The organism is Mycobacterium sp. NGS50, assembly GCF_059812545.1.
Genome location: NZ_JCALCW010000002.1, coordinates 1 through 55111, shown reverse-complemented (window position 1 = coordinate 55111; position 55111 = coordinate 1). Strand labels below are relative to the sequence as shown.

The following is a 55111-nucleotide window of genomic DNA, read 5'->3' as shown; positions in this document are numbered from 1 at the left end:
CGTCGGGATGGCGGCAGCGGAGTCGTGGGCGACAAGGTGGCGGTGGACCCTCCGCTGGGGCCATGCCCAAATTGGTGTGAAAAGCTTGCCTGTCACGATTGGGAGGACGAATGGCTTGACGGCCCGATGCGCGAGCATGTCCGCACCGTCGATCAGATAGACCAGTACAACACAGTCCTGGTACGCGAGTACGAGCGCTACACACCGGCCGGAAGAGTGCGTGAACGAGAAATCGCTCTCGACCTGGACGGCTCCCACGGTTGGGATGCCGCTGGCGCTCGACGAATCATCGCCGCTTTGTCGGCGGGGATCGCGTACCTCAATGAACCCCTTCCGTTCCCCGGCACGAATGCCGGGGAGTGCGGATGACCGTGCCGCCGCGGCTGTCGTTCGCCCAGCAGCAGGCACTTCTTGCGGCGTTCCACCACGATGACACCGACTGGGTGCGCTCCAACACGATCGACTCGCTGATACGGCTGGGTCTGCTCCAGTGGCTCGACAACCGTAATACCTACACCAACCACCGCGGCGGGTACGTCACGACTGCGGCCGGCCACCTGGCGGCTAAAAACCTGGGCGCATAAGACAAACCGCGCTATTCAGGGCATTGATTCGGGCTGTACCCAAGGGGTGCACCGGCGTGTGGGGGCCCGGCGTTGAAAGCGCGAAGCCCGAGCGCCGCGGTCGTCCGGCCGGGTCTCGGGCTCACTTCCTGAAGCTCAGCGCAGCAGGCCCTTGGAGTATAGGTCCTGAAGCTGCCCCAGTCGATCCGGACTTGAAACGGGCTCATCGTGCACCTCCCCGCCTCAGGGCTGCGACAGTTAGCCGGCAGTCGCGCCGAGGGTCGCCAGGAGTTGCTGGTAGGCGTCGCCGCCATCGGTGATGTCGAGGTTGACGATGGCCCAGATGTCCGGTGTCATCGCCGGTGGCTGGTCGGTGTCGATGTAGTGGCCGCCGCGGTAGATAACTCGATAGGACATAAGACTTACCTCCGATGAGAGTGGATGCTTATTCGACCGCGCGAAAAATAGTGTTGCTACAGACTGGGCCGGAGCTGCCGGTTGGTCATGTCAGCGTCGGCGCTGTCGGTGGTTGATGGCTTCGTTGGCGATGATTTCGATGGAGCCAGGGATGGACGAATTTGGGATGCAGTCTGCGATGGCCTCGACCTCGCCGTCGCTCAACGGACGCTCTGCCCATGCTTCGAGCTGATTGCGGGTCAGCGTGATGCCCGGCCGGTCCATATGATCCCCCATTCAATTGGCTCTCGGAGTCTGCAGCGTCGCCCTGCAACGACCACCCCTTGAGGTTACGGCCGACCTCAGACAAAACCGGGGCCAAGAACGCCCAAAGGGGCCGCCCAATGCTCACCGGCAAGAAACACCGCCCGAAAATGTGTTGTTCACTACCTCTGGGACGGTGGCGGGCCAAACTCGGGGGGACGGCCGCACCAGTGCGGGATGACAGAGCAGAACGACCGGAAACGTGGGTGGACGGATGGGTGCGCGGGTCCCCGATCAGTTCGAGGCGAGCTGCGTGCATGCCGGGTACTGGCGGGTCGAGGGTCTCGATGTTGAGCGAGTCACAGCAGACGGGGGTGTGCGCTGGAAGGTGTTTCGCCGGCGCGCTGGAAAGCCCGAGGAGTTCCTGGGGCATCGGGCCACACTGACCGAAGCGATCGAGGAGATCGTCGCCGATGACGTCGACAACCGGTTATGACCAGGTCAGCCACCTGTTCGTGTTAGGCCGACAAGGAGCCCAAATGTGGGCGGCCGGGGGTTGCTGCACCGCCCCGGATCAGAGGGAGATGCGAGCATGGCAACGATAGCGATAGATGAATGGATACAAGGTGTTTGCGATCGATGTGGCTATATCGAGGACAGCTACGATGAGGGCGAATTCGCCGCTGTAGACGGCTCGATGCTGGGGCACTACCTCGGCAACGCTGGTTGGTTGTGGAGCTATGGCGAGCCATTCGACCTGTGCCCGAGCTGTTCGACCGACTGCGTCGGATGCGGCGGTGAGGGCTGCGAGGCATGTAACTACATTGGCCGCACACCACTGCTTGCGGGCATCGGCCCAGGCGCTTCGCAGGCGGACCAAGCCGATTCGTCATTGGCTAGGTAAGCGAATGACTGTCGTGCACTTCGGGTTCGAAGGCGACCCTGCAACATTCAGCGCGGTCGGCGCTGGCCCATCCTGGAACGGTTGGCTGGTTCCCATCGTCGACCGCCACACTCTGGCCGCCGTTGTCGCCCGCCTGAACGCCACTGACGCCGACCGCACCGTCGAGATCGTTGACGGCGCCGCGGAGGTAACAATCTACGAATTCGAGTGGCCAGGTGAGGTCCGCGAACTCGTCAACGAGACAACACTCACGGCTGATGCCGGCGGGAACTATCTCCTCAACCTCGGCCTGACCCTGGTAGCTAAGACGGCGCCGCCGTGAACACCCGCACCTGGTCGAAGAACGGCACACGGGATGAGCGGGGGGAGGAACGATGAGCAACGACGGCGATCACCGGCCTATGCAAGCCGGTGACGAGCCCGCGGGAAACGGCCAGGTGCATCACCTGCCGCCGACCGTCAAGCAGCTCGGCGATCCGCGCATGAACGCCAGCTGGACCCTTCTGCCGACGGCACCGGGTGTCTGCTCGCAATGCGCACATGACCACCATCCCGACGAGCCACACGATGCGCAGTCCCTGCACTACCAGTACGCGTTCTACGCCGAGCACGGCCGATGGCCGACCTGGCATGATGCGATGGCGCACTGCCGGCCCGACGTGCAGGAGGCCTGGCGCACCGCCTTGCGTGAGCGCGGCGTCCACGTCGCGCCGCCCCAGGGCCAGAGATGACAGACCAGCAATCTTTCGCGCTAGCGGGGCACCGCCGCGCGAAAAAACCGGTGAGCCTTCGATACAAGGGCGCGCGTTGCCCCGATTGATGAGTGTGGCACTGACCACCGATCAGGTCCGCCGACGCGAGAAGACCGTAACGCGCCGGGCCGGTTGGCTCATGCTCAAGCCCGGCGATCAACTAACACTGTGCCCGAAGGTTCGTGGCCGCCGCCCCGGTGAGCCCCTTGAACGGATCGTGACTGTTGACGTGGTAGCGGTTCGCCGTGAGCCCTTGCGCGCGATCACACCGGCTGATGTGGTCGCCGAAGGGTTCCCTGCGATGACACCACTCCAGTTCGTGGAATTCTTCTGCGCCACACATCACGGAGTATCGGCAGACACCGAAGTCACGCGCATCGAATGGGCATACCCACGTCGAGAGCCCCACCCCACGCAAGCCGATCTCGACGCCGCGCTGAAAGCTCTGGCCGACTTCACCCAACAGAAGCCAGCGCACGGAAGGTAGACGATGGCGAAACTTCGAGTGACAAAGTCCGTCACGAACGAGTACAGCGATGAGTACGACGAGCATGAGCTCGCCGCGATACTTGGCCTTCAGCCAGACGAGTTGTCCACGGCGGGATTGATCGAATACATCGAACAGATTGACGGCGACCTCAGCGCGCTGCATGAGGCGCTGGAGCATAGCCGCGAGTGCACGTCATCGACATGGACCGTGACCACCATCCGGTAGAAGTACAGACACGGGCACAAGGAGATTGAGAGACGATGACAGCAAACGACGAAGCAGAACTGGATCGCTTGGAGGCCGCGCTGCTCGCCGCGATGGATGGGCCGGCAGCCAACTTGATACCGGACTGGGAAACGGCCGATGACCTGAGCCGAATCAGTCTCGAGCACATGGGGTGCGCTGCGAACGTCGGGTCCGCAGCCGACAGCTACGAGGGCGCAGTGAGATGGGCCGTGCGTTGGGCGGAGGAAGGCCAGCCGTCGATCATCCAGGATCTTGGCGGCGACGAAGATGCGGCACGTGAACTGTACGCACATCTAACACGGCGCTACACCGAGCGGAACCGAACCGGCAAGCCTGAACTACTCACTGCCCGAATCATCTGGCAGCGGACCGAATAGCCCGACATCAAGGTCAAACGAAACACGATACAGAGGGAAAAAAGCGATGGTGATGCCGTCCGATAGTCGAGAGGATTCCGCGCGGGACCGCGACCCTCTTCTCGGCAAGTTCATTCACAGCAGAATCGAGAACACGGTCGAGGCGGCCGGACTGCCTGGCGCCGAGGTACAGCGACTAACCGCAATGATCTGCGCCGCCATTGACGAATTCTTGCCGACGCGGGTGGAGTGGGCGGCCGCCTATTGGGTGCGGGTGCACAACCACACCGATCGATACCTCCAGGTGCATACGTGCCCACAAGATGCCCGCCGGCGGTTGGACGAAATCGAGCGCCGCGAACTACGCCCCGACCCCAACAGCTACGCAACCTATGTGCGTTCGGCGCTGTTGAGACGCTACCGCAACGACTGGGTAGGAGTGAATGAACCAAATCCGTTGGAACAAACCGACCCCGGCGATGTTGTAGACGCTGCCAGCGACATCCTCATCAACTTCGAATCAGGATAGTCCGACCACCACCGCCTCAAGCGCATCGGTTCGCCGGCCACCGGATGACGCCCGGAAGAGGTAGGGGAGGCGGCCTGGTGGTGAGAGTGATCAACGAACGCCCGGAAGCAGAGTCCGGAAGCCCCAGTATCGACGGAAGATAACGAAAAGGAAACATGATGGAACAGCGTGACAACAGCAGGTGCGGAACACACATCGGTGGCGGGGGTTCCCATCCGGGATGGACCGACCGGGCTGCTGGTGGTGCACGATGAGCTTTGCCGCGACGATCACCGCCGTACCAGCAGCCGACGATCCGCCATTGTGGGAATCTTTCGGCCATCTCAGCATCGATGACGCCTACCGCAGCGCGGAAACGTACGTCCACGCCGCTCAGCCCGGCGACCGCCTCCAGGCAGACCACGTAAGCGAATCCATGACCCACGTCTGGGGCATATTCAACCCGGCTGGCATCCGGGTGGCCGACCTCTTCGTGGCCGCCGAAGACAACTAGTGGACCATCAAGATGCGGCAGCGCCGCAGTTACCTTGCCGGCGGCTCACCGCCCGGAATACCGATAGCCGGCGTCCCCACCGGGCGGCTTGGAGTCGCTCAACGCGGGACCTCGGCGCATCCGGGCGAACGGATACCGTGCATGGCTGACGAGGCCCGGTCGTGTTGCGAGGTTGCGATTCAGCACATCGAGCCAGCGCCGCCGGGCCCGATAGTGTGCGCTGAATGTCGTGAGCCTGCCGGACTCGCCGCGCAAGTCGGTGATTGCTGGTGCTGCCGGTTCTGCGCGAAGCCGCTCGGTACGTGTGACTGCAGCCCCGTCTCCTCTGACGCACAAGTCAGCGAGGCGCTCGATGTCCTCGCTGCCCGCGGAATCACTGGCGAACAGTTGAACGCTCTGCTGAGGGATAGGCCTCCCCGCTAGCCGAGGAGTAGGTGATTTCCGGTGCAGAAACAGGTGTCGTTGCCGTGTCGCCTCAAACGATCAGGTGCGCCCGCGGAGCAGACTCAGACCAGGTGCACTGCCAGACGCTTCAGGGGGAGGCATAAACCGTGACTGCATCACGATTGCTGACAGGAGAGCCCGTCGAACCTTGCCGGTCATCCTATGGCCGCCGCCGGCGTGGATTCCGGACCAAACGTCGTGCCAGCGAGCTCGACAACCAGCGATTACAGGTCCTGGATAGTGCGGTGGCACAGATCCGGGACCTGCATTCTGTGGTTGTCCTCGACAACGGCGTGTACTTCTGCGACCACTGCTGCCTCAACCGGATCGGCGGCCGCAAATTCAGCTGCTATCAGCACCACGACCATCATCGCCCCACCGCAGCCTGTCCGACGTTGGCGTGTCTGGCCGAACTGGATACCGCCATCGGGAAGTGACGCGGCCGGTCGAACCGGCACGAGTTTTGGCGGCGTGCCTGTTGATCGGGTCGCGGCTCCTGGGGTTGTGTTTGACCAGCACGAGTCGGCGGCGGCTAGTTGTTAGCGGTGCGGCCGCAATCGTGGTGTTGCGTGGGAATGCGGGTGTCGGGTCGCGCGGGGAGCTCGTCGGTGTCGCCGACGAGCCATCGCAGGAAGTCGATGACGTGGCGGTTCAGTGTCGAATCGACTTGGGCTACCGCTTGCTTGGCGCGTTCCCGGAGTTCGGGGTCGGGCCGGGGGGTGATCGCTGGATAGCGGTGCCTGCTGGGCATGGTCGGATCTTGTCACGGTGGCTAGCCACCGGGCAAGTGCCCCGCTAAAGTGGTGGCTAGCCACCGTAGCCAGTAGAAATGAGGGCGGCAATGTTCTCCCAGGGTGTCTCCAACCGGACTGATCCCATGCGCCGCGACCGGACCTTTCACATGCTCGTTCGAGACGACGCCGCCTCAACCGGCTGGCGGACGTGGTGCGGCTACGGGCTTGCCCGCGAAGACCCCGCAAAGCCGTACCTCGGTGTCACCAACTCGAAGCTATGCAGCAAATGCAGCCAACTCGCGGTGGACGCGATCGCCGACGGGACGATGGACGAATCCGAAGCGGCACCATTCGCTTACGCGAACCCATGAGAACCGCTCTGCCCGTCGAGGCGCAACAGATCTGGCGAAAAATACTGCAGCGAACAGAAGCTGACGATATGCCTGGCGACGATTGCCGGCTTCAGAGAAGGGTCGAAATGACATGAACGACGTCGATGATGGTGTCGCAGCGATCGCCCGAGAGCGAAATCGGCAGCACGACAAGGGGTACACACCCGAACATGACGTCCGGCATCGGCCACAACAGATCATCGACGCCGCGCTCGCCTACACGGTCCAGGCGCAAGACCGGCTATCCGAGGCCGATGGCGAGGGAGTGGGAGCCGACGGTCCAGAAGCCTACTGGCCTTGGCCATTGGACTCCTTCAAGTCGTCCGACGACGCACTACGGAGCATCGCCAAAGCCGGAGCTCTCCTTGCCGCCGCATACGACGCGGTGAAGAACAGACACCCGGAACCGGCCCGATGACCGAGAGTGGGAACTGTCGAACGAACACTGGACGTGAAGGAGCGGGCATGCTGATCAGCACGGCGGGTCGGCCAGGGCGGATATCGTGCGTCTCGACTTAGCCGAAAGCCTGGACCTTGATGTCGACTACATTGCCGGCCGAAGTCTCGCGCTGCTGGGCAAACGTGGCGCCGGCAAGTCCGCAACCTGCAGAGTGATCGCCGAGGAACTCAGCGCCGCACATGTGCAGACAGTCATCATCGACCCCATGGGAGTGTTCTGGGGGCTGCGCTCAACCGCCGCTGGCACAGGCGAGGGCCTGCCGATCCCCGTCTTCGGCGGAAGTCACGCCGACGCCCCACTCGAGGCCTCCGCCGGAACGCTGATGGCTGACCTGGCCGTAGAGGAAGGCCTCTCGATGATCCTCGACCTCAGCGGATTCACCAGCCGCACCCAAGAACGGACCTTCGTCGCGGCGTTCCTCGATCGCATCTACCGCCGCAACCGGCACCTGCTCCACCTCATCGTCGACGAAGCCGACCTGTTCGCCCCCCAAAAGCCCCGCCGCGACGACCAACAACTACTCGTAGCCATGGAGAACATCGTTCGACGAGGCCGCAACACCGGCCTGGGGTCCACCCTGGCCAGTCAACGCCCTGCCGTACTCAACAAGGACGTGCTCTCACAAGTCGACATCCTCGCGGCCATGCGAGTCACCGCACCCAACGACCGCACCGCCATCCAAGGCTGGGTTCGTGGCCAGGGCGACGACGAAACCTGGTCGACCGTGGCCGCCACCCTCCCCACCCTCGCCGTGGGAGAAGCGTGGTGGTGGGCGCCGGAACGGAAAATCCTCGCGCGCGCGCAGGTACGGCGCGCCCGGACCTTCGACTGCTCCCCGACGCGGGATCGTCGTAACAGCGCAGCGCGGGAGCCCAAGACCCGCGCCGACGTCGACCTCGGTCAGATCGCCGAACGGATCTCCGCCACCCGCGAGCGCGCCGCGGCTACCGATCCCCGCACGCTTAGGGCGCGGATCCGCGACCTTGAACACGAGCTTGCCCAGCTACAACAGGTCAACTCTTCGGCTGCCCCGCCACGAATCGTCGAAGTTGAGATCCCATGCATCCCCGAGGTGGTGTCAGCTGGCGTCCACGAACTACAGGCCGGGCTCGAAGGCCTACGTACTGCCCTTGACCGTGTCACCGAGACCACGACGCAGCTCGCCGCCGACATCAGTTCCGCACTTGCGCGGCTCCCGACCACCGAGGCGCCGCCCGCGGCGCGCCGCGGCGGCAGTCCAGTGCCTGCGTCCGTGCCGTCGCCGGTGATAACGGTGCATCCACGCCCGGAACGAACCGGGATTTCGCCGAACCCGCCGCGCATCGAGACCCCTTTTCGGGTGCCGGCGCTGCAGCGAATCCTCGACACTCTTGCCGAGCTGGCCAGTATCGGCATCACCGCACCCACGCGTGAACAGCTGGCCATGTGGCTCAAGGTTGGGATCAAGTCCAGTGGCTACGCGAACAACCTCGGCAAGCTGCGCTCCGGAGGTCTGATCGACTACCCGTCCGGTGGACTGGTCACGCTCACCGGCGACGGAGCGGCGGCCGCGTCGGCACCGGCCTGCGCCCCGACTAGCGCGGAGCTACACCAGCGCATCCGGGACGCTCTCCCGCCGGCGCGCTGGCGCCTGCTCGAACAGCTGATCGCCGCATACCCGAAGTCGTTGAGTCGTGCGGTGCTCGCTGAGCGTGCCGGCGTTGCTGCCAGCTCCAGTGGCTACGCGAACAACCTCGGAGCGTTGCGGACCCTGGGTTTGCTCGATTACCCGAGTCCAGGCCATGTTGCAGCGACCGACATTCTGTTCCTGGTGGACCTCGCCGCCGGCTGAGCGCTCTTTCGGCTGCCGGGCACATCACGCGCGGCCCGCGCAACTCCTTGTCCAGCGGAGGCCCACAGCGGCCAAATGCGATACGAATACGATCAAACGTATTACGATTGGTAGATGACGGGTTCTGGCAGACGGAGGTAATGGTGAATATCGTTCGTAAACGTGGCGGCCGTGCGCCGCTCAACGAGACGGGATCTACGCCCGTGCCCACCAGGTTCGGTAACGATGACCTCAGTCGCATCGACGCAGCCTGGCCTGGGCTTGGTTTCGCCGACCGCAGCGCATTCATCCGACGTGCCGTGATCGACAAGGCGGATACGGCCCTGAAGATCGTTACCGAGTCCCAACTCGAAGCGCAGCGCGCCACCGCTATCGCGCGTAAGCATGAGACGCAAGTACTGACTTCGGTCGAAGCGGAACTGTTCGCGGCCACGGCCGATCTGATCGGCCGGCGCACGCCATACGCGTGGGGCGGCGGCACCATCACCGGCCCATCGATGGGCGTGCCGTCGGAGATGGACATCGAGGCGCCGGACGCCGCACAAGCCCCGGGATTCGACGCCGGAAGCTTGGCGCAGTACCTGCTGTTTCGTGCATTCGAGATCACGATCCCGCGGACGAGCGCAGATCAGTTCCGTGCGGGCCGATGCGTCGAGGAGCCTACGGCTGGGGACCTGGTCTTTTTCGGGATACCGGGGGTTGTACCGGATTACGCCGCGGTGTACCTGGGCCGCGGCTGTATTGCTGAGGCGGTAAAACCCGGCGAGCTGATCCGCATGACGGCATTGCCATCAACGGGCATACAGCTGTGTCGGTTGGCCTCCTGATGGCCCGCCAGGCGCGCCGTGTGGCCACTGTCGTCGGCCTCCGCGCGGCGTGAGGCGTCAACCTCGCCACGGGATCGCTTAGCTGGCGCACTGTTTGGCTTGTGGACCGCAAGCTGACCAGACCTGCAGCGGCGTTCGTCGCCGCCGGTCTTGGGCTGGCATTCATCGGTAGGCACCTGGACGATCCGGAAATCGGGTCTTTGATCGTTCGGTATGGCGAGGTGTCCGGGGTGATCGGAGCGCTGATGCTCGGTGCGGCGCTGTTGTTGCACAGCGGCTGGGCATCACCCAACGTGTCCGGCCAGCGACGGTGGCCGACAGCTTCTTCTACGTCGAGTCGACGCGTGATGACGGTGCAGCTCTGCCTGTGACGGGGCCGCATCCAAGGCGAGAGGCTGCGGCGGCGGACATTCATCGCGGGTCGGGATCTGGCCGCAGGATTAGGACTCGTGCGGGGCGATGAGCCGATAGCTTGGGGCGTTTCGGAGAGCCCCCAGCGGCGAAAAGGCGTCGCCAACTCCAGAATTGGGTTCGTTCCGGCCGTATGATCGCCGTGGATTCAGGCCCAGCCAGCCTGCTGAATTGCAAGTCCAGCCAGAAGTTAGGGGCTGTTGCCGAGGATGTCGTCGAGGAGTCCGCGGGACCGCGGTGGAATAGCAGTTCCTGGGAAGAACCGCTCGACGATGGCCCAGACTTCCGCAGTGGTTGTGAGGCCGAGATAGTCCAGGAGAAACCGTAGGTCGTCGCCGTCGCGGACAGCGCGTGCGGCGAGGACTTTCATCGCGAGTAGGTGATCGGCCGGGGTGGCGGCGACCTGGAGGTAAGGGTGGTCGAAGACTCGGATACCTTCTCCGGGGGTGCGGGCGGCGTAGATGGTGGCTTGATTGTTGAGCCAGGTGGTTGGCCAGTTGCGTTCCGCGGCGATCTCGTGAATGGCGGCGAGCATCGGGCCGTCGGGTCCGAAGAGGGCGTCGATATCGCGGGTGGCGAGGCGGTTGGGGTTGTAGGCGAGAAGCATCGCGGCGCCACCGACGACGTGTACGTGGCCGACGATGTTGCGGCGTTGAAGCTTTGCGGCGAGCGCGGTGAAGGCGCGGTGGAGTTCGGTGGTGTCGAACAGCGGCTCGGGCATGGGGGTTGCTCCGTCCTGGGTGAGGTCGTGTCGGTCGAGGTAGATACCGTGGCGGCGGAATGCCGCCGGCGTCCAGAGCAGGGCGTGGCGTCGGGCGGAGGGCAGCGGGGAAATCCACCATGCGCGGGTGAGGTATCGGTCGATGGTGTTGGTCCACCACGGCGCGGGCAGGGCGTAGCGGCTGGCGAGGTGTTCGGCGATCGCGGCCAGGAGGGTGTCGAATCGGGGGTCGCCGATCATGGGTGGCTCGGTGGCGGTGAGAGAGAGGGCCGTCGGGCCTACTTCGTCAGCGCCTCGAGCGAATTCGAAGAACAGGCGAAGACGGGTTGTGTCGTCTGGATGGTCGGCCATCGCGGCGGCGGCCTGGGAGAGGGTTAGCGCGGCCGTGTTTGGGGTGAGGTCGGTCCGCGCGCCTTGCCGGCGGCGTACGGCGCGGATGTCGTTGGCGGGATAGCCGGAGATTCGTCGTATATGGCGATTGGCCAACAGTGCGCGTGCGCGGGCGGGTGTCACGCCCCAGTGTTGGGCGGCCTGGTCGGCGGTCCACAGCTCCACCCTCTCAACATACGCGCGAAAAGCGCGTATGTGTAGCTGGGGTGAACGGCTGCAGCGGGGAGACCGAGGGTACTTCGGGCGCCGTCGGCGCGCCGCGGTCATCGGTGTGTACGAAGGCGTACGGATCGAGCGAGGGGCCTAATGGGCACACGTCAAGGCGCGTAGCATTGCAGCCAACCTTCGCCTAGGGGAGCACACGCATGTCCGACGCCGAGATTCGGCTGCGGCCCAGTGAGGCCGCTGGGACGTTCAGCGGTGTCGCGGGCAACCTGTCGGGGTTAAGCGACCAGAGTACGGGTACGCAGAGCACCGGCGTGCGGCCCGGTCTTACCGCAGCGGTCACGGCGCTCACGGGCGCGTTTCAGAGTGCACTTGCCAGGTCTGCACACGTGTCGGGAGCGGGAGGGGAAGTGTCAACCGCGCTGGGGGAGGACGATCAGAGCAGCGCAGCGAAGGTGGGTGGGTTACCCAGTGGCGGCGTCGGCGCGACGGGAAATCCGGCACGCGCGGCGGCCGCTCTTCCACGCTTGACCGGGGATGACTTGGTTAGACTGCAGCCAAAGGGGGGTATCTCATGACCGACAGTGGAGACATCGGCCTGCGGCCTGCTGAGGCTGCCGGGACGTTCAGCGGGGTCGCGGGGAACCTGTCAGGGCTTAGCGGCGACGGTACTGCGGTCGCACCGCAACCGGGCGTTCGGCCTGGCCTATCGCTGTCCGTCGGCGGGCAAGTGGGGTCATTCGAGCAGACGCTGGGCGACTCTGCGCGTGTGTCGGGGGCCGGCGGCGAAACATCGAACCTGCTCGGTGATTCAGATCAGCGCAGCGCGGCCAAGACCTCCGGAATCGACGGGAAAATTGATGAGGCCCGGGGCGGCAAGGCGGGCGCTGATGGGAGGGTGGGGAGCCCGCGGTTGACGGCGGGTGACCTCGCCCGGTTGGCCGGCCAGAGTCCCTATCAGTCGTCGATGCCTTCCATGCAGTCGGCGCCCAGCATGCCTAGCATGCCTCAGATTCCGAGTTCGCTTCTCCCGCCGACACAGTCGATGCTGGGTGCGCCGGGAGCGATTTCGCCGCTGCTGACCCAACTGCTCTCCAACGCCAGTTCCGCCAACGGCATGGACGGCGGCCCGATGTCGCAGACGATGGGGCAACGCCTACCCGGCGATTCGGGCCGCGTCCAAGACATCGCGCGCAGCGTTCTCGGAGTTCCGTATGCGTGGGGTGGGGGCGACATGAACGGGCCTACCCGCGGTATCTCGGATGGCGGCGGGCCCGCGGACGCCGCCGGCGACTACAACAAGGTCGGGTTCGACTGTTCAGGGCTGGCGCGATACACGACCGGTCAGCTCTACGGCGTTGAGATCCCCCGCACCTCCGAAGCGCAATACGCCGCTGGCATGGCGGTCAGTCCCGGCCAGGCCCGGCCCGGTGATTTGTTCTTCCCTTCCAGTGCGGGTCGCCCACCGGGCCACGTGTGCGTCTACCTCGGTAACAATCAGGTCCTCGAAGCGCCGTCATCGGGACAAACCGTGAAGATCAGCCCACTGCGGGCCGGTGAATTCCGAACATTCCATTCATAGCGACCGGCGAAAGACCCAATCCACTAATACTTGCACGGCCATCGCCTTCGACAAGAACAGTAAAATAGATTGTCTATAAATGGGCATTTGGGCATGTCTTTTCTTGAATTAGATTTCGGTGAAGTGTCCGTCCCGGACGTTCGACATACGATTGACATATGGAACATAGCGAGTCGGTGGAGTTCTTGGAATCGGCACTGGATAGGGCTGAAAGGCTCTGCGGTGCAACGGGGTTAGAGCCTCTGCGGGCACTTCTGGATTCGGAGCGATCCGCGGCCGGGCTCGATACCCCTTTGGGTCGGCGTGAGGGCCTATGGCGCCGCGCGAGGCTGGCGCGACTGATCCACAAACATGTCGAAACAGTGGCCAGATCGAGGCGGTCTCAGGTCGTCGAAGACCGTGACGGGTTGTATCTCGTGCTGCCCGAGGCGGGGCTTGACGAAGGTCAGGCGCGCCACGTGTGAGCCGCATGGCCGGACTCGAGTCGATTGATGACACAGAGCTGGTCGGCGGCGTCCGGGTGGAGTTCGCTCCGCGCCCACCGCCGGCCCGAATAGCTTCAAGGCTGGGCTGGGAGTGTCGGATCAGTCGAGCACACCAACGGGCCGGTAATGTCCGACCGCACCGGGGGGAGACGAATGTTCGGGGATAACAGCACAGGTCGCTCTCGCGACGTGATGCGTGAGGTGTACGCGAATCGTGACGCATTGCAGGCGTCGATCGCTGCGCAGCTGGCGAGCAATCACGGCCGGTCATGGATTTATCTGTCCGACCAGGACCGTGCCGAATACCTGCTGGATGCGGCCGCGTTGATTGACCAGGGTATGACTCCGTATTGGGAGAATGCCGATCCAGGGGTGAGTATCTCTCCTGAGATTGAGGCCGAAGTATTCGAGTTCGACCGGGCGATGAGCTGGTTTATGGACTATTTGGATGCGCGCCATCCAAACTGGCAAGCAACCGGTGTCTATCCGTCGTCTCATATCGAGTTGGCGGACCCACGGGACTGGGATGCCTGGGTGTCGATCGCGGTGTCAGTCTCGGAAGCCGCGAAAATCGTGTGGAGTCAGCGGTTCGAAGAGCGCACGGGCGAGCCGACTCCGGTTGGCGGCCCGGCGGCGTTGTCGCCGCTACCGGCGTCGGCGCCGGCGGCCGCCCGGGTCAGAAATGAGCGACTCGCAGCGGCGATCGGGGCCGTGCTGGCACATCGGCACGGGCGCAGATGGATGGATCTGCCGGCCGACGCGCGTGCGGCCTACCTGTCCGATGCGAAGTCGTTGATTGCCGCAGGCCTCACCTATACGGGTGGGTGAAAATGACGCTGAGTATTGATGCGCGCCGCTCTTAGCGGCTGCGGGAACCGTTGGTCAATGGTGGTGGTGCGGCGTCGAGCCGACTGAGAACGTCATCGACGGACTTAGGTGCTTTTTTGTCCGGTGGAGTGATGGCGAGGCGGTTCTTGGTGCTGTTGGCGGCTTGTGGGGTGATGAGTGCGTAGCGGGCGATCACGCTGGGTCCCACGCCTGCGCGTAGGGCGCGTTTGAAGAGGGACAGGTAGAGCCGGTACGACTCGTTGCGGAGGATGGCGGCGCGGTGAAGGTCCTCGAGGAGTGGTTCCTGCGCAGGGGTGGGCTTCTTAGGGCTGGCTGCCATACTGCGGAGTTTAATGGATGCTTGGCGTGTCGCGGTGGTGCGGCACTATCCGTTTTTCTTTCGGAGGTGCTAATTTTCGCGTGTTTGTGGCGTGTCGAATTTTCACTGTTGCGCTGGGGGAAATGTACGAATGAGCGTGGCGCTCCTGCCGGCCTTGGTGGAAGAACGCGCATCACTGCAGTTCAGAACTCTTCGGACGGGTTGCGGAATTTCGAAAAGTATCGGTTGTTGGGTTCACGGTGTCCGGGCTACGGCTGCCAGATGCCGAGTTCTGCGATCAACTGTTCGGCCGCGGCGATGGTTGACTCGGTGTAGGACAAGGCGAACTCGGTGTCAGCCGTGCTGAGATCGAGGTCGTTGGGGTTGCGCGGGTACTCCAGTTGGTTGCGGATCTTGCGCATCGCGTTGAAGAAGTGGAAGGCATCGCCGAATTGGGCTTGGACGGCTTCGGCGATTGCGACGTGGCCGCCTTCGAGGCGGGGGCGCAGCCCTTGCTGTATCAGGAGTGCGGTTGCTGCTTGGCGAACACCGTCGTAGGCGAGTTCGAAGGCGCCCACCCGGTCGACCTGCAGTATGGTGCGGGATCCGGCGAGTCGTTGCTGGGCCTGCTGTATGAGGTATCCGCCGTTGGCGGCGTCGCCGCTGATGCGTTCGAGGTGGCCGCGTTTGATGAGCAGTGCGATCGTTGCGTGCCCCGGGGTCCAGCTGGTCACTGTGCGAGCTCCTGGTGTGGGTAGACGGTCAGGTGGGGCTTGTTGTGGATGTCGATCATGAGCGTCCACTCGCCGGGGGTCTCCCACTGGTCGTGGGTGGCGAATATCGGGTTGATCTCGATACCGGTACCGAGTTGCTGTTGTGCTCTCTCGGCGGCGCTGTAGGCCGCAAGCTTGCTGACGTCGCCGACGATGAGGACGTCGATGTCCCTGGGGGGAGGGCCCGGGTTCCCGGCATAGCGAGCGGCCCATGAGCCGAAGATGACAACGCGCTCAACCCCGTTGATGCCAGAGAATTCCCTGGCGATGATTTCGTGCGGACCGAAGCTGAGCAGCGCGAGTTGGGTTAGTGGCGCTGCTGCCGGATGGGTCGTGTTGGCCGCCATCAGTCGGTTGCGGCCTTGCTGGCGAGACAGGATCAAGCCGGCCTCGATGAGGCGGTTCGTTTCGCCTTGCACGGTGGACAGGGGCACCTGCATAGCATCGGCCAACTCGGTGAGCGTGTATTCGGTATCGGGGTTGGTCAGGAGCTTGGTCAGGATCTTGCCCTGGAGGGGCGATCGGAAGATCGGCATCAGCGCCGGAGCTTGACTACGCATAAATAGAAGATAACACCGGATTATCCGTAGTGTCAAGCTACGGATAATCCGTTGAAATCAACGGAGTATTCGTTGGATAGTGAGCGTCGGTCTGGTGGGAACCGCCGCGGATGCGTCCGCTGTCGCCACCATCGCTGACGCAGGCGACGGCGACAAACCCCGCGCCCCGCCGCCGGTAGTTACCAAAGTGTCCGGGATTCGCGTGTCTTTCACCGGGATTTGCCTGCCGCACACCCGCACCGTCACCGCAACGAAAAGCCCGTGGGCCGGCCCTGCTACTCGGGGATCTCGATCGTGAGCCCGGCCTCGGTGAGCGCCGTCATGATGAATTCCCTCAGCCGTTTGCCGCTGTAGTGGTGGACCGGCTCGTTCAAGGCGATGAAGGGAATACCGCCCAAGCTTGACGCTGCCACCGGACCAGCAGTGACAGGTGGGGTCAGCGCGGGATCGCCCGCCATATTGGCCGCAGCGGGAAACTCAGTGGGTCCCGACGCCGTTGACGCGGCTGCTTCCGGAGACGGTGCAGTCATACGGCGTAGTTTAGTGATGGAAAAGGCCATCACTCGGTGTGCCGCGTTATTGACGCAAGTTTTTTTCAGCGGTGTCGCCCCGGCGGCCCGATGACAAAGCTGGCAGAAACCAACGGAAACATGTGCCCGCACGATCAGACGTAACTGCGCTAACGTACATCGTGACCGGCCGGCAGGCCGCCGAGTGCGCACAAGAGCAAAAGGGGGGCAACGCCGTTGAAGCGCATACCGCTAGCCGCGGCCCTCGCCGCCACTCTCGTCGCGATCACGGCGCCGCCCCCAGCCAAGGCAGTCCCCTTCCCCGCCGTCGACGCCCTCTACCCGGGAGTTGGGCTGTCGATGACCGGCGACGAGGCCGCTACCTGCACCGCAGGATTCATCGCGCGCAATCGGCGCGGCGCGCCGGTGATGTTCACCGCAGGCCACTGCGACCACGGTGGCCCCGTCGAGGTGAACTCGACATCGGGAGGCGTCGTGGAAGCAGGGGACTTCGTCGTCACCGAATACGGTGGTTCCATCGGTGACCAGGCCGACATCGCTGTCATGCGCCTAACCGGGGCGGTCACGCTGAACCCGAAGGTGGGCGGCGATCTACCGGTAACCGGCTGGGCGCCCAGCGTCGCCAAGGGAATGTGGCTGTGTCTGTTCGGCGCCGTCAGCAAGCGCAGCTGCGGCCCAGTCGTGGACTTCACGGGGAGCAAAGTGAAGTTCGCCGCGCACATCGAACCCGGGGACTCAGGTGCGCCCGTATACGGGGTGAAGGACGACGCCACGGCCTTCGCCGTGGGTATCGCGATCCGTTCGAGCGACAGCGAAGGGTATCCGGTGGCCGAACTCATCGGCCCCTGGCTCTCACAATGGGGTCTGGCCATCGACTAAACGGCTCGGGCTGAGGCCGCCGTCTAGCCCACGCCGGGCAGTATCCAACGCTAGTCGCGAACGCGGTCGACGATTCGCCACGAAGCCCCGAACAGCTCCTCGGCAAGCCCTCGAAGCACCTGAACAGTCGCGCAGGAAGAGCCACCGGCGGCCCGCGCGCACCGCCGCGGATAGCCCGCCGCCGCGGTGCGCCACGAACCCGTCTCCACGGTCCCCGCGCCGATCCTCAAACGGCGCCACGGGCGCACCCGAGGCCCCTTCCTGTTCGGGCAGCTCCAAAAAACATGCGCGCGACACGGCCGCTTCCCCCGGCCTGTCGGTGCGCGGACTAACAATGGCGTCGACTCGCTTGGCAGGAAGCTGGCGGGCCGATCAAGGGGGAAGCTGCATGGCCGTGGTGTTTCTCGACACCGAAACGACCGGCACAGAACGCGGCCGCCGGGCGTGGGAGATCGCGATGATCCGCCGTGAACGGGATGGATCGGAACAAGAGATCACCATCTTCGTCGCCACCGAAGACCTCGACCTTGCTAACGCAAACCCCGCCGCACTATCGGTCGGTCGGTTCGAGCAACGGCATCCGGAATTCGGGTGGCCCCTGCGGCCTGGCCAGTGCTGCCTGCGAGAATCCGAAGCCGCCCAGCTGGTCAAGCAATGGACCGCCGCGGCGCTGGTATTCGGGGTCAATCCCAGTTTCGACACCGTCTGCCTGGACACGATGCTGGGCCGACACGGCCTGAAGCCGGATTGGTACTACGTGCCGCAAGACATCGTCGGTATCGCCTACGGGTTCGTTCTCAAAACCAACGGCAGCCCGCCCCGCGGCTCCGAAGATCTGTCCTTGGCCTGTGGAGTCGACCTGCCAAACCAAGCCGAGCGCCACACCGCGCTGGGGGACGCGCACTGGGTCAGGCGCTGGTACGACCATCTGCACGCTCAGGGGTGCGAGGTCGCATAAGACCTCGACCAACCATCCAAGTAGGGGGACTAGGATGACATCGTTAGAAACAGCGCAACGCGACGCCGCGCAATGGTTACAAGCAGCTCGTAACTCATTCGAAACAGCCACCGCAGCAATAGATGTCGGAGCGGTACTCGACTCGTCGTTGACAGCGATCATTGAGGGATACGCGGCCCGGTTCACCAGCGACCAGATCGCTCAAGCACTCGGAATCAGCGTGTCCGAACTCAGCGTCAGGTTGCACCAGGTAGCCGTTCGGATAACCGGTGTTCAACATGCCCAGCCTGGAGACCTCATTATCGAAATGGACGGCAAGATCGGGAACCTTGTGGTGGCCAAGGAGTTCGGACCGATGTCCGAAGGCGGCCCGCGCTGCCTGGGCATCAGATACCCCGGAGACCGATACAGCTACAACCTGTGGGAGTCCACCGACCTGCCCTACCCGGATTCGGTGAAGATGCTGCTGGTCCGTGCGCCCGCTCGGCGTTGATCATTCCCCAACAGGAGAGCGAACAACGATGATCGACACTCAAATTCTCCTTCCAGCGGCGGTGGTGGACCGGTGACCGAACCGCCTCCGCCGCGGCCGCGACACGTCGATTCCTACTGGGCGTTTCCCAGCCGCAGCCTTAACGGAGGATGCCTACTTCTAGCTGGTGTGGGAATGATGCTCTACCTCGCCGGCCGGCTCGCTCATCCATACAACATTGAGCTGGCTTCAGTTCTGTGGATACCGGCCGCCGGAGCGGTATCGATCGGGCTCGGCTGGGTCCTCAGCCGGCCGCCGGGCCCAGGCGAGCCACCCAGGGAAACACCCGGGCGCGGGTTGGAGCCGACTCCCATGCCAACCAGCCAGACGGTGGTCCTGGGCGGCAACGACCTCGACCGAATCCGGCAACTACTTCAAGGGAAACTTCCCTTCGAATTGATCGAAACTGACACCCATTACGACGATATTGGGCGACTCCAACACTATGCGCTACATACCACGCAGGCAGGCTATCTTGCGGATCGGCGCAACGCCACCATGATCACCACCAAGCTACAAGGCGCCGTCCCCGGAGACTGGGTCATCGACGTCGACGCGTCACGCGACAAGGTCAGCGGAACCCGCAAAAAACCCTTCCCGCCGTGGATCGCCCCACCACTGCCAGCGGTGATCGTGAACAGCCCGGCCGAAGCCACGATCCGCTACCCTCAATTCGCCGTTGGCATCGGCGTCGATGAACTCGGGCAACGACTCGAATATCGCCTCAAGGACTACCACCACTGGCTAGTGATCGGAGGCACCGGCTCAGGCAAAAGCGTCTTCATCCGCGGAATCATCGAGACATTCCGCGCCGCGGGCTGGCCCGTGCTGATCGGCGACGGCAAGGGCACCGACTACACCGACCTCGTTGGCGCAGCCAACGTGCCGATGATCTCCAACAGCCCGGTCGAGCATGTACGTCTGGTCCATGCCGCCGTCGAAGAACTCGACCGGCGCCGCAAAGAGGGCCGGCGACGCAAAGCGGCCGGCGACCCGAACCCAATGGCCTTCACCCCATGGCTCGTGATTCTCGACGAATTCGCCACCATGCGCGCAGAAGTCAGCGGCGCCTTCAGCGATGATCTCGGCGGCGATAACACCTTTGTCGACGACCTGAACTTGCTGTTCAGAGTCGCTCGTGAATTCCGGATCCACATGGTGTTATCGACCCAGGACCTCTACGCCAAAACGATCCCGCGCTACGTATTGTCCAACTGTAAGCTCGTCATCACCCTCGGGCCGCCGAGCAAGATGACGCTCGATCAAGCCTTCACCGCAGAGATGGCGCCCAAGGCAAAACGGATCGGCGAGCTGATTAGCCCCAAGTCCCACGGGCGCGGCATGGTAGCGGTCCCAGAGACGGCGAGCGTCAAAGAGTTCCAATCATATTGGGGCTACTCACCGGGCCTCAACATCGATAATCCAGAGGCCCCCGACGGCATTCGAGGATTCTGGCGCTCGTTCAAAACATCTGTTTCAGATGTCATTCCCCGCCTTTACAGCAGACAGTGGTTCAAGGTCACAGAGCCAGACGACCTCAAGCTACCGATGGCCGAACTATATGACCTGGAGATGGTCAACCTCGACCTCGTCGACGGCACCCCCGATCCCCATATGTACCAGTACGACAAGCACCACGACGACTACAACGGCAACGACAACGGCGCGACCCGCGACGGTGCACTACGCGAACTCGACCTCAACGAAGGAAGGACACCTACCGATGGACACCAGCACACTGACTCGCCCGACAACCCCGACAACCACGGTCCAACCGATGACCCAGACGACGGCAGTCCAACTACTGAGTGAACTATCAGATGAGTTCGCGGCAGCATGGACAAACCGCGCAAGCGGTGAAGCGGCACGCAACAACGACCTTCTCGACGCCATCGGCGACGTCCGCTACGGCATGGACACGCACAAGGCACTGCGCCTGAGCGGATTTACACCAGGCCCCCTCAGGCACCAAGCGGTGGCCATGAGACGGCCGGTAAATGCCTAATGGAAAAAGCTGCTGACGTGCGGTCATGCACGAGATCCAGGCCGTCGACAGGGTCACGACCGGGCGCGGCAATACCTCGGCCATTGCGGAGAATAACAGTTCCTCCGTCACGGAATAGGAAGTGAGAGATGAGGGTTGACATCATCCACCGCCGCGACCCGGATAGCGAATGCCACATCGAGGTGTATCTGGATGGCAAGCTCGTCGGCCACGAGGAGTGGAGCTTCGATCCAGGAGCCGGCTATGACATGGACGAATTCGAGGAGATGAAACGGGAAGCCATCGAGGGCGCCCCGGAATTTCTCAAGCCAGTATTAGCCGACATCTATGACGAAATGAAATCCGCCTACGAGCGATCGCGCTGCTAGCACGGGAAATAGAGATGAGATACAAGAGCCATGTCCGCGGCCCGAACGGCAAGAAGCTGCCTCCGCTCGCTGTGGTATTCCACCCAAACCAGCCAGTCACTGACGGGACTAGGGTCGGCCGCGTAGCCACAGCCATGAACGTTCTTGCGGCCGACGCCTACGTTCTCGTTCGCTGGGACAACGGAAACCATGACCGGGTGCCTATCGCGGTTCTGCGGGCCAAGGAGCAATGAGATGGGCATGAGTTTGGCCACGAGATCGAGAGGACTAATGAATGAGCGCAGTCCCAGCCGCAGACGGCCTTTCTGAACGCTACCGCAATGACCTCGACGCCTTAGCCCGCACATACGGAGATGCGGGAATCTGCCGCCACCAACACTGGTTTGCACTCGGCGTCGCGACCACCGCGGGCATCATCCTTGCTCAAGACGCACTACTGAGTGGCGATGCCTCAGTGACCGGCTGGCGAGCTCGCCTCGAAGACCTCGACGGCGCCCTGCATCACACAAGTAGCGGACGAAGCGCCGCAGAAGCGGTAGCTGGCGTTGACGCCTTGATCAGAGCAGCGGCCACTAGTGCCGACCGTACCGGCCGCGGCGGCCATCGATGAAAGCCGAACATAGGGTGTGCGCTCTCGAGACCAACGGCCACTGCACAACTGTAAAAGCGGTCTGATGGCCGACTGGGACAGGGATATCCCCGGGGCGCTCAACGCCCGACGAGATATGTTCGCCATCGCCGCCGACCCCGACCTCGCCGCCGACACCAAACTATTCGCGTTCTGCCTTCTGACCCACATCGCCCAGCTACGCCACTCAGGCCACCGCGGGGGAATCGAACGCAAACACTGGATGAACGCCGTCGGCACGATGATGTATCCGCCCGACTCACTCAAGCGAAAACTGCAAGATCCCACATCGATCTGTTGGCGGATCATCACAGCCGACGCACCCCGCTACGAAATCCCGCGCATCCCCGGTGATCAGATCCGCTGCCCGGCGCTCAAATCCCGAGGACCCCAGGCGGGGAAGCCTTGCGGTAAACCTGGCGCTGGGTCAAGGTTCAGCCTCCTCGACCACGACCCCGAAACAGGCGAGCAGCAGTGGATCGCATACTGCCGCAACCACACCCACCCATCCCTAGACACCTGGCGCCAGATCCGACACCAGGCGTGGATGGACAATGGATGCCCCAGCCCCCCCGCCAACACCGGAGGGGCGTTAGCCCGATACTTCGGGGCCAGCTTCGCAGCCCTCTACGAGTGGGCCGACCCCTCATGGAAGCCCACACCCGCCGGCCCGCCCTCTCCTCCGAACCAGCCGGGCCTGATCGTGATCACCGGCGGCGGTGAGGGCGATTCTGAAGACGCGCCACGATTGGGCTACGGCGACCTGAAGGTGTGCAACGGCAGCGACCAAAGCTAGGCGTGCGAGGCTGGAACGCACTCGTCACGAGGTGATTATCGCGCCAGCATCATCGGAGCGACCTTCGACTTGGTACGCCGGAACCACCGCACAGGCGATCAAACGATATCGAGGCCTATCAGGTCCAGAGGCGCCTGGCGCGGACGCTGAACAAAGTGCGACGACACGTCCAGGCATCCGAAGCGCTGGTCCGCTGGAGTGCGACGCTAATGCCGGGATACACCACACACCAGGGGGAATTGTGGCTGCGACACCAACGATGACGCGCGATGAATACGACACGCTGAAGTATCACGACTACGCGGGAATCGTGAGCCAGCTCAGGCCCGCGACAACCGAAGTGTTCAAGAAACAGCATCAGGATTGGGACGGCACGTACTGGCGCAAGCACGACGGCCCCGACGGCATCACGCTGGGCCCGATCAACATCCGCCACGGGTAACGAATGGACGAAGTGATGAGTATGCGAACCGGCCGGGTCGAGCCAGCCGACAACACGGTGATGGAGCGCAAAGCCGCGGACGTTGCCAAGGCCTATGGCGAGCACTTCGGGAGCAGCGGCTACGGCGCACAGCCCGAGGTGTTTCCCGGTGCTCACGAAGGCAGCTTCGCCCCATTCGTCGTGTCCTGGGAAGAAGGCCCATTCCAGTGGACTTACGATCTTGAACTCAGCCATCAGATCGGGCGTGCCCACGGCGTCTACCTCGAGCCCGTCAACCACTTCGCTCTCGCGGTCTATCCGCAGTAGCCGAAGACGAAGGAGAAGGGCGCGCGCGTGGGTACCTCGTACACCTTGACGAATCCAGCCGGCGCCATGTGGCTGCTCGCCGACAGCACCGGCCAGCACATACGGGGATTTCAAGCATCCGACGCCGCTACAGCGATAGCAGAGGCGGAGAAAACTCTCGACAGCCGGGGTGCGCTGACCTCCACCGGGCACTGGCTGAAACGGGCCTCATATTGGTACACCTACTGTCCAAACCCATGACATGGCCCAAGCAAAGCGCAGGTTTAAGCCCGTGACCGCGGACTTAACGCTCCTAGTTCCTCGGCAACGCGGCGAAGCGACTGGCGCGCAGGAAACCGCGGCGGTAATCCAGCACAGGGCGGCATACTGGCAGGGCGAAAGGGGCCCGAGATGACGGCACGGAGAGTGGCTGGCGGCATCTTCGGCGTGTTATCAATGGCGTGGGCGCTCGTCATTGCCGCACCAGCCGGCGCAGCGCCCGGTGACATCGCCGGAAAGATCGTGTTCCTGGACCCCGGGCACAACGGTGTCAACGACGCATCGATCGCCAGACAAGTCCCCACCGGCCGCGGTGGCACGAAAGACTGCCAAACCTCCGGAACGTCGACAGCGAACGGATTCGCTGAACACACGTTTACCTGGGACACCACCCTGAGGATCCGCGCCGGGCTCACTGCACTGGGTGTACGCAGCGCGATGTCGCGCGGCGACGACAGCAGTGTGGGCCCGTGCGTCGATCAGCGCGCCGCCATGGCCAACGCCCTGCACCCGGATGCAATCGTCAGTATCCACGCCGATGGAGGTCCACCAGCCGGGCGGGGGTTCCACGTCAACTATTCCGATCCGCCACTGAATTCTGCCCAAGGTGGCCGGGCGCGATCGCTTGCCAAGATGATGCGCGACGAGATGATGTCGGCGGGCATGCAGGTCGCCGACTATGTGGGCGACCAGGGGTTATACGGCCGCGCCGACCTGGCCGGCCTCAACCTGGCCGAGTACCCTGCCGTCCTCGTCGAGCTGGGCAACATGAGGAACCCGGCTGAGGCTTCGCAAATGGAAACCGCCGAGGGCCGGCAGCGCTACGCCGACGCAGTCATCCGCGGGATCGTCGCCTACTTGTCTTCGGCCAACACGGGTTGAGCAAAAAGACCTGCTGTTGGACAGGATCGCTGAAAGGACAACCGATGTTTGACGACTATTACCGACGAACCTGGGACGGCCACGCCGACATCAGCCCACGCCAAACCTCGTTTGCGACCGCCCTGCGGGTGCCGCTGCTCGCGACAGGAAACCCGAAGTGGAACTACATCGCAGGCATCGTCGTCTGCGAGGACTTCTGCGACCACGGCATCATGCCCACCGAGGACGAGATCGCCGAAGTCGGCGCGTATCTGGCTGATTACCGATCTCGCTGGCTGCGGAAGGCATTCCAACAAGCAATGGCTCACCTAGCACCCTACGACATCGACGGTGGCGCGAACGCCGGTTACTACATGAAGCGCCCCGATGGGCAGTGGGTCTATCGAAAGCGGACATGGACCCAGGGCAAACGTTGGTGGGACTACGGCGATGGTTCGCTGAGCATGTGCATTGCGCACAACCAGGGACTGGCCGAATTGGTCAATGACGAGTGGGTCGCTGTCTTCGAAAGATAGCGGTAGCGGACGGGTGCGCGGGTGGTGCGAGGATTCGGAAGCGACCGAGAGAGAGGAAGACCGAATGCGAGGGGCACGTAGCCGATACGATGTTATCGACCTGGATCAGGACACAACTCAACCAGCTTCAGGCAACTCCTCGGCTGACTGCGGCTGCGGGCTGCGTCGGACCAATCTCCGATACAACGCGCTTTCGCCCTGTGCAGGCCGTGCGCTGGCGCGGCTTAAAGCTGCGCATCCCGCGGAATACGCCAGGTACCTCACTGAGCTCAAAGAAGAAGCGCTAGCGGAATTCGAAGCGAAGTGGCAACGGCACCTCACCGGCGACCACAGTCCGAGATAGTTACCCACTCCTGGATATAGATCACGAGATCACAAGGGAATCGGAAAACAACTATGAGCGACCCCACCATGCACAACCGTCTCTACGCCGCTGGATGGAGTGCTTTCTGCGCAGACCGACCCCGTGAACCCGGAACAGATCCCATCGTCCGCAAATACCTCGTCGACATGCCGGCAGGGGACCAACGAACGGCCGACATTACGGCAATCTGGGAATCGGGCTTTGCTGCTGCTGCGGCGGCGGCCCGCATGAACGATCAAGCAGGCACTGCGCATTAATGCAACCAGTCACGGAGGTCCGTGTGCTAAGCACGTCGTCGACAATGAGACGCCCAGCCACGCCCGAGCAGCTCATGCTCGATGCTGGGGATGCCGGTGCCTTGAGCACGCCGCCGTCGGGATACACAGCCAAGGTGGCGGGCCGAGAGTTCATTACAAGTCCGGTTTTCGACACCTATTGGCGGTTCGCCGCTCGGCGCCAGGCAATCTACGAAGCCCGTCTCACAGGCCATCCTGGCCCCTGGACGACCGATCCGGTACTTCGAACGCACCGATTTACCAACTGCTACCGTGCCGCGGATCGAGTGAGCCAGTTTGTGATTCGAGACATCGCGTATTCAGGAGACCAGCACGCCGATGAAGTGGTGTTCCGAATCCTGCTGTTCAAACTGTTCAACAGGATCGCCACCTGGCATCTGTTGACCGCGGCGCTCGGTACCCCGCGGCTGGCCAACTTCGATCCGCATCGCTACGCCGCAGTCCTCGACGACGCATTCGAGCAGGGACGAACGCTCTACTCGGCCGCCTATGTCATGCCCTCACCGGACTTCGGCGAACCCCGAAAGCACCGAAACCACCTCGCACTGCTGGACCACATGCTCAACGACGACCTGGTCGAGAAGCTGAGAGGCGCCGAATCGATGCGGGCCGCCTTCGAGACACTCAAGAGCTACCGCGGTTTCGGCGATTTCCTAGCGTTTCAGTTCTTGATCGACCTCAACTACTCGACAGTACTGGATTTCGACGAGATGGCCTTCGTGGTCGCCGGCCCGGGCGCCCGAGACGGTATTCGGAAATGCTTCGGACCAGATAGCGCCGGTCACGAACGCCAGATCATCGAGTACATGGCTTCCAGCCAGCATGAGCACTTCCAGCGACTCGGTCTAACATTCAATGGACTATTCGGCCGACCATTGCAACTCATCGACTGCCAGAACCTGTTCTGCGAAGTCGACAAGTATGCCCGTGTCATGCATCCCAACATCGCCGGCTGCAGCGGTCGCACCCGCATCAAGCAGAAATTCCACGCTGTACAGGATCCGGTACCGGCATGGTTCCCACCCAAATGGAAACTCGACATGGGCAAATCGTCGCCCAGCTATGACTAGCTCAGGTCAGGCCTGAAATCAACGCCGGCACATAGGAATCCTGGCCGTGCAGGGCACCTGTACGCCACGTCATCGACACACCGCAAAGCTCCAGCGACCGGCATCGAGGTGCTTACACCGCGTCGCGCAGCGATGCACAACCAGGGCAACAGCAGTCACGCCAATCCCTGCGGTTGCGGTGACAGCCGACAATCCGATGACGCCACCGCAACGCCCACCGCATGCAATTGCTGCACGATGAGTGGGTGCAACCGGGCAGCGGGTCGTGGCGACGGGCGTTGTAGGACCACGCCATGCTATCGGCTGTGGTCAGTAGGTGCCCGTAGTCACGAAGGCCCAGTGACTTCACCCCAAACCCGTGTACGGGTAGTTCTGGGTCGGTAGACAGGATCGCCTCGAATACATCACGGATTTCGGCGGTGTGCTGGCGGCGACAGACGCTACCGACGCCGACTAGTTCGACATCGCGCAAGTCAACGCCAGTGTCGGCGTACATGACGATGCAGCGTAGGTACTCATCGACTGTGTGCCCCTGCAGTACTGGCATGAATGGGCAATCCGCATCACTGGCGTCGCCCCACAGCTGTCGCAGCCGCACGTAGTTGTGGACAGTGCGCCGCTGGTGTTCGGTAACGCTCAGGCCGGTACGTGCGACCATGTCTGGCTCGCACATCCAGTCCATCGGGGCAGCCCATTCCAGGTTGCCAATCTGCTCGTCGTAACGCACGACCTCGGCAACATACTCCTCAGGGGTGGATCGCCAACCGCCGTACATACTCAACTCGGAGAACCCGCCGGAATCCAGAGCCCAGACCGCCGCGGCCCGAGGGAGGGTTCGGCGTAATGCTAGGCGTCGGCGGGAAACAAACAGCGGCACGCCTGCGGTCGCAAGCCACCCCGGCTGATGAGTTCCGAGGTAGAGGTATGCGCGCATTGATGGGATTCCTGTCGTGTCAGCGCCGCAGGGTGACTGCCTGGTCAGGCTTTAGCGTGCGGCGGTCTCGCTATGCAGAATGGCGCGCAGGCGCGTGCAGATCCACTCACCGACTGGAGGTGAGACGGCATTGCCAAATCCGTCAGTTTGTTTCCTGGCGCTTCCCCATACGACGAAACTGCCGCTGTAGGAGCCGAAGTCCACATCGAATCCGCAGCCCCGCCCAATTTCGTGGGCCGACATCATGCGAAAGTAACAGTCCTCAAGCCTCAGATCGGCGAGCATGGAATGCCACTCGGCGGTCAGGACCGCTGTGGTGTCGCGCGCGGTAAGGGTGCCCAGCGGGTCGCTTACCGGATGCGGAGCCGTTTCGCTGCCGTTGCTGCCATTCTGCTTGTACCAGCCCGAGAACAGAACGCCCTGCGTGACGGCAGACCCGACGACCGTCCCCAGCGGCTTATCCAACGGATAAGCCCGGTATTGCGCTTCGGCGATCGAGCCGTTGCACTGTACGCGGCCGGCCGCGGTCAGTAGCCCCGGGATTTGGTCGCTGGTGACGGTCGGCATCGCCTCGGCGTGGCTCGTCGGCACCGTGTTGCGACGAAACGGCACCACCCCCGACGACAGCAGCCCGAGGGTCTCCGATCCACCCTGCGTGGGCAGCGGCTCGGCGACGCCGCGGGCCACGCCCTGGAAGTTGTCGACTGCCAGCGCCACGCCGGGTGTAGTGAGTACGCCCTGGCCGTTGGTCGAGGTCTGCGATGGCAACGGTTCGTCGAACGTCCGCGTTCGGCACGTCGACCCTGGCCGCTCGTAGGTGTTGCCCGCCGCGGCCATGATCGCACCGGTGGACAAGATGGCGGTTTCCTGCTGGCTGGTCTGGGTGGCCATCGGCTGCCACAGGTGCTTCTCGATGCCGCGCTGCGCCTTGGCCGGCATCAGCACCGCGGGGAACTCGGCGAACCGTTGCCGGCACCGTTCGGCGCGGGCCATCGTCGCCGCGGCGAGCGGCTTCTTACGGTCCCCGATGCGGGTACCGAGGTCGGACAGGTCCAGGGCGGCCAGCGACGGTGTCATCGGCGGGATCACCACCGACCGGCAAGACGGGCAACGGTACTCGTACTGCTTGCCGTAACGCACCGAACCGGTCGGAGGAACCCCGGTGCGCCACGCCCACATCGCCTCCACGATCCGGTCGCAGCGGCCACACCACGACGGCGGCCGATGGTCCAAGTCCGGGGTGGGCAGCTTCGCATCCCAGAACGCGATGTAGATGCGGTCGCGGGACTGCGGCACCCCGAAAAACATCGAGTTGAGGTACAGCACCCGATGCCGGTAGCCGAGCAGCCCGAACTGCTGCAGCCACCACCGATACGTCGACCCGTCGCCGTACTTCTTGCCCGGCACCTGCGGACCCCACGACGTCAGCTCGGTGGTGCACTCGATGATGATGAGCCGCGGATGATGCTGCGCAGCGTAGTGCAATACACAGTTCGCGGTCGCACGATCGCGCTCCGAACGCGTCACCGCGGCATCGAATTCGGGGTCGTCGAGGTCGAACAGCGATAGCCCCTCTGCGTACGCCTTCAGCGTGTTGGCCAGCGAGTGGTTCTTGCAAGAGATCCCGGCGCCCAGAAGATCACCAGGGGGAAGGTCGCGCGCCGAGTGGTAGTCGGATGACTCCTGGTCGACCAGGTCCGCTATCCAGTGTTCGGTGTCGGGATGGTTCGCCTCATGGACCTCGGTCTTGTACCGGTTATGGTTGGCCGCCATGATGACGTCGAAGCCGGCCATCTCGATGCCGCGGCTCAGGCCACCGAAGCCCGAGAACAAGTCAACTGCCACGAGGCTGTCGTGCCGGAACCGGCGAGGCCGGACCGCCGGCCGATGTTCTGCTGTAGCAGTTGCGCCCATGCTTCCTCCTACTGCTGCCGGCTTTGCACGGCAGAGGCAGTGACGCCGGCGGCTGCGTTTCTGCGGCCCGGGCGTGCCGTTAAGTGCTGTTGTGGGGAGGCGGGGCAGCTAGCAGGCAGCGCCCGTTGGCGGGTGTCAGACCACATGTGCGTCGGGGTCGTTGTTCAAGGCGTCGGCGATGGTTTCGGCCCACGTGTGTGACTCCGCGGAAGCGATCGTCACTCTGCCTCCCTCGCTGGAAAACCCATAAACGGTGCGGCCATCGGCGATAAAGGTGGCCACCTCACACCGCCTCTGCGGCCAGCTGCGCTTGGGCGAGCGTGTTGAACTGTAGACCGTATGCTCCCCGGATCGTGCAGATCTCCACGTTGAAACGCCTCTGCTGGTGATGGACATCGAAGTGCTCGAATACGAATGCGTCCGGAGCGGCGGCGGTGGTTCCCCACATTGCCCAATGGCCCGGCCCCAACCATGTCCAGACGGCCATGCGTCCCCCCAAGTTTCCGCGTTGCCGGGCGATACCCGTCCCGAGTCTCCGGGAAGTCCCTTCGCCGGCGAGGATAAGGCTGGCTCCGGCTGCTGCTGTATGAGCGACACGAATCCAGGGCGTGTTTCTCTGACTGCGCCGCGCAGGGCGGCGGTGCATGGTGTTGCGCGCTAAGAGAATCAACGGCCAGACCCGGGTGGGCGTGAGGTGACGCGTTCGCGGCGCAGCGTGTTCGGGCCGGCGCCGCAATGTGTCACCACGGCGTGTTCGCGACGAGCTGTTGTACGAATAGCCATTCGCCGCGGGCGGCCTCGTCACGGCTGCGGAACGTTTGCTGTTCCTCGAATGGCCGGGGATCGCAAACGATCCGCCACTTTCGGTCAGGGTAGTTACGAGACACGCAGCCGATGCCACCGTTGGGCCAAAGGGTTTCGCGGACATACCAGCCGCCGTGTCGCCACGGCTCATAGGTGAATACCTGGGGAGGCTGTCCGCTCATCCGGTGTTTCGCAGCCGCGAGAGGACTCACGTAGACGCCGCTTGGCTGCTGATACCAGCCGCTGCGCTGTTCTCCCTTATGGTGGGCGGGGATGGTGGTGAGGTCAATGCTCGTGGTCATTGGGTGCTGAGCTCCTTGGGTGGTAAAGCAGATATTGGGTGTGCTTATCAACGGTCCGTTGAATTCGGGCATTGGGAGCCGGGCACTGACTGCGGTATGCCTGATCTAGGAATCAAGGAAGATCAGGTTCCACAACGCGTCGACGGCTTCGCAGAACTGGTTGTATTCAGCAGATTCTTCGTCCAGAGCCGTCTGCCCGGTTTGGCCACTCGGCATGGTCATACGGATCACGGCGTCTGCACCGTCGGCGCGCACGATGGTGATCTCGGTGATGTTGGTTGCCACCAGATAGCCCTCCTCGTTCGTCTTCCCCCTGGCGCCGGCGGGCCGGCCGCGAACCCGTTGGGTGGTGCTTCTGAGTTTCACCCGCAGGATTCGCGGCCATGTGGAACAACACGATTCAGAGGGGAGTTTTTGTCGCATTCGGGGCTAGTCGCATTCGCCGAATATCTGGGATGAGCGCGATGGGACGGCACAGCCGGGTCACGGGGTGCCATTTGGGCTGCTGGCCCAGGATCCACCTTCGGTGTAGTCCGTCGGGTCAAGGTCCCACATGGTCCCGCGGGAATCGAGAACCCTGTCATGCCCGCACTCAGGGCAACGGAGAGCGGAGACGACGTCGACGAAATAACGGCCCCGGTCCAAGCGTGCCCGGCCTATCGCCGGAGGAGCTGTCGCCGGATCGGTGACGATGCGTCCGACACTCATCCGTGCCGGGCGCGTGCTCCCACAGCGGTCACATCCTTCATGCCGGCGCGGAGGGCAGATAAACAACGGCGAGGTGTCGGCCCAGTCGCCCCACTGCACCGGGAGCCCATCCCAGCGTGGAGGTAAGTCGAACTCGCGTGGCCAGAGTTCTAGTTCGCCCTGATCCTTATCATCGGCCATGACATCACGCCATTTGAGCGGTGTCGGTAGTGTCAATCACCAGAGGTCAAATCGGGTCGTCGGCGAGCGATCTTGGACATCGCGTGCTGTGCCGCATCGCCCGGCCAATTCAGGTCGCGGATCCCATGTGCTGCGGCCGCAGCACCGGAGGAAAACAACGGCACCGGACTGGTAAAAACCATGGCTGCGTCGAGGTCGGCACCCGAAAGATCGCCGCGCGCGGCGGCCAGGCGTAGAGCGAGGAGCTCGCCGCCATGGCAGCCGACCCAGCCCGCGCACAGGCGCGCTTGGTCGTCATCGGCGCCGGTCTGATGGCACAAAAACACGTTCGGCGGCTGAAAAGCTGTGTCTGCGTCGTAAGCAGGCAGCTTTGCGTATTCGGCGGAGCACCACACGCCAGAAGGGACGTCGCGACGGTATGGACACGACCCGCACGGCCTGGGCGCTGGCCCCCGCAATCCGGTGGTTGCTGGCTCACTGGTCATAGCAGAGGACCCTCTCCATTCCGTTTGGGATTCGCGGTCGCCACTAAGGGTGTCACGTGGGGAGGCGGTCGCGAATCGGCTTCCATTGACGGGCAACCCTGTACGTCGGGGTACGCCGAGCCGACACGGTGCGCACGCTGATTGCCGTGCCTATCCGTGGCTGGCCAGTCACCTAGATGTAGGCGCTGCTGTTCCGCCTCCAATGGAAGTTGATCCGCCCGCCTCGTCCTGGCTCTCGGCTGTCACTGCGATGGCGCAGAGCCCGCGTAACCAGCCCGCCGACACCTGCACCGTGCCGCCCGATCGGGCGGCATGAACTCTTGGGAGCCACCAGATAGGGGGTCCGGTATTGACATGCACCCAGAGGGTGTGACTGCCGATCTGCCAGCGCCGCGCGCGATTGACCTGGCCGGGAATGCCTCGGCCCGGACCAAATGGCATGGAGTGGGCCGCACTGACTTGAGCCGGAGTGAATCCTGTCGGATCCTGGGATTCGAATGTCACGGTGCGGTCGTCGGTGGTCGAAACACGCAGGGTCCTGCGATCCGTGCTCAACTCGACATGCTGTCTGGACATGAGTCGTTCACCGGCTTCCGCAGTCGCTGGAAAGAATTCGTGCAATCGCGTCATGCTCGGCCTGGGTGACCCACAGCCCGTATCCGGCTTTCACGGTGACGATCCGGGTCACGTAGGTGCACCTGTAGGACTTATTGGGTGGCAACCAGGTCGCGGCATCCCCGTCCCGTTTCTGCTCGTTTGACGGACCGTCGGTGGCTTGCAGATTCGCCGGGTCGTTGGCGAAGTTGCGTCGAGTGACCTCATCCCACTGTTGGGCGCCTTTCTGCCAGGCGTCAGACAGAGGCACGATGTGATCGATCTGGACCCGTTGAGATGTTTGCCGTCCTCGACGAAAGTCAATGTTGGTACCCGTATAAGGGTCGGTAAGCGTGCCGGCCAGCACCACACAATCGCGTATTCCTGGCTTGAATTCGAGGTTGTGAAGGTCACGCCGCAAAATGTCGTTGCGGGTGTCGCAGCCATTGTGGCCGCCCCTGACCGACACGTCGTCACTCCACGCAGGACCGAACAGGTGACGGGTGTAACCGGTCTTGGGGGCACGACCCTTTATCGGCAAGGATTCGAGAGTCGCTCGAACTGAATCAGGAACCGCCTCTTGCGAAGCCACAGCCAGTGTTGCCGGCGTCGAAGCAAACAGATTCGTACTGCGCGTGCCAGTCACGACACCGACAGTCAGGGCGGAGACCACCGCGGCGATCAACGCCGTTGTTTTGCCCGTCATGGATGCGCGGCGTAAACCTTGCGGTGCCCGCGAATCATGCTGGTGTGATTGCGTGATCATTTCCCCTCTTGTGTATGAAATCGCGGCACCACCTGACGTCTACCGGTGCCGGGATATGCCCTCGCGGACGACCTGGTTGGGTGCTCGACGACACAGTGGGATGGTCGCGCTTCGTCATCCCCGCAGCGGTGTGCAGAACTCTGTGCCCCAGTCACGAGGTGAGCCCTGGAATAGCCAGTTTGTGGGGGTGCCGTGCACCCAGAAACAGGGCCGCTATGCACTCATTGCAGCACTTCCGTATGGTCTCGCTGTCAACCGCAGTCGCCATGGCGACGACCTCGCCATTGATCCGCGCCGGCGGTAGGACCCCGAGATTGCGACAGCAGATGCAGCCTTCACCGCACGTGGGTGGGGTAGGTCGCTGGTGTTTGGATCTACTACTCACTCACCCTCCGATCCGCCCAGGTGCTCATTGTTTTTTCATTGTGGAACTGTTGTTCGGCCGCTTTCCTGGTGGTGGCCGTTGCCCCGAGTGTGACCCCGAACGGCGGCCGCGGCGCGAAGGAACACGTTTAGAGGGCGACTTTTGCGGCCTGCCCGGCCGCCGATCATCCAACTGCCGGCCGACGTCTGTGGTCTATGGCCGCATCCTGCGGGCCGGCCGCGGCGACCCCGGATGCGCCCGGGCCGGGGCGATGGTCGTGCTCGCTTGGGGGATGCGCCGTGGCGGCGAACTGCAGGGGTGCTAAACGTGTCGGCCTGGGTTGTCTGGTCTGGTGGCGCCTAGGCTGCGGTCAGCAAGGGGGTGCGGTGCGTCGGCATCGTGCGAGAACACGACACCACGCACAGAGAAACCAGGGGGATGTGTTGAACGGATGTGAACCGCTGGTGCTGATCGGGCAGAATGTCCTCGAGCGGCGTCGGGCAACGACTGGCGAGCTTGGTGCGGCACGATGAGCGGACAAACATACAGCGTTGTTGCCAATACCGATGAGAAGGGGCGCACGACAACGGTCGTCACGCTCTACCGACAGGATCGCGAAACCCGAGCGAGCGTGGCTGAGATAATCGGGCGCCCAGTGGGCTACCGCGAATTCCCCACGGGCCGACCGGTGCGCGTCGAGACGGATCCTGGCCGATGAGCAACGAGACGATAACCGTGACAGTCAGAGATCGATCCGCAGAACGCCCCTGGGGCGTGGGGCGGTGCAATCCAGTGACGCGCAAGGTAGTCATCTCGGCGTTGTGTCCGCGCTGTGGCCAGCGTCGCGGTGAACCGCGTGGACTCAATCAGTGCGACGACGGCGCGTATTACTGGGTGCAGGTGTGGGACAACCCCTGCGGTCACACCGACATGTACGTAGATGTCGTTGCTGAGGCCGCGCTACTAGCAGGCAGCGCCGGCCCGCGCCCCTGATTCATCCTGGGCGCCCCGTGGGTGGTGGGCACCCTCGGTGTGAGCGGCGAACAACCTGTGGGGGAGAAGTGATGGTAAGGACGAATGACGTCTCTGTAGAATATGATTCGGCTGATCCGCAACTCACAATCATCCGCGACCGATTGTGAGCGTCCTTGCCGAGCACACGACCCCGTTCGGCCCCCGCATGGGTTTGCGGGGTTGGCAACGCCGTGCGCTGGTCCGGTACCTGGCCGCCCAACCGCGGGACTATCTGCTGGTCGCAACCCCGGGTGCAGGGAAGACAACGTTTGCGCTGCGCATCGCCGCAGAACTGCTCGCTGACCGCACCGTAGAACAGCTGACGGTGGTGGTGCCCACCGATCACCTCAAGACCCAGTGGGCTATGGCAGGCGCAGCGGCCGGAATCGCCCTGGATCCGAAATTCAGGAATGCCATCGGGCACACCAGCTCGGAGTACGACGGTGTCGTCGTCACCTATGCGCAGGTTGCCAGCCACCCCACCCGGCACCGGGTGCGCACCGAGAGCCGACGCACCCTTGTCATCTTCGACGAAATCCATCACGGCGGGGACGCCAGAAGCTGGGGCGCGGCCATCCGCGAGGCATTCGGCGACGCGAAGCGGCGCCTCGCACTTACCGGAACGCCCTTTCGCAGCGACGACAGCCCTATCCCATTCGTCACCTACGAACCCGACGACAACGGTCTGATGCGCTCGAAGGCCGATCACAGCTACGGCTACACCGATGCACTGGCCGATGGCGTGGTCCGCCCGGTGGTGTTCCTCGCCTACTCCGGGGAAGCCCGCTGGAGCGACAGCGCAGGCGCGGAATACACCGCCCGGATCGGTGAGCCACTATCAGCAGAACGCACCGCCCGGGCCTGGCGCACCGTGCTGGACCCCGCCGGCGAGTGGATGCCGACGGTCATTGCTGCCGCCGACACACGGCTGAGTCAACTGCGCAACGCAATGCCCGACGCGGGAGGCATGATCATCGCTTCCGATCAGGATGCAGCGCGCGCCTACGCCAAACTGCTAACCACCATCACCGGCGAGGCCCCCACGGTGGTGTTGTCCGACGATCCCGGCTCGTCGGACCGCATAACCGAGTTCTCACGGGGTACCAGCCGGTGGTTAGTCGCAGTGCGGATGGTCTCCGAGGGTGTCGACGTACCGAGACTGGCGGTCGGGGTATATGCGACCAGCGCGTCAACCCCGTTGTTCTTCGCCCAGGCCATTGGCCGGTTCGTCCGCTCCCGGCGGCCTGGGGAGACCGCCAGTATTTTCCTGCCGTCAGTGCCGTCACTGCTGCAGTTGGCCAGTGAGCTCGAGGCGCAGCGCAACCACGTGCTGGGCAAGCCGCACCGTGACCAGATCGATGGCGCCGCGCCGGAACGGAGCACATCCGATCCGAGTGAATCGAAAGCCACGTTCACTGCGCTCGGCGCCGACGCCGAGCTCGATCAGGTGATCTTCGACGGCGCATCGTTCGGCACCGCCACCTCGGCCGGCACCAATGAAGAGGCTGACTATCTGGGCATACCGGGACTGCTGGATGCCAACCAGATGCGCGACCTGCTGCGGCGCCGCCAAGAAGACCAGCTTGCCAGCCGCAGCGTCGCGGCCCCCAGCACCGCCGCTGCACATTTACCTGTGACCCGCCACGGCCAACTCCAGGTGCTTCGCCGTGAACTGAACGCGCTGGTGTCAGCCACCCATCACCGAACCGGTAAGCCACACGGCTGGATTCACAACGAGCTACGCCGGATCTGCGGAGGGCCACCAGTGGCCGCGGCCACCAGCGAACAGCTTCGGGCACGCATCCAAGCGGTGAAACAGCTTCGGTAAGCCGGCCGAAGGCAATTAGACGAAGCCAAGCCGTGTCGCATCGGATGGAGTAGCCAGTACCCGGCTTAGCCTTGTGCACAAGGGGGAATCACAAGCATGTATGCGTGGTGCATTGATCAGGACCACATCAGCGCAACGGCGGACCTAGACAGCTGTGTCGGGGTGTCGGGCCCGCGCGATGCACGGCTAGACAGCGAGGGACGGCCCACCGGGTACCCCCATAGTCACCAGTTCCGAATGTACGACGATGACGGCGAACTGTACGTGACAGGCACGGTGTTCTGGGACGGAAGCGCTGATCCCGACGAGAACGTGCTCTTTGGCCCGCTGCGCGACTATGGAGCACCGGGCATGGGCTGCACCCGGATTACCTACACCGGGCGCCCCGAATGGGAAATCGGATGACTTCGGCGCGCCACAACCAGCACCCGCCGGCGCTGATGGATCTGGACGTCCACGTCGCGGCAACCAGCGGCACAGCAACTGAACTGGCGAAGCAGTGATGGAACAACTGACCTACATATCTGCAGAAGAACTGGGCAAGTATGTGCGAAGCAGAATTGCCACAACCCTCAGCTGTATTAGTGGATTACCCCACAGCCCAGACGATTTCGACATCGGTGGAATCATCGAAAAGTTGGAGAGGAATTACCCGGTTACTGGTGCGCAACCGGTGGCACGAGGCAGCTCCATCGCGGAGTACATCACCGCCATCGTCCCGGATGCGTATTTCGACTGGGCGGTCGAACGGTCCTCGTGGCCATCTCGCACGCGATGCCGGCGCCAACCCGATTGACCGATACCCGACGACACCAGGGCGACAGCACGACCGCACACCAGGGAGACAACACACGTGACCGCCAACAGCAGCCTGTTCATCTCGGCACCGGGCAGGACAGCACGACGCCTCGCGGAGGAAATCCTCGAAACTCTCGGGGTGTCACACGGCTTAATCGCCCACGCCGAATACCGCACTGCAGCAACGGAGTCGCGAGAGTTCCAGATTCCACACGGCACTGACTATCACGGGTACAGGGAAGGCCAAGGGTTGCCGGTGTGGTTACGGGTGGGCGTTCTTGACGAGAACTACCGTGCCCAAGTCCTGGCCGACTACGAGGGGTACCCGCAGATCCGCGAGGCGATGTTCGGAGCGACACACCTGGCCCGCATGGTGCACAGCTTCGATAACGCAACCGAGCGCAAGGTCAAAAGCGCTGTCGCCACCCTGGTGCAGCGCTATCCGCTGCGATGGATGGGCGACATTGCGGATGCTGAGGATGGGTGAGGCCGGCGTCGCTGTCGGTCACGTGAATCACAGGCCCGGCGACAGGTTTCACGAGATTGGCCCCCATGGTCGACTGGTCGGCGGCCGAATCACGCTCTCGTACTGCATGGTATGGCGCTGATGGGAGGCAGGTCGTGCGTCCTGCCAGGCTGCCAAGAGTCCGTGGACATCGCTGGGGCGGCATGCGAGAAGTGCATCGCAGATTTCGGTGACTTTCTGCGCGCTGGTGAAGGCAGTGGCCTCACTGAGGAACAGATCGCTGAACGCGACCGCGAAGTCCTTGCCACCTACGCCAGCCAACACACCCTGGCCCCGCGGCCGGCGCAGCCGGAACCGGAACGTCGACGCAACCAGAAGTGCTGGCTCTGCGAGAAGCGCCGCACATGCTCCCAGACCCCCGCGGGCTGGGAGTGCGATGACTGCATCGCCGTGAGGTAGGGGCATGCACGTCTGAACCATGTACGGCCCTACCACGTCTCCACTGGGTTGCCTAGCCGGCTGCTGCGGTGGTGGATGTCGTACTGCTCACCGCCCCCCGCCGAGAAATTCAGGTGCGACACGCACTGCCTCAGCAACTGCTCGACTGCGCACCACCAGAATTCAAGCCGAATAGACATCCGGTGCGGGCGACGAACCGCAGCCATCACGGGGGGCGCCATGGCAAGGCGAACGCGCAATCGCACGGGAACCTACCCGAGCCCGACTGTCGCGGACTTCGGCAGCGATCAAGAAATCCTAGTGTCGTACTTAGACGACGGGCCCGATGACTTCGGCCGCCGCAGATTCTTCGCGTTCTGGATCGCGGACAACGTCGGGCCCCACCTGAATGAACACGGCGTGCGGGCCCAAGTGTTCTACACCAACATCACCCAATTCATAGAACGCGAACGCCGTCAAGGTAAGTCAGTGCGCACCTTTGACGAAGGCGGTCGCCGCCAAACATAAGAACAGCGGCTGTGCGCAACGCAGTGCGCAACCGAGCAACAGTAGTGATTCACAACCGGGGGGTAAGAGCAATGACGGACACGGTTATCGAGCTCGACATCAACGAGCTGAACCCGCTGCAACGCAAGCAAAACAAGGAGTTGATGATCGCATTCATCAACCACGACATCGTGAACCGTGCACACCTGGACGTCAGAGACTCGATCGTTCTGTACAACCAGGACCGCACCTTCACCTTTGCCACGGATGCAATGCCCAGCGCCGACCAACTCAAAGGCCTGTTCAACAGCACGAACGTTCGGTTCTGGTCGAAGGGATGCTGATGGCTGATGCCGTGGAACGCGAGATCCATCTGATCCCCCACCACGTCTTAGCCGCCGCACTGCCGCACCTGCGGCCCTTTGACGCGCACCAGGAGGTGCGCCGCGCCTTCTCGACATGGGCGGCAGGCTCTGGCCAGAGGTTCCCAACCTGGCAGGACGCATGGAACAGTTGGACACGGGCGTTGCCAGGTCGCCCCGGCGAAGTCCGCCTCAGGATCACCTGCCGCGATTGCAAGGGGCGGCTGTACTCCACGCGCCGGGGAGTGTTTGGCCCATGCATGACCTGCATGGGCCGGCGCACAACGACCGTCCACACCATGGCGCTGTGGGTACAAGCCCCCGAACCCTCCGGCGGGTCCGGGCCCCACGATCCAACGCGGTAGATCCCTTCGGCCGCCTCGGCACGGCGCTGTCCGCGTGGCTGTCAGACGGAAACGACTCGAACGGATGAGCGATGCGCGGTCTGTGAATTTTGCCAAGCGGCGCGCGGCGCGGAACAGGTGCGACCCTCCCGTGCCCGTGGCCGCGGCCAATAGTTTGCGCCGGTCCGCGTCCTGAGGCGCCGCGCGCGCGATCCGCGCAGCGCGCCGCGCCGAACGACTGAATGGCAGGGGCCTGCCGGCGGCGCCTGCATCTACCCGCCCAGCCGCGCCAAGGCGCGAATGCACGACCCTTGAACACTTGCTGGCACAGCTGGGCGCAGGGAGACGGATGGCTGAGGCGTCTGAAAGAACGCGGCTGCGAGAAGTGTCGCCCCGGCACCCGACGCTACGACGCACGCACAATGGAGCCATGACTCACGCCATGGCCGCCCAGCACCGTAGTGTGTCTTCGATGCACCCCTGGGACCCCGTATCGGCAGTCGAGAGTCGCCTGCCCGACCGCGTGACACCCGACTGGGTAGCGGAACTACTGACGCGCTCACCGGACGCACTGACAACGGTGCTGCGTGCCCACCTCGTGCCGGCGAAAAAGAAGGACGGCCGCTACACCGCGCAGTTCCGGGCGCTATGGCGCTCGATCGCATTCCTTGACCGTCGGATGCGGTCACGATTGCTTGCGATCCTGCAGAACTGGCTCGACGACGCCGGCGCTGCGCTGGATAGAGATGATCTGGACGCACACGAACGTCGAACAATTGAGTTCTTCGTCCGTGATGTCGAAGGTGCGGTAAACCGAGTTCACCGCGAGATCAACGAGCCCATGTCGTGGGCCGGCAACGAGTTCGCCAACTATCCCCTCGCTGTGCGCGGTGTCATCGAGACGCTCGTGATCGGAATCGACGAGCTCGACCAAGGCGGCCTGACTCAGGCGCAGCTTGTCGGGCTGTTGGCCGCCCTCGGGCTAGATCCGGGCGCGATCGCTGACCACCGTGATACGGAGATCCCTGAGCAATCCCGCCAACGCGTGATCGACGCCGCCAAACAAGGGCGCCGGCCAGACTTCAAACGCTGACCGGAAGCGCGCCGTGCGGGCACACCGGTAGCACACACGCGGGCACGCAAATCGCCGCCTCCGGAGCTTGTCGGTACCTCGACATACGATCCCGGCAGCCCCGCCACCAACGGGGGGAAGAAGATCTAGGGGGAGAGCATGCAGATCGAAGTGATCCAGACCGCTGAGGGCGTCTTCTACGAGGCGGACGGCCAACGCACCGCGGTGCCATGCCAATGGTTCGCGCTATGCGATAACGCAGCCACCACCACAGAAGCTCATCCAGTCCTGGGCGATGTGCCCATTTGCGGCCGCTGCCGCGACAAGATCCACAACCTCGCAATCTAGCCTGCGAATCACGGAAGGTAGACCAGCATGAGCAGACTGGCAGATGCAGTACAGAATCTCGCCGACGAGATCGAGAACGCCGAGCGGGCCCTCGACGGTGACAGCAACGACGCCGAACACGACGCCTTGTACACCCTCACCGAGGCCGCTCGCGGTGTCATCGAGAACTGGGACACCGCGTAGGGGTCATGCATCCAAAAGCAATGTGGTTGGTCGCCTATGGCGACACCGGCCCTCCAGCACAATCAGCCGTGGCGGGGCGTCGACTGTCGCGAGACCGTTCGATCGACCCGTGAGCGGAGACCACATGGAACTGATGGGTTGGGCATAGTCCAAAGAGGGGGGAATGCAATGAAGTACATAGCCGAGGTGACTGAGATACAACACGTGCTGCGCACCTACGTCATCGACGCCAACTCGCCGGAGGAAGCCGAACACAAAGCTGTGATCGGCGACACCTCCGAGGAATGGGATGCACCGACATGCCCTAGCGTCGCGGGGCGTGAAGTTCACCAGGTCAAGCCCAGCCAATGACTACTAGATCGAAAACGGCATGAATAACTGGCCGCGGCATATGATCCCAAAGCATAAGGTGGACCGCTATTTTGGCAAGTGTCCGGTTCGGGGATGCAAGCACCGGCAGGTGATCGATGGCGATCCCTACGTTGGTGAGACGCTGATCTTCTATGCGGGCCATAATGGCAAGGCCTTGCGGGACTTGGGTATTTGGTGCTCCGTGCACGACAGTCCGTTGAAGTTCACGCAATTAGAAGCACGAACCATCGTCGAGCGCGAATGTAATGGCGTGTGCATGGCGGCTGTCGGGCCGTCGTGCGACTGCTCCTGTGGTGGTGAGAACCATGGCAAGAACCACGTAGCGTGAATGCAGATCAACCGGAGTGGCACCCAAGATGGCCGACGCGTGCTTATGAACAGAACGACCGTCCCGAATACACGGGCCGATTCTACGAACTGTCGATTGTGGGTCAGAAGGCATTGCAGATGCAGCGCCGCCAGCTCACGTAAGCGCATGGTGTGAAGCATATTACGAAGGGTCCATGATACGGCCGGGGAGCTGCTGAAGGCTCTGTCGGTCCCGTGAAAGGCGCAGCACGTGAGCGGATCTAGTTGAACTGGGGGATGATGAGAACTGTTACGACGGCGGTCTATCTGAACGAAAGCCGCGATCACTTCTTTGGCTACCAGGCCGGACACCAACTGACGAGGGTGTCGACGTTCGAGCAAGACACCGATCTGGTCGCGCGAACAATCAACGGCGTACCGGTGCAGGCGCTAGAGGCCGTGTTTCGGGAGTTGAATGACGAACCAACCGAGTCTTGGGCGGTCGAGTATCGGCGCAACCGCAACCGGAGTCTCAGCGTCGGTGACGTGGTGGCGATCGGGGAGGTTGCCTACGCGGTAGCCAGCATCGGTTGGGACCGTGTATCGCTGACAAACGGGCAAATCGCGTTCCGCTAGCCACACCTGGCGCCGCCCATGGCCACGCGCCGGACCGTAGCCCGCGGGCCGAACCTCGACTCCGCCGATTTCGGGCGGATGGTCGGCTCGGGGCGTTGAGAGGCGGCGAGAGCGCCGAGACGGAATGCGACTGCCCGCCGGGTGCGAGGCCAGGTTATCGAGGATATGATAGTCATTGTTATTAGCATGGTAGTTGCTACTATGGTCGTGTGAAGTTGTCGGAGTATGCGGCGCGGAACGGGATCAAGTATCGTGCGGCCTGGAACCGGTATAAGGCGGGCAAGATCGAGGGTGCGTATCTCGACGGCTCGGGGCATGTGGTGGTGCCCGACCCGCAGCATGCTCTGGTCGGGAAGGCTGCTGTGTACGCCCGTGTGTCCACCCATAAGCAGCGCGGTGATCTGGATCGTCAGGCGCAGCGGATGACCCAGTTCGCGAACGCGGCGGGGTTGTCGGTGGTGGCTGTTATCAAAGAAGTTGCGTCAGGGGTGGACGACACCCGCCCGAAGCTGACGGCCTTGTTGAAGGAGGACTCGTGGGGCACGTTGGTTGTCGAGCACAAGGATCGGCTGTCGCGCGTCGGGTTCGGCTGGTTCGAGGTGCTACTCGGTCTGCAGGGCCGCCGGATCGTGGTTGCCGACGCCGCAACCGAACACAAGGCCGATCTGCTCGACGACTTCGTGTCGATCATTTACAGCTTCGCTGCCCGCCTGTACGGGCTGCGCTCGGCCCGCCGTCGGACTGATGCCGTGATCGCGGCGCTGGATATCGACCCGAAACTCGTGGCGGGGCTGGTGTGAGGCGATGATCGCCGCGCATCGCCACACGGTGGCCGCTAACCCCGGCAAGGTGGCCGTGTTGCGGGCATTGTTTCCGCAGTTCCGGTCCGCGATGGGGCATTTGGCGTCGTTGTCGCGACGTGAGCTACTCGCCGGCGAGCAATTGGTGCATTGGCGGCAGATGCCCAACGATCAGGTCGGGTTCGCGACCGCGTTGTCGGCGCGGCAGCTCAAGTCCGCGCAGAACATGGTCCATGCGAACCTGTCCGGTTGGCTGGTGCGTCTGGCCGATCGGGTTCGGGAGCTGGTCACCGGATCGCAGTTGAGTGAGCACGAGAAGACGGTGCTCTACCGGATCAACGCCCGCAAAGCCTGGTGGGTGCCGGCCCTGGAATTGCCGTGGATCATCGACGGGGACCGCCTGGTGCCTGTCGAACACGGCCGGGTCGCCACAACCGAAGGTGTGGCGTGGATTGCGGTGGCCCCGGAAACGTTGAAGCTAGGGCGGCGGCTGGCCAAACAGGCAAGTAGGCAGATCGGGTTCCCGAACCTGTCGCGGGGGAACACACTGACGCTGGACGGGATCGTGGCCACCACCGCGACGCCGCGCACCGCCACCCAGGGCGGGCGTGTGGGTTACTGGGTGAAGGTCGCGACACTGACCCGCGGGAAACCCGTACAGGTACCGCTGATCAGCAACCCGAGGTTCGACCGGGAAATCGAGATGGCGCTCGATCGCGGGGGCAAGCGGTGCGCGGCGATCCAGTTGCACCAAACCGAACACGGCGTCGCGATATCGCTGATCACCCAACAGCCCGACGCCGCGCCACGCCGAACCGGGTCGGTGGTCGGGATCGATTTCGGGTTTTCCTCGGCGTTGTTCGCCACCAGCGACGGCCAGCTACTCGGGCGTGCGATGCTGGCACGGCTGCGCGAACTCGACGTCGTGCTGGCAGCGCTGACCGCTGATCTGCAGCGCCGCGGTGTCACCCTGAAGTCCGATCCGGCCTACCGCAAACTCCACGCCCGGATCCGCGATTACGTCGCCAACGAGATCGGCCGGCTGCTCAACCGCCTCGCCCGCCGGCAATGTGCGGGAGCTGGTGGGCGAGCGGCTGGACTTCCGCGGCGGCGGGCTCTCGAAACGCATGAATCGCCTGTGCACCCGCACCGGCCGGGCTGTTCTCAAAGCCCGGCTGGCGCGGCTGACCGAGCGCCACGGCATCGCGATCACCACCGTGCCCGCACCGTACTCCAGCCAGCAATGCTCCGGCTGTGGCTACGTGCACAAGACCAACCGTAAAACCCAGGCACGGTTCGTGTGTGGGTTCTGCGGCAAGAAGCTTCACGAGGACGTGAACGCGTCCAGGACCGTGGCGTCGAGACGTTCTCGACCCCTACCGCACGGCACTGGGCCACGCTCGCGGGAGAACACCCGCCGACTGCTCGACAGCGACCACCACACACGGTGGAACCTGCCGACACAAGGCGCGGTCCACGGCATCACAGGTGCCCGTGGACGCAGCCCCACAAAGGCCGCGTGACCTAACACCATGAACAACCATGGAATTAGGAACTGTTAGGCCGGAGAATGCAAGGCCGACAACGCAATCCATACGCTGCCAATTAGGGCTGAGTACAACAAGGCGCACCGCAGCAAGCGCCGCAAGGCATGCAGCGGACGTAGGATTCGCCGGCGCAGCAGCCTGGTCGTTGAGATGATCAGGTGGCCGGCGGCACCGGAGGCGCCCGTGGCGGCCATGTAGTCGGCGTGCCCGGCTGCGAGGTCTAGCAGTGAGACCATGGGTCCTTACCTGGTAGATGAGTTGGATGTGGCGACGACTGTGCCTAGACGGGGGGGATGAAGCCGATGATGTTGTTGGCCATCCCCGTGCAGCGCCGCGGGATCTCTGAGACGCCCCAGGCCAACGTTGTCGCGGCGGGGATTGCTCCTATTGCTGTTGTGTGGTCTCGGACCCGTTGGACGTCGCTGGTGGCATCTTGTCGGGATGCGTATGGGCCGGTGACCAGGGCGGCCACACCGTACTCACTGGCGGCGTGAACGTAGAAATAGGGGCCGGGCGGTTTGCGGCGGCCGCCGAGCGCGATTGTGAACAGCAGTGCAGCGCCGATCGCGGTGAACACGGCACCGTACTGCATGATGATGGGCCCTATTCGCTGATCTGCGGCGCCGCTGTGTCGTAGATGGTGTCCGTAGAGCACGACAGCGCTGCCGAGCAGGAGTGACAATGCACCTGGCGCAGCTCCCTTGGGGAACATGACCGTCGTAGGGCGATGCCGGCGGCGATGTCTCGCGGTAGACGCGTCGTGGGGCGTGCCTGGCGGTGAACTCATCGGTAAATTTCCCTCCCCTGGGGGTCGGTTGCTGCCGGCCCTCAGGGCTTCAGTGTGATGTGCCCGTGTTGGCCGATCTTGCATCGACACGAATAGGGACGTTGTTTTTGCCGCCGCCAAAATCGGTGTTTGCGGGCGGCAGTCAGAGCCGGTGGTGATGGGCGTAATTGAGGGCCTAGCCGTTGCTGGGGGCCGGTAGCTGGAGCATCCCTTCAGCGGGATAAGAGCAGTGATAGCCGTGTCGTCCGAAGGGTATGTCGCCGCTGCCCGGCATCATCATGAGAGCTGGAGTGATCAGCGCTGCTTAACAAGGCAGAGGGGGATGAATGAGCGTCGCGGTTGGGCAATGCCGGGATGGACACTGGTACTCCATCATTCTGAGACACCCGCGGACCCATCGCTATGCGCGTTGGGACGCGGCCACTAAGGCCTTCGTCTGGCAAGGAACGTCCGAAGCGCACTACGAGGAGATCGATCAGGTCGCTGAGATCTTGGAAGTGGTATCGCCATCATCCCCAGACGCATGCATCGAATGTGGCGCGTCGGCGCACGGGCCAGAGTAACGCCAGGACGTGACCGGTCTAGACCGTCGGTGAGTGGTGCGGCTCGATTCGGGTGCTTGCACGCGACTGTGCTCTGACCTGCTAATTCCTGCAGCAGCACTGCCCGCCACAGAACAGACGCAGACGGTGCTGGCGAGAAAGTTGACGAACACGGCAGAGGTTCATCGGTGTCGTGGTTGTGCAGCGGCAGAATCGCAGACGGGGGGAAGTAATGCACACCACGACCGAGGCGGAACAGCTGGGTGAGCTGCTGGATCACCCGCGCCGGATAGGCGCCAACCGCGCATGGTGCTTTGACTGCGGCGAGTGGGCGCTGTCCAGAACCCGCTACGGCCGGTGTCCGCTGTAGGCACTCCAACGGGTGAAATTCCATGTAAGGCAAGGGGGATCGGATGGCGAGCCAGCTCCTACACGCTTCTGATGGGTCCGCGGGTTGCTCGGCGTCGCTGTGCGGGGCCCCGGCCGGCGGCGTCACTGACCTCCGCGAGGACATCGGCTGTGCGGACTGTCTGACCATTCTCGACACCTTGCTCGCAGAAGATAGCGTGAACGGGCCTGGCGGGTGCCATGGGTGAATAGCCTCAGCAATATGGACTGCCGAAAGGGGGTTCGCCTCGCCCACGGTCGTACCCGCCCCCATGAATGAATGAGGCAGCACTGAGGCGGTGTTGCAACTGACTAGGGCCGATAGTGCCGTAAATTTGACACTGCAGGTTCGAAGGGAGGGTATCAGTGAGGGCTATTGAACCGGTGGATTTACCGGAAGCGCAGATGTTGATCGGTGATTATTGGCCGAGCGGCGATGAAACGGCCTACGCCCGTGAAGCAGATAAGCACCGCACTAGCAGCGAGCAGGCGGATGGGGCTAGAGCGACGACGCACACCGCGGCCCTGCACACCACCTCGGAGTTCCGCGGTGCAGCTGGAACGGAATTAGCTGAACAGCTCACCGGCCATGGAGAGAAGCATCGCATTGACACGATGAGACACACCAATGTGAAGGACTGGATGCTGGAAGGGCAGAACAACCTAGTCCGCACAAAAAGCGCCATTAATCAGGCGGTCGTGGACTATCACGACGGTTACAGTCGGGTGTCGCGGCAGGCGGTTGACGAATCCTGGTCGCAGGACCAGCTACGGAAGGCTAAAGACAACCTAGTCTCTGAAACCCGAGAGCGGATTCGTCAGATCGACGCCACCTACCAGAGCCGCCATGCCGAGGTTCGACAGGGAGTCCAGGGTGGCTTCCCAGTACCGGAGCGACACGTCACCCCGCATTTTCCGGATAACCAAGAGATCGTGCCATATGCCTGCTACCTGGGGGCCGATAAGAACGCCGACCCGGCCAAGGTGTGCGGCCCGCTGCAGGCGACACACACCTGGTACGTCGATAACGGCCACTTTGTCGACATCAAGGGTTCGAAAGTCGAGCCCGGAGCGGATATCACGGTCAACGCGGGGCCGGGCGAGGTGATGCAAACAAACGTCGACCCGCTCGGAAGGGTAGCCGAGGTTAAGGTGTGGCTGACAAGCCCCCCAACCGCCCAGGATTTCACGCGATGGAACCAAAACGGTACCGTTGATGTAAACATCTGGTACCTGAACCCCGACGGATCAATCGGAGTGGACCGTCGCGGGCGCACCGGCAACATCGTCTATCAAGGAACCATAATGCCCGGTTACGACTGGGGGATGTGACGGCCCAGCTGCCCACCAGCGAGGGCGAGAAGCGCTACATACGGGACGGTTCAGATGTTCGTCTAGACCGCCGGCACGCGCGTCAAATGTTCAACGGTGTCTGATCGCGTCAGCCGAACTAACAGCCTGATACCAGGGTGGGTAGACCCTCCCTGCCCTCCCTAAGAGGGTACTTCCCGGGTCCGACAAGTCGAGATGGAGAGGTGGGAACAGCCCCGGCCGCCCGGACCATAAACGGCAGTGAGCCTGAAACATGTTGCCGCACACTGTTGTTGAACGGCCCGACGCTGATCAAAACGGTTGCGTCCCAACGCATTAGCAGAATCGAACAGCGCCGAAACCACCTGTGGCGCAGTCTGTCTGTGCCGCAAATCTGTCCGAAAAGATCCGCAAATCAAGGCGTGGGCACTCGGCGCATCAGCGCGATGGGTGAACGAGACGCGTTGTGGACGCCAGAACGCCGCGGCCACTTCTGCCAGCTCCCCTGGCGCAGGTGACCGGCACCCCCTACTGGCGGTGGTTCTGGAAACGCCCCAAGTCCGGGTGTCCGTGCAGGTCAATGACTGTTTTGAGTACTTGTCGGTGGGGTGCTGTAGGTTCTGTGGTGTCGGGCCAATAGCGCCCGATGAACGACAAAGAATCGTCCCGGTCGGTAGCCGGGACACGAGCCCGGGAAGGGGCATTTTGATGACTGATACCGCGACGTGCGTGACCGTGATGGAAGCTTGCGGTCGTGCTGGCGTGCCGCTGTTGTTGCGCTCGGGTCCAGGCATGGGCAAGTCGTCGTTGGTGCGGGCGCTTGCTGCAGCACATGATATTCCGGTCGAGATTGTCACCGGATCGCACAGCGATCCCACCGACTTTGTGGGTATGCCCTACATCGCGCCGGATGGCTCCGGCGTGCGGACAGAGCCGAAGGCATGGGCCAAGCGGCTGGTCTCTGCTGGCGCTGGCATTCTGCTGCTCGAGGAACTGACGACCGTGCCGGAGAGCACTCAGGGCGCGATGCTGGCCGTTGCGCTGGACAAGATGGTGGGTGAGGACCTGCAGCTGCCCGCCGACGTGTGGGTGTTCGCCGCGGCCAATCCGCCCGAACTGTCGGCGGGCGGATTCGACCTGGCTCCGCCGATGGCCAATCGCTTCTGCCACGTTGACTACGCACCTACGGTCGAAGAGTGGGTGGACGGGATGCTCACCGGTTGGAAAGCGATCCCTGTCTCTCGCGCCGTCGTGCCCACCGAGACCCATGTCTCGGCCGTGATCGCCGCGGTCACCGCATTCGTCACGTCACGGCCCGCCCTGCTGCGCAAGCGCCCTGATGCCGCAGCAGAGTTGGGCGGTGCGTGGCCGTCCGATCGTTCCTGGGACATGCTGACCCGCGTTTTAGCTCGGCTGCGCACCGACGATATCGCCGCGGTTCAGGCGGCGGTGTTTGGTCTGGTAGGTATTCCGGCGGGCCGTGAGTTCCTGGCGTGGATGAACGCACGCGACCTTCCCGACCCGTCCGCGGTGATCGCCGCCCCCAGCATCGTGGCGTGGGCCGACGAGCGGCCCGACCGGCTCTGGGCGATCCTCAACGGCGTGGCGACACTCGCCGCGCAGTCGGGAACCAAAGACATGTGGCGGCGAGCCTGGGGGCCGTTGGCGGCGTGCGCCAAGGCCAGTCGCCCCGATGTGGCAGCCGCTGCGGCCCGCGCGCTGGCAAAGACGCGCCCACAGGGGGAGGGAGCGCGCCCGCCCGCTGCGGCGCGGGAATTCATTCCGATGCTGGCGGCGGCCGGTCTGTGGATCGACGAGAAGGGAGAGGCGGCATGAGCGCGGTCACGACAGTGCGTGAGTTGAGCGCCGCCGAGCTTGAGGCCTACCACCTCGCCAACCTGGTGGCATTCGACCAGATGCCATATTTCGCCGATGCACTGTTCTCTGTCGTCCCGGTAGCCGCGCCAGGGCTGGAAACGTTTGCGGTGGACCGGTTCTGGCGGGTGTACATGGACCCTGCGGTGCTGGTGGGTGACCAGGCGTGGGGGCCGCAAGCCGCGGGCACGGTTTTGTTGCACGAGGTGGGGCATCTGTTGCGCGTCCATGCGGAGCGATCCGAGGCGCTGCCGCAGCCGATCTCACATCTGGCATGGAATTACGCGGGGGATGCCGAGATTAACGACGATCTGCTGGCAGCCGGGGGGGTATTCCCCGGCGAGCCGGTGATGCCGCAGGTGCTTGGCTGCGAACCGGGAGGGATCGCCGAGGATTACTATGCTGCGCTGGTCGGCGAACAGGACAGCGCCGACCCCGACAGCAGTAGTGGCGGCGGTGCCAACGGACAAGGTGGGCCGGGTTCTGCGGCCGAGGTATTCGATGACGACGGTGTCGGGTGCGGATCGGGGTCGGGATGCGAACCGATCCCCGGCGAATTGGGGGCTGCCGATCTGGTCGGTGGTCGTACCGGTGTCGGTCCTGCCACCGCAGACATGGTGCGGCAGCGGGTCGCCGAGGCTGTTGAGGCAGCAACCGGGAGCGGGCGCGGTACGGTCCCGGCCGGGATACGCCGCTGGGCCGCATCAGTGCTCGCGCCTCCGGTGGTGCCGTGGCAGCGAATGCTGCGCGTGCCGATTCGCTTCGCGGTGGCCGAGGCAGCGGGACGTACCGACTACAATCTGGCGCGCCCGTCGCGGCGGTCGCGGGATGTGCTGTTTCCCGGGTTGCGGGGGCCAAAGGTGAACGTCGCTGCGGTCATTGACACGTCAGCGTCGATGAGTGAGGCCGATCTTGCGGCGGCGCTCTCGGAGGTCCAGGCGGTACTTCGGACTTCGGGGGTGGCGCGTGAACGGGTGACGATCCTGACCGTGGATGCCGCTGCCGCCGAACCGCAGCGGGTGTCCCGCGTTGAGGACATTGCGTTGATCGGCGGGGGTGGCACTGATATGCGGGTCGGGATCGCCGCCGCCGAGGCTCTACGCCCGACGCCGCACGTGACGATCATTTTCAGTGACGGCGACACGCCGCTCCCGACAGCTCCAGGTCGGTCGCGGCTGATCCTCGTGGTGATCGGCAACCCCGCTGCCGCGGACCGGGCGCCGGAGTTCGTGACTACCGTCACCATCCCGACCGGAGTCGGCAGCCGGCCGGCCTGAATCGTGGGGGGGGGGGGGGGGGGGCTCCCGGCGTACGCGCCGGGGGCCAGCTTGGCGCGGCCCCAACTTGTCGGTGGTAGCCGATAGGGTCACGGTGTGCCCCGGCGGCGGGCGCAAACACCTAGAGCCCGGTCGGTAGCCGGGACACGAGCCCGGGAAGGGGCGCCACCACGATGGCATCGACACCAGCACCGGATGACCGGCTGATGGCCTACGCGCAACGAATCCTGGCCGGCACGGGCCTCATCACCGCCGATGTGACCGGCGAGGAGCCAACCCCGGTCGGATCTGCGGCCGAGGCACTGCAACACGGGTGGGACATGGCGCGCCGCGCGGAGAAGGTGAACCGATGACCGTCGAGTTCTACGACCTCGCCCAGCGGCTCTACGCCGCCCATGCCGGGCACCCGGTGCTGCGCGTAGCGCAGCCATTGTTCACGGCGGCCCCTGATGCGGTGTTTGTTGAGGCCCATCGGACAGGTGACCAAGTGCGCGCCACGGTGGCAGGGGCCAATCGCGTTCCTGTGACGGCGGTAGGCGACGCGGCGGTGATGGCGCTGTTGCACGCCGCTGGCGCACGATTCGACAACGGTGACCTGTGCCAGCTTGTCATCGCCGAGGCGTCGGTGATGGCAGCGCTGGTGAGTGCGGCGCGGGTAACTCGCAACGACGCGGATCGCGCGGTTGCCGAAGCGTCGGCAGTGATCGGGTGGTGGCAGGACCGGACCGGCTACCCCGGCACCGGCGCGGTGATCGACCTGCTTGCCCACTCGCGCCAGCGATTCGTCACAGGCGCAGAACCGACCGCCGAGCGCGCCGTGGCGCACTGGCGGCGGGCGTTCGGGGTAGCCGATGGCGTTGAGGGGCTGGCCGCGTGGGCTGGACTGCTGAGTCGGGGCGAGCCGATTGCAAGCCTGGAGGCTATTGCCGAAGACGACCGATACACTTATCTGCAAGCCGGTAAGCGGTTCGCAGAGGGAAACGACTGGACTGCACCGGATTCAGCCCCGGTCGCGGCGATCGGGCTGCGGCGGCGCTGCAATGCCGCCGATCTGTGGGAATCTGTTCTGCTCGAGGATCGGCTGTGGCGGCATCGTGCAGTGCATACCGGGCACGTGGCCGGCGGGGTTGTCACTGCTGGCAAGGGAACGAAGTTCACGCTGGCGTGTGCGCGCATGGATACGCGCCTGCGGGAAGGGACGCAGGTGCGGGGGTGGCTCAATGGTGTGGATAGCTTTGAGCGGGCATGGCCGTTCAGTGGCGAGGTTGCCGCCACCGAGGCTGTTGATGGGGTGCTGTACCTGACGGTGGCCGGTGTGCGCGTGGACTCGCAACCGTCTCCCGGTGAGTGGGTCTCGCTGATGCCTGCCGCCCCGAACAGTCAGCGGGTCCGGTCAGGGTTGTTCACCTATCGGCGGTTGCTGACCGGTAGCGATTCGTGGATTGCGGCGGGCAAAACGCCCGGTGTGAGCCGCCGCGAGGTGCCGTTCGACGTGCTGATCGCGACCGCCGACACCGAGTAGCCAGCGGGGTTGGCGATCGTCTCGGCGGGCTTGTCGGTGGGGTGCGCTACGTTCGGAGTATGAGGGGTACGCCAAGCCCCTGATCGCAGTTATAGGTCCCGGTCGGTAGCCGGGACACGAGCCCGGGAAGGGGCGACGATTCGATGCGAATCATCAAGCCACGCACCACTGTCAACGATCCCGCCAATCCACAGGCTGCGGCGCCGGCCATCGAGTCGCAGACGGCCCGGCCGCCGTCGGTGCAGCGCCGATATCCCGGCCAGGATCTGCTGGCCGACCCGGTTACCGCCGAGGTCGTATTGGCAGCCTGGGAAGGCGACCCGGCCGTGGTCGTCCCGTCACCGCCCGGTAGCGGCAAGACCCGCCTCACCGTGCACCTGTCGTCGCTGCTGGCCGACCGCGCGGGTCTGCGGGTCGGCATCGCCGCCCAGACCCGCGCCCAGGCCGTCGATATCGCCCGACGCCTGGCCGCCATCTGTGACCGCAAACTGATCGGCGTGTTGTGGAAAACCAGCGGTGTGCGCCCCGACGTGGGCGATTGCCCGATCATCGGCAACAAGTACCAAATCTGGCCCTCCGAGGGCGGTGCTGTCAGAGTCGCCACCACTGCGAAATGGCTTGTCTCTGAACCTGATCGGCTGGGTGCAGACCTGCTCATTGTGGATGAGGCCTACCAGGCGACCTACGCGGACCTATGCGCGTTGGGGGCGATGGCGCGGCAACTGGTCTGCGTCGGGGACCCTGGGCAGATCGCACCGGTGGTCACCGGCAATACCTCGCGATGGGCGGATTCCCCGACCGGCCCGCACCTGCCCAGCCCGCAAGCGCTGGCCGCTGCGCATCGCAAGGCGGTATCCACCATTGCGCTGCGCTACACCTGGCGGCTCGGCCCAGCGACAACCGAGCTGGTGCAATCGGCGTTCTACCCCGACCTGCCGTTTACATCGAAGCGCCCCGACGAGCATGTGAGCCAGTACGGCGTGGTCCTGCCCGAGCTTGCCCACCGGCGGATCACGGCCACAGACGGTCCCACGTCGGGATCGGTCATCGATGCGGCCGCCAGCCGGATCGCCGAGCTGCTTGACGGGGCCACCCTCACGACGGCTGCGGGAACTCGGCCGCTTGTCGAGTCAGATATCGCCGTAGTGGTGCCCCACGTGGCCCAGGCCGCCGCAATCCGCGCCACGCTAGGCCAATACCCCGATGTGCTTGTCGGGACCGCAAACGCGTTGCAGGGCCTCGAGCGGTCCGCCGCCATCGCAGTGCATCCGATGGTCGGCAAACGGATCCCCGAACTGTTCGCGGTGGATGGCAGCAGATTGTGCGTGATGCTGTCTCGCCACCGAACCCACCTGACCGTGCTGGTGGACGACCAGACCGAGAAGGTTCTGCACCATCACGGCGGCGATGAGGGGGTCGCCGCCGCGGCCACCGTACTTGGCAGCATCTTGAACACTGCCGCCCTGTGAATGTCGGTGGGCGGCGGTAATATCCGTCGTGTCGAACAGACAGACTGCGCGCGACAGCGCAGCTCCACAAAATGCCCTGGTCGGTAGCCGGGGCGCGAGCCCGGGAAGGGGCAACGATAAATGATGATTCATCTCGACGCCGATGAGGCGATGTTCATTGAACAGTTGACGCTTGACGAGGCGCGCACCGTCCTCGAGCGTGAGCAAGCCGTCCTGGCGGCCGTGCCCAGCGCGTCCCACTCACGAGTGCTGCAATTGATCGGGGAGCTCGAGGACCAGATCGAATGGCTGGAAGCCGCGCAGGCGGCGCAGGCCGCACGCGATGCCGCCGATGAGCACGCGGAGACCCTCCTCGCGGAGATGGTGCTGTTGGCCCACTGCGACACCGACACGATTAACGGTGCAGCATGAGCGTGCACGAGAGCGACCCCGTTGGTAGCGAGTTTGACGGGTATGCTGTGGCGACCCCATCGGGTGAATGGCGTTATGCACTCGATGATTATGGTGTGATCTATCGTCGTGAGGGCTGGCCGTTCGGCCGGGAGCCGAGCTTGGTGACAGCGAGCTATGCGGCCAAGTACCGATCCGGCCGGGACCGAAACCTGTTGCCGACGAGTGTCCGCGTGTCACCCGACACCGCCTACCAGTCATGGCGTAACGAGTACGTGCTGCTGTACCCCGGCAGGTTGCATGAATACGGCACCACTGACGGGGCTACGGAGTTCGCGCACGCCTATTTGGATTTGTGGGTGCGTAAGCAGGGCCTTGGCGGGATCGTTGTGCCTCGTGTCGAGGTCGAGTTGGATATGCAAAGCGGCGGCGTGCATGTGGCCGGCGATTGTCCTGAACAGTTGCGTGAGCAGGCTGCGGTGAAGGTGGGCCGGTTGTTGGTGTTTCTGCTTGATCATCGACAGAGGGCGCGCCGGCTCCGTGGCCGGCGTAGGCCGGTCACTGCGCATGATGTGTGGGCCAGGCAGCAGCTGCGGCGGGGTGGGTGAGAGGTTCGGGCCGCCGGTCGGTCGGCGGGTTGGTGTTCGGTGTGGGAGAGGGTGCGCGGCGACAGCTGCGCACCCCTCATACTATGAGCGGGGGCGGTTACGTCGGCCCGCCGCAACACGTAGGGCATAGATAGTATGAGGGGTA

Annotated in this window: 66 protein-coding genes and 1 pseudogene; 49 read left to right on the top strand and 18 right to left on the bottom strand. The window is 63.8% G+C overall.

All coding sequences use genetic code 11. The features are described 5' to 3' along the window. Positions 1 to 24 precede the first annotated feature (24 nt). Positions 25 to 369 carry a hypothetical protein gene (locus tag AC5Y36_RS01935; RefSeq protein WP_500039194.1) on the top strand — a complete coding sequence of 115 codons (345 nt, stop codon included), beginning with the start codon at positions 25 to 27 and terminating at the stop codon, positions 367 to 369. Further along, positions 366 to 584 (top strand): hypothetical protein, encoded by a 219-nt coding sequence (locus AC5Y36_RS01930; protein WP_500039193.1) that lies wholly within the window; start codon positions 366 to 368, stop codon positions 582 to 584. Before AC5Y36_RS01935 ends, AC5Y36_RS01930 begins: the two co-directional genes overlap by 4 nt. A 237-nt stretch (positions 585 to 821) precedes the next feature. On the opposite strand, the gene AC5Y36_RS01925 is transcribed toward AC5Y36_RS01930, so the two are convergent. Both AC5Y36_RS01925 and AC5Y36_RS01920 read right to left on the bottom strand, forming a co-directional pair. Next, positions 822 to 980, bottom strand: coding sequence for a hypothetical protein (locus AC5Y36_RS01925; RefSeq protein WP_500039192.1), 159 nt, complete (start codon positions 978 to 980; stop codon positions 822 to 824). A gap of 90 nt (positions 981 to 1070) precedes the next feature. Next, complete coding sequence (locus AC5Y36_RS01920) at positions 1071 to 1244, bottom strand: hypothetical protein (RefSeq protein WP_500039191.1); 174 nt, start codon at positions 1242 to 1244, stop codon at positions 1071 to 1073. Positions 1245 to 1497: 253 nt separating this feature from the next. Between AC5Y36_RS01920 and AC5Y36_RS01915 the strand changes: the two genes are divergently transcribed. From AC5Y36_RS01915 to AC5Y36_RS01905, 3 genes are all read left to right on the top strand, one after another. Then, a complete protein-coding gene (locus tag AC5Y36_RS01915; RefSeq protein ID WP_500039190.1) occupies positions 1498 to 1719 on the top strand; it encodes a hypothetical protein in 222 nt (73 codons plus the stop codon). Positions 1720 to 2131: 412 nt separating this feature from the next. Continuing rightward, entirely contained in the window at positions 2132 to 2449 is a 318-nt protein-coding gene (locus AC5Y36_RS01910; RefSeq protein ID WP_500039189.1) for a hypothetical protein, read from the top strand. Positions 2450 to 2501: 52 nt separating this feature from the next. Then, complete coding sequence (locus AC5Y36_RS01905; RefSeq protein WP_500039188.1) at positions 2502 to 2858, top strand: hypothetical protein; 357 nt, start codon at positions 2502 to 2504, stop codon at positions 2856 to 2858. Positions 2859 to 3039: 181 nt separating this feature from the next. On the opposite strand, the gene AC5Y36_RS01900 is transcribed toward AC5Y36_RS01905, so the two are convergent. Then, positions 3040 to 3531, bottom strand: a complete 492-nt coding sequence (locus AC5Y36_RS01900) for a hypothetical protein (protein WP_500039187.1) — start codon at positions 3529 to 3531, stop codon at positions 3040 to 3042. Positions 3532 to 3629: 98 nt separating this feature from the next. On the opposite strand from AC5Y36_RS01900, the gene AC5Y36_RS01895 reads away from it, so the two are divergent. From AC5Y36_RS01895 to AC5Y36_RS01880, 4 genes are all read left to right on the top strand, one after another. Continuing rightward, entirely contained in the window at positions 3630 to 3992 is a 363-nt protein-coding gene (locus AC5Y36_RS01895) for a hypothetical protein (protein ID WP_500039186.1), read from the top strand. 46 nt (positions 3993 to 4038) lie between these two features. Continuing rightward, on the top strand, positions 4039 to 4500 hold the full coding sequence (locus AC5Y36_RS01890) for a hypothetical protein (RefSeq protein WP_500039185.1): 462 nt from the start codon (positions 4039 to 4041) through the stop codon (positions 4498 to 4500). 250 nt (positions 4501 to 4750) lie between these two features. Continuing rightward, the gene (locus tag AC5Y36_RS01885) at positions 4751 to 4993 is read left to right on the top strand and encodes a hypothetical protein (protein WP_500039184.1); all 243 of its coding nucleotides are present in this window, start codon (positions 4751 to 4753) and stop codon (positions 4991 to 4993) included. 689 nt (positions 4994 to 5682) lie between these two features. Then, on the top strand, positions 5683 to 5874 hold the full coding sequence (locus AC5Y36_RS01880) for a hypothetical protein (protein ID WP_500039183.1): 192 nt from the start codon (positions 5683 to 5685) through the stop codon (positions 5872 to 5874). A 95-nt stretch (positions 5875 to 5969) separates the two neighbouring features. Here AC5Y36_RS01880 and AC5Y36_RS01875 read toward each other — a convergent pair whose 3' ends face one another. Continuing rightward, on the bottom strand, positions 5970 to 6188 hold the full coding sequence (locus tag AC5Y36_RS01875; protein ID WP_500039182.1) for a hypothetical protein: 219 nt from the start codon (positions 6186 to 6188) through the stop codon (positions 5970 to 5972). A gap of 78 nt (positions 6189 to 6266) precedes the next feature. On the opposite strand from AC5Y36_RS01875, the gene AC5Y36_RS01870 reads away from it, so the two are divergent. The 5 genes from AC5Y36_RS01870 to AC5Y36_RS01850 all read left to right on the top strand — a co-directional run bounded on the left by AC5Y36_RS01870 (position 6267) and on the right by AC5Y36_RS01850 (position 10052). Continuing rightward, positions 6267 to 6542: a hypothetical protein gene (locus AC5Y36_RS01870; protein ID WP_500039181.1), complete on the top strand. Its 276-nt coding sequence runs from the start codon at positions 6267 to 6269 to the stop codon at positions 6540 to 6542. A gap of 112 nt (positions 6543 to 6654) precedes the next feature. Continuing rightward, a complete protein-coding gene (locus AC5Y36_RS01865; protein ID WP_500039180.1) occupies positions 6655 to 6981 on the top strand; it encodes a hypothetical protein in 327 nt (108 codons plus the stop codon). A gap of 85 nt (positions 6982 to 7066) precedes the next feature. Continuing rightward, positions 7067 to 8854 (top strand): ATP-binding protein, encoded by a 1788-nt coding sequence (locus AC5Y36_RS01860; protein WP_500039179.1) that lies wholly within the window; start codon positions 7067 to 7069, stop codon positions 8852 to 8854. Between the two features lie 143 nt (positions 8855 to 8997). Then, complete coding sequence (locus AC5Y36_RS01855; protein WP_500039178.1) at positions 8998 to 9681, top strand: C40 family peptidase; 684 nt, start codon at positions 8998 to 9000, stop codon at positions 9679 to 9681. Positions 9682 to 9782: 101 nt separating this feature from the next. Further along, positions 9783 to 10052, top strand: a complete 270-nt coding sequence (locus AC5Y36_RS01850; protein ID WP_500039177.1) for a hypothetical protein — start codon at positions 9783 to 9785, stop codon at positions 10050 to 10052. A 230-nt stretch (positions 10053 to 10282) separates the two neighbouring features. Here AC5Y36_RS01850 and AC5Y36_RS01845 read toward each other — a convergent pair whose 3' ends face one another. Beyond that, the gene (locus AC5Y36_RS01845; RefSeq protein WP_500039176.1) at positions 10283 to 11368 is read right to left on the bottom strand and encodes a hypothetical protein; all 1086 of its coding nucleotides are present in this window, start codon (positions 11366 to 11368) and stop codon (positions 10283 to 10285) included. Positions 11369 to 12371: 1003 nt separating this feature from the next. Here AC5Y36_RS01845 and AC5Y36_RS01840 point away from each other — a divergent pair. Then, entirely contained in the window at positions 12372 to 12950 is a 579-nt protein-coding gene (locus AC5Y36_RS01840; protein WP_500039175.1) for a C40 family peptidase, read from the top strand. Between the two features lie 611 nt (positions 12951 to 13561). Then, a complete protein-coding gene (locus tag AC5Y36_RS01835) occupies positions 13562 to 14263 on the top strand; it encodes a hypothetical protein (RefSeq protein WP_500039174.1) in 702 nt (233 codons plus the stop codon). 31 nt (positions 14264 to 14294) lie between these two features. On the opposite strand, the gene AC5Y36_RS01830 is transcribed toward AC5Y36_RS01835, so the two are convergent. The 4 genes from AC5Y36_RS01830 to AC5Y36_RS01815 all read right to left on the bottom strand — a co-directional run bounded on the left by AC5Y36_RS01830 (position 14295) and on the right by AC5Y36_RS01815 (position 16445). Further along, complete coding sequence (locus AC5Y36_RS01830; protein WP_500039173.1) at positions 14295 to 14603, bottom strand: hypothetical protein; 309 nt, start codon at positions 14601 to 14603, stop codon at positions 14295 to 14297. Positions 14604 to 14851: 248 nt separating this feature from the next. After that, positions 14852 to 15316 carry a hypothetical protein gene (locus AC5Y36_RS01825; RefSeq protein WP_500039172.1) on the bottom strand — a complete coding sequence of 155 codons (465 nt, stop codon included), beginning with the start codon at positions 15314 to 15316 and terminating at the stop codon, positions 14852 to 14854. Beyond that, the gene (locus AC5Y36_RS01820) at positions 15313 to 15915 is read right to left on the bottom strand and encodes an ArsR family transcriptional regulator (RefSeq protein WP_500039171.1); all 603 of its coding nucleotides are present in this window, start codon (positions 15913 to 15915) and stop codon (positions 15313 to 15315) included. Before AC5Y36_RS01820 ends, AC5Y36_RS01825 begins: the two co-directional genes overlap by 4 nt. 275 nt (positions 15916 to 16190) lie before the next feature. Next, the gene (locus tag AC5Y36_RS01815; RefSeq protein ID WP_500039170.1) at positions 16191 to 16445 is read right to left on the bottom strand and encodes a hypothetical protein; all 255 of its coding nucleotides are present in this window, start codon (positions 16443 to 16445) and stop codon (positions 16191 to 16193) included. 339 nt (positions 16446 to 16784) lie between these two features. On the opposite strand from AC5Y36_RS01815, the gene AC5Y36_RS01810 reads away from it, so the two are divergent. The 11 genes from AC5Y36_RS01810 to AC5Y36_RS01760 all read left to right on the top strand — a co-directional run bounded on the left by AC5Y36_RS01810 (position 16785) and on the right by AC5Y36_RS01760 (position 26744). Next, on the top strand, positions 16785 to 17324 hold the full coding sequence (locus AC5Y36_RS01810; protein WP_500039169.1) for a chymotrypsin family serine protease: 540 nt from the start codon (positions 16785 to 16787) through the stop codon (positions 17322 to 17324). Positions 17325 to 17712: 388 nt separating this feature from the next. Beyond that, on the top strand, positions 17713 to 18282 hold the full coding sequence (locus AC5Y36_RS01805; protein WP_500039168.1) for a hypothetical protein: 570 nt from the start codon (positions 17713 to 17715) through the stop codon (positions 18280 to 18282). A 34-nt stretch (positions 18283 to 18316) separates the two neighbouring features. Further along, on the top strand, positions 18317 to 18775 hold the full coding sequence (locus AC5Y36_RS01800; RefSeq protein ID WP_500039167.1) for a hypothetical protein: 459 nt from the start codon (positions 18317 to 18319) through the stop codon (positions 18773 to 18775). Between the two features lie 174 nt (positions 18776 to 18949). After that, on the top strand, positions 18950 to 20626 hold the full coding sequence (locus tag AC5Y36_RS01795; protein WP_500039166.1) for a type IV secretory system conjugative DNA transfer family protein: 1677 nt from the start codon (positions 18950 to 18952) through the stop codon (positions 20624 to 20626). A gap of 321 nt (positions 20627 to 20947) precedes the next feature. Continuing rightward, on the top strand, positions 20948 to 21187 hold the full coding sequence (locus AC5Y36_RS01790) for a hypothetical protein (RefSeq protein WP_500039165.1): 240 nt from the start codon (positions 20948 to 20950) through the stop codon (positions 21185 to 21187). Positions 21188 to 21861: 674 nt separating this feature from the next. After that, a complete protein-coding gene (locus AC5Y36_RS01785) occupies positions 21862 to 22611 on the top strand; it encodes a hypothetical protein (protein ID WP_500039164.1) in 750 nt (249 codons plus the stop codon). Positions 22612 to 22852: 241 nt separating this feature from the next. Then, complete coding sequence (locus AC5Y36_RS01780) at positions 22853 to 23053, top strand: hypothetical protein (RefSeq protein ID WP_500039163.1); 201 nt, start codon at positions 22853 to 22855, stop codon at positions 23051 to 23053. Between the two features lie 3 nt (positions 23054 to 23056). Beyond that, a complete protein-coding gene (locus AC5Y36_RS01775) occupies positions 23057 to 23359 on the top strand; it encodes a hypothetical protein (protein ID WP_500039162.1) in 303 nt (100 codons plus the stop codon). Positions 23360 to 23749: 390 nt separating this feature from the next. Continuing rightward, positions 23750 to 24499: an Rv3717 family N-acetylmuramoyl-L-alanine amidase gene (locus tag AC5Y36_RS01770; protein ID WP_500039161.1), complete on the top strand. Its 750-nt coding sequence runs from the start codon at positions 23750 to 23752 to the stop codon at positions 24497 to 24499. 44 nt (positions 24500 to 24543) lie between these two features. Beyond that, a complete protein-coding gene (locus tag AC5Y36_RS01765) occupies positions 24544 to 25014 on the top strand; it encodes a hypothetical protein (protein ID WP_500039160.1) in 471 nt (156 codons plus the stop codon). Between the two features lie 644 nt (positions 25015 to 25658). Continuing rightward, a complete protein-coding gene (locus AC5Y36_RS01760) occupies positions 25659 to 26744 on the top strand; it encodes a nucleotide kinase domain-containing protein (RefSeq protein ID WP_500039159.1) in 1086 nt (361 codons plus the stop codon). Positions 26745 to 26856: 112 nt separating this feature from the next. On the opposite strand, the gene AC5Y36_RS01755 is transcribed toward AC5Y36_RS01760, so the two are convergent. The 8 genes and pseudogenes from AC5Y36_RS01755 to AC5Y36_RS01720 form a co-directional block, all read right to left on the bottom strand. After that, positions 26857 to 27678: a deazapurine DNA modification protein DpdA family protein gene (locus AC5Y36_RS01755; RefSeq protein WP_500039158.1), complete on the bottom strand. Its 822-nt coding sequence runs from the start codon at positions 27676 to 27678 to the stop codon at positions 26857 to 26859. A gap of 51 nt (positions 27679 to 27729) precedes the next feature. Next, a complete protein-coding gene (locus AC5Y36_RS01750; protein WP_500039157.1) occupies positions 27730 to 29592 on the bottom strand; it encodes a DNA cytosine methyltransferase in 1863 nt (620 codons plus the stop codon). Between the two features lie 135 nt (positions 29593 to 29727). Continuing rightward, on the bottom strand, positions 29728 to 29874 hold the full coding sequence (locus AC5Y36_RS01745) for a hypothetical protein (RefSeq protein WP_500039156.1): 147 nt from the start codon (positions 29872 to 29874) through the stop codon (positions 29728 to 29730). Position 29875: 1 nt separating this feature from the next. Continuing rightward, positions 29876 to 30079, bottom strand: a complete 204-nt coding sequence (locus AC5Y36_RS01740; protein WP_500039155.1) for a hypothetical protein — start codon at positions 30077 to 30079, stop codon at positions 29876 to 29878. Positions 30080 to 30332: 253 nt separating this feature from the next. Further along, complete coding sequence (locus tag AC5Y36_RS01735; RefSeq protein WP_500039154.1) at positions 30333 to 30698, bottom strand: hypothetical protein; 366 nt, start codon at positions 30696 to 30698, stop codon at positions 30333 to 30335. A 105-nt stretch (positions 30699 to 30803) separates the two neighbouring features. Further along, complete coding sequence (locus tag AC5Y36_RS01730) at positions 30804 to 31064, bottom strand: hypothetical protein (RefSeq protein ID WP_500039153.1); 261 nt, start codon at positions 31062 to 31064, stop codon at positions 30804 to 30806. A gap of 554 nt (positions 31065 to 31618) precedes the next feature. Beyond that, positions 31619 to 32071, bottom strand: coding sequence for a DUF6283 family protein (locus AC5Y36_RS01725; RefSeq protein ID WP_500039152.1), 453 nt, complete (start codon positions 32069 to 32071; stop codon positions 31619 to 31621). Between the two features lie 589 nt (positions 32072 to 32660). After that, positions 32661 to 33371 (bottom strand): annotated as a pseudogene (locus AC5Y36_RS01720) (HNH endonuclease family protein); the annotation flags it as partial. A 1604-nt stretch (positions 33372 to 34975) separates the two neighbouring features. On the opposite strand from AC5Y36_RS01720, the gene AC5Y36_RS01715 reads away from it, so the two are divergent. From AC5Y36_RS01715 to AC5Y36_RS01650, 14 genes are all read left to right on the top strand, one after another. Next, positions 34976 to 36637 (top strand): DEAD/DEAH box helicase, encoded by a 1662-nt coding sequence (locus AC5Y36_RS01715; RefSeq protein WP_500039370.1) that lies wholly within the window; start codon positions 34976 to 34978, stop codon positions 36635 to 36637. A 237-nt stretch (positions 36638 to 36874) separates the two neighbouring features. Continuing rightward, positions 36875 to 37042: a hypothetical protein gene (locus AC5Y36_RS01710; RefSeq protein WP_500039151.1), complete on the top strand. Its 168-nt coding sequence runs from the start codon at positions 36875 to 36877 to the stop codon at positions 37040 to 37042. Positions 37043 to 37490: 448 nt separating this feature from the next. Then, positions 37491 to 37922, top strand: coding sequence for a hypothetical protein (locus AC5Y36_RS01705; protein ID WP_500039150.1), 432 nt, complete (start codon positions 37491 to 37493; stop codon positions 37920 to 37922). Positions 37923 to 38579: 657 nt separating this feature from the next. Next, positions 38580 to 38867, top strand: a complete 288-nt coding sequence (locus tag AC5Y36_RS01700) for a hypothetical protein (RefSeq protein ID WP_500039149.1) — start codon at positions 38580 to 38582, stop codon at positions 38865 to 38867. A gap of 71 nt (positions 38868 to 38938) precedes the next feature. Next, on the top strand, positions 38939 to 39190 hold the full coding sequence (locus AC5Y36_RS01695) for a hypothetical protein (protein WP_500039148.1): 252 nt from the start codon (positions 38939 to 38941) through the stop codon (positions 39188 to 39190). 792 nt (positions 39191 to 39982) lie between these two features. Next, a complete protein-coding gene (locus tag AC5Y36_RS01690; protein ID WP_500039147.1) occupies positions 39983 to 40645 on the top strand; it encodes a hypothetical protein in 663 nt (220 codons plus the stop codon). Positions 40646 to 40783: 138 nt separating this feature from the next. Continuing rightward, positions 40784 to 40972: a hypothetical protein gene (locus AC5Y36_RS01685; protein ID WP_500039146.1), complete on the top strand. Its 189-nt coding sequence runs from the start codon at positions 40784 to 40786 to the stop codon at positions 40970 to 40972. 27 nt (positions 40973 to 40999) lie between these two features. Continuing rightward, a complete protein-coding gene (locus AC5Y36_RS01680; RefSeq protein ID WP_500039145.1) occupies positions 41000 to 41155 on the top strand; it encodes a hypothetical protein in 156 nt (51 codons plus the stop codon). A 186-nt stretch (positions 41156 to 41341) separates the two neighbouring features. Continuing rightward, positions 41342 to 41506, top strand: coding sequence for a hypothetical protein (locus AC5Y36_RS01675; protein WP_500039144.1), 165 nt, complete (start codon positions 41342 to 41344; stop codon positions 41504 to 41506). Positions 41507 to 41615: 109 nt separating this feature from the next. Continuing rightward, the gene (locus AC5Y36_RS01670) at positions 41616 to 41855 is read left to right on the top strand and encodes a hypothetical protein (RefSeq protein WP_500039143.1); all 240 of its coding nucleotides are present in this window, start codon (positions 41616 to 41618) and stop codon (positions 41853 to 41855) included. A 260-nt stretch (positions 41856 to 42115) separates the two neighbouring features. Then, a complete protein-coding gene (locus AC5Y36_RS01665; protein ID WP_500039142.1) occupies positions 42116 to 42451 on the top strand; it encodes a hypothetical protein in 336 nt (111 codons plus the stop codon). Positions 42452 to 42666: 215 nt separating this feature from the next. After that, positions 42667 to 43251 (top strand): IS607 family transposase, encoded by a 585-nt coding sequence (locus tag AC5Y36_RS01660; RefSeq protein WP_500039369.1) that lies wholly within the window; start codon positions 42667 to 42669, stop codon positions 43249 to 43251. A gap of 4 nt (positions 43252 to 43255) precedes the next feature. Beyond that, the gene (locus tag AC5Y36_RS01655) at positions 43256 to 44533 is read left to right on the top strand and encodes a hypothetical protein (RefSeq protein WP_500039141.1); all 1278 of its coding nucleotides are present in this window, start codon (positions 43256 to 43258) and stop codon (positions 44531 to 44533) included. Continuing rightward, positions 44469 to 44774 carry a zinc ribbon domain-containing protein gene (locus AC5Y36_RS01650; protein WP_500039140.1) on the top strand — a complete coding sequence of 102 codons (306 nt, stop codon included), beginning with the start codon at positions 44469 to 44471 and terminating at the stop codon, positions 44772 to 44774. Before AC5Y36_RS01655 ends, AC5Y36_RS01650 begins: the two co-directional genes overlap by 65 nt. 304 nt (positions 44775 to 45078) lie before the next feature. On the opposite strand, the gene AC5Y36_RS01645 is transcribed toward AC5Y36_RS01650, so the two are convergent. Then, positions 45079 to 45390 carry a hypothetical protein gene (locus AC5Y36_RS01645; protein ID WP_500039139.1) on the bottom strand — a complete coding sequence of 104 codons (312 nt, stop codon included), beginning with the start codon at positions 45388 to 45390 and terminating at the stop codon, positions 45079 to 45081. 1490 nt (positions 45391 to 46880) lie between these two features. Between AC5Y36_RS01645 and AC5Y36_RS01640 the strand changes: the two genes are divergently transcribed. From AC5Y36_RS01640 to AC5Y36_RS01605, 8 genes are all read left to right on the top strand, one after another. Continuing rightward, a complete protein-coding gene (locus AC5Y36_RS01640) occupies positions 46881 to 47846 on the top strand; it encodes a hypothetical protein (RefSeq protein WP_500039138.1) in 966 nt (321 codons plus the stop codon). Between the two features lie 687 nt (positions 47847 to 48533). Then, positions 48534 to 49661, top strand: a complete 1128-nt coding sequence (locus AC5Y36_RS01635) for an AAA family ATPase (RefSeq protein ID WP_500039137.1) — start codon at positions 48534 to 48536, stop codon at positions 49659 to 49661. Next, a complete protein-coding gene (locus tag AC5Y36_RS01630; RefSeq protein WP_500039136.1) occupies positions 49658 to 50977 on the top strand; it encodes a vWA domain-containing protein in 1320 nt (439 codons plus the stop codon). The genes AC5Y36_RS01635 and AC5Y36_RS01630 overlap by 4 nt, the downstream gene beginning before the upstream one ends. Before the next feature lie 173 nt (positions 50978 to 51150). After that, positions 51151 to 51330, top strand: coding sequence for a hypothetical protein (locus AC5Y36_RS01625; RefSeq protein WP_500039135.1), 180 nt, complete (start codon positions 51151 to 51153; stop codon positions 51328 to 51330). After that, positions 51327 to 52499: a hypothetical protein gene (locus tag AC5Y36_RS01620; protein ID WP_500039134.1), complete on the top strand. Its 1173-nt coding sequence runs from the start codon at positions 51327 to 51329 to the stop codon at positions 52497 to 52499. The genes AC5Y36_RS01625 and AC5Y36_RS01620 overlap by 4 nt, the downstream gene beginning before the upstream one ends. Before the next feature lie 143 nt (positions 52500 to 52642). Then, the gene (locus AC5Y36_RS01615) at positions 52643 to 53968 is read left to right on the top strand and encodes an AAA family ATPase (RefSeq protein ID WP_500039133.1); all 1326 of its coding nucleotides are present in this window, start codon (positions 52643 to 52645) and stop codon (positions 53966 to 53968) included. A 123-nt stretch (positions 53969 to 54091) separates the two neighbouring features. Beyond that, positions 54092 to 54379: a hypothetical protein gene (locus tag AC5Y36_RS01610; protein ID WP_500039132.1), complete on the top strand. Its 288-nt coding sequence runs from the start codon at positions 54092 to 54094 to the stop codon at positions 54377 to 54379. Then, a complete protein-coding gene (locus tag AC5Y36_RS01605) occupies positions 54376 to 54966 on the top strand; it encodes a hypothetical protein (RefSeq protein WP_500039131.1) in 591 nt (196 codons plus the stop codon). Before AC5Y36_RS01610 ends, AC5Y36_RS01605 begins: the two co-directional genes overlap by 4 nt. Positions 54967 to 55111: the final 145 nt, after the last annotated feature.

Excerpts from the sequence above, each read along its gene's own strand:
- AC5Y36_RS01645 (WP_500039139.1), bottom strand. The coding sequence starts at position 45,390 with ATGCAGTACGGTGCCGTGTTCACCGCGATCGGCGCTGCACTGCTGTTC.
- AC5Y36_RS01885 (WP_500039184.1), top strand. The coding sequence starts at position 4,751 with ATGAGCTTTGCCGCGACGATCACCGCCGTACCAGCAGCCGACGATCCG.
- AC5Y36_RS01790 (WP_500039165.1), top strand. The coding sequence starts at position 20,948 with ATGAGGGTTGACATCATCCACCGCCGCGACCCGGATAGCGAATGCCAC.
- AC5Y36_RS01810 (WP_500039169.1), top strand. The coding sequence starts at position 16,785 with ATGACCGGCGACGAGGCCGCTACCTGCACCGCAGGATTCATCGCGCGC.
- AC5Y36_RS01875 (WP_500039182.1), bottom strand. The coding sequence starts at position 6,188 with ATGCCCAGCAGGCACCGCTATCCAGCGATCACCCCCCGGCCCGACCCC.
- AC5Y36_RS01930 (WP_500039193.1), top strand. The coding sequence starts at position 366 with ATGACCGTGCCGCCGCGGCTGTCGTTCGCCCAGCAGCAGGCACTTCTT.
- AC5Y36_RS01820 (WP_500039171.1), bottom strand. The coding sequence starts at position 15,915 with ATGCGTAGTCAAGCTCCGGCGCTGATGCCGATCTTCCGATCGCCCCTC.
- AC5Y36_RS01890 (WP_500039185.1), top strand. The coding sequence starts at position 4,039 with ATGGTGATGCCGTCCGATAGTCGAGAGGATTCCGCGCGGGACCGCGAC.
- AC5Y36_RS01895 (WP_500039186.1), top strand. The coding sequence starts at position 3,630 with ATGACAGCAAACGACGAAGCAGAACTGGATCGCTTGGAGGCCGCGCTG.
- AC5Y36_RS01685 (WP_500039146.1), top strand. The coding sequence starts at position 40,784 with ATGCAGATCGAAGTGATCCAGACCGCTGAGGGCGTCTTCTACGAGGCG.
- AC5Y36_RS01795 (WP_500039166.1), top strand. The coding sequence starts at position 18,950 with ATGATGCTCTACCTCGCCGGCCGGCTCGCTCATCCATACAACATTGAG.
- AC5Y36_RS01615 (WP_500039133.1), top strand. The coding sequence starts at position 52,643 with ATGCGAATCATCAAGCCACGCACCACTGTCAACGATCCCGCCAATCCA.
- AC5Y36_RS01635 (WP_500039137.1), top strand. The coding sequence starts at position 48,534 with ATGACTGATACCGCGACGTGCGTGACCGTGATGGAAGCTTGCGGTCGT.
- AC5Y36_RS01785 (WP_500039164.1), top strand. The coding sequence starts at position 21,862 with ATGGCCGACTGGGACAGGGATATCCCCGGGGCGCTCAACGCCCGACGA.
- AC5Y36_RS01900 (WP_500039187.1), bottom strand. The coding sequence starts at position 3,531 with ATGCAGCGCGCTGAGGTCGCCGTCAATCTGTTCGATGTATTCGATCAA.
- AC5Y36_RS01865 (WP_500039180.1), top strand. The coding sequence starts at position 6,655 with ATGAACGACGTCGATGATGGTGTCGCAGCGATCGCCCGAGAGCGAAAT.
- AC5Y36_RS01655 (WP_500039141.1), top strand. The coding sequence starts at position 43,256 with ATGATCGCCGCGCATCGCCACACGGTGGCCGCTAACCCCGGCAAGGTG.
- AC5Y36_RS01920 (WP_500039191.1), bottom strand. The coding sequence starts at position 1,244 with ATGGACCGGCCGGGCATCACGCTGACCCGCAATCAGCTCGAAGCATGG.
- AC5Y36_RS01735 (WP_500039154.1), bottom strand. The coding sequence starts at position 30,698 with ATGACCACGAGCATTGACCTCACCACCATCCCCGCCCACCATAAGGGA.
- AC5Y36_RS01620 (WP_500039134.1), top strand. The coding sequence starts at position 51,327 with ATGACCGTCGAGTTCTACGACCTCGCCCAGCGGCTCTACGCCGCCCAT.
- AC5Y36_RS01610 (WP_500039132.1), top strand. The coding sequence starts at position 54,092 with ATGATTCATCTCGACGCCGATGAGGCGATGTTCATTGAACAGTTGACG.
- AC5Y36_RS01840 (WP_500039175.1), top strand. The coding sequence starts at position 12,372 with ATGCCTCAGATTCCGAGTTCGCTTCTCCCGCCGACACAGTCGATGCTG.
- AC5Y36_RS01815 (WP_500039170.1), bottom strand. The coding sequence starts at position 16,445 with ATGACTGCACCGTCTCCGGAAGCAGCCGCGTCAACGGCGTCGGGACCC.
- AC5Y36_RS01695 (WP_500039148.1), top strand. The coding sequence starts at position 38,939 with ATGACGGACACGGTTATCGAGCTCGACATCAACGAGCTGAACCCGCTG.
- AC5Y36_RS01680 (WP_500039145.1), top strand. The coding sequence starts at position 41,000 with ATGAGCAGACTGGCAGATGCAGTACAGAATCTCGCCGACGAGATCGAG.
- AC5Y36_RS01830 (WP_500039173.1), bottom strand. The coding sequence starts at position 14,603 with ATGGCAGCCAGCCCTAAGAAGCCCACCCCTGCGCAGGAACCACTCCTC.
- AC5Y36_RS01770 (WP_500039161.1), top strand. The coding sequence starts at position 23,750 with ATGACGGCACGGAGAGTGGCTGGCGGCATCTTCGGCGTGTTATCAATG.
- AC5Y36_RS01725 (WP_500039152.1), bottom strand. The coding sequence starts at position 32,071 with ATGACCAGTGAGCCAGCAACCACCGGATTGCGGGGGCCAGCGCCCAGG.
- AC5Y36_RS01665 (WP_500039142.1), top strand. The coding sequence starts at position 42,116 with ATGAGAACTGTTACGACGGCGGTCTATCTGAACGAAAGCCGCGATCAC.
- AC5Y36_RS01910 (WP_500039189.1), top strand. The coding sequence starts at position 2,132 with ATGACTGTCGTGCACTTCGGGTTCGAAGGCGACCCTGCAACATTCAGC.
- AC5Y36_RS01715 (WP_500039370.1), top strand. The coding sequence starts at position 34,976 with ATGGGTTTGCGGGGTTGGCAACGCCGTGCGCTGGTCCGGTACCTGGCC.
- AC5Y36_RS01905 (WP_500039188.1), top strand. The coding sequence starts at position 2,502 with ATGAGCAACGACGGCGATCACCGGCCTATGCAAGCCGGTGACGAGCCC.
- AC5Y36_RS01700 (WP_500039149.1), top strand. The coding sequence starts at position 38,580 with ATGGCAAGGCGAACGCGCAATCGCACGGGAACCTACCCGAGCCCGACT.
- AC5Y36_RS01690 (WP_500039147.1), top strand. The coding sequence starts at position 39,983 with ATGACTCACGCCATGGCCGCCCAGCACCGTAGTGTGTCTTCGATGCAC.
- AC5Y36_RS01630 (WP_500039136.1), top strand. The coding sequence starts at position 49,658 with ATGAGCGCGGTCACGACAGTGCGTGAGTTGAGCGCCGCCGAGCTTGAG.
- AC5Y36_RS01870 (WP_500039181.1), top strand. The coding sequence starts at position 6,267 with ATGAGGGCGGCAATGTTCTCCCAGGGTGTCTCCAACCGGACTGATCCC.
- AC5Y36_RS01710 (WP_500039151.1), top strand. The coding sequence starts at position 36,875 with ATGTACGACGATGACGGCGAACTGTACGTGACAGGCACGGTGTTCTGG.
- AC5Y36_RS01740 (WP_500039155.1), bottom strand. The coding sequence starts at position 30,079 with ATGGCCGTCTGGACATGGTTGGGGCCGGGCCATTGGGCAATGTGGGGA.
- AC5Y36_RS01835 (WP_500039174.1), top strand. The coding sequence starts at position 13,562 with ATGTCCGACCGCACCGGGGGGAGACGAATGTTCGGGGATAACAGCACA.
- AC5Y36_RS01755 (WP_500039158.1), bottom strand. The coding sequence starts at position 27,678 with ATGCGCGCATACCTCTACCTCGGAACTCATCAGCCGGGGTGGCTTGCG.
- AC5Y36_RS01925 (WP_500039192.1), bottom strand. The coding sequence starts at position 980 with ATGTCCTATCGAGTTATCTACCGCGGCGGCCACTACATCGACACCGAC.
- AC5Y36_RS01605 (WP_500039131.1), top strand. The coding sequence starts at position 54,376 with ATGAGCGTGCACGAGAGCGACCCCGTTGGTAGCGAGTTTGACGGGTAT.
- AC5Y36_RS01625 (WP_500039135.1), top strand. The coding sequence starts at position 51,151 with ATGGCATCGACACCAGCACCGGATGACCGGCTGATGGCCTACGCGCAA.
- AC5Y36_RS01765 (WP_500039160.1), top strand. The coding sequence starts at position 24,544 with ATGTTTGACGACTATTACCGACGAACCTGGGACGGCCACGCCGACATC.
- AC5Y36_RS01775 (WP_500039162.1), top strand. The coding sequence starts at position 23,057 with ATGGACGAAGTGATGAGTATGCGAACCGGCCGGGTCGAGCCAGCCGAC.
- AC5Y36_RS01805 (WP_500039168.1), top strand. The coding sequence starts at position 17,713 with ATGGCCGTGGTGTTTCTCGACACCGAAACGACCGGCACAGAACGCGGC.
- AC5Y36_RS01750 (WP_500039157.1), bottom strand. The coding sequence starts at position 29,592 with ATGGGCGCAACTGCTACAGCAGAACATCGGCCGGCGGTCCGGCCTCGC.
- AC5Y36_RS01915 (WP_500039190.1), top strand. The coding sequence starts at position 1,498 with ATGGGTGCGCGGGTCCCCGATCAGTTCGAGGCGAGCTGCGTGCATGCC.
- AC5Y36_RS01800 (WP_500039167.1), top strand. The coding sequence starts at position 18,317 with ATGACATCGTTAGAAACAGCGCAACGCGACGCCGCGCAATGGTTACAA.